We start from the raw sequence: 57,671 nt of genomic DNA on the forward strand, positions 1-57,671 counted from the left end.
ACTCAGGGCAGGCAGGTGGGCCAATGCATCTGCAACTGGCATCCTGCATTGAGCTGAGCCTGGATTTCCGCCTCGCCGCCATGGCGGCGGCAGATATCGCGCACCAGCGCCAGGCCGATGCCGAGGCCCTCGAACTCGGCCTCGCGATGCATGCGCTGAAAGACGCCAAACAGCTTGCCTGACCGCGCCTGCTCGAAGCCGGCGCCGTTGTCGGCCACGGTGATGAAGCAGCCCCCCTGCCCGTCACGCTGCACATCGACCTGGATGCGCGCCAGCGGCACGGCCCGCGTGAACTTGACGGCATTGGCGAGAGCTGCATCCAAAGCCTGCTCCAGCAGATGCGGATCCGCCTGCAGCATGGGGGCAGCGGCAGGCAGACACCACTCTATGCGTCGGCCTTGCGCGCCTGCCTGCAGACGCTGGCTCAGACTTCCCAGCAAGGCCAGCAAGTCCACGGGCTGCGGCTTCAGCACATGGCTCTGGGCCCGATTCAGCTTCAGCAAGCCGTCGAACATGGCCGCCATGCGCTGGGCGGACTGCTCCATGGTCTGGAGGAAGCTTCGCGCTTCCTCCAGGTCTTCGGCACCGGGACTGGCGGACTGCAGCAGCTCGGCAACCAGCGGATTGAAAGCCAGCAGATGGCGCAGCGGCGCCCGCAAATCATGCGAGACGGCATGCATCCATTCCTGCTGGGCCGTGCGCAAGGCGGACAGTTCGGCCTCGCGCCTGGCCAGCAGCGCCAGCGCTTCGCCCAGGGACTGAGGCGCCATGCTCTCCAAAGCTTGCTGCGCTTGTTCCATCAGGCTTTTGGCAGCTTTTCAGGGCGCTTCCAGTTGCTGATGCTGACCTGCCTGCCACGTCCTACCGTCAAGGCACCAGCCTCCGTATTCTTGGTCACGGTGGAGCCACCGCCCACGGTGCCGCCGGCGGCAATCGTCACCGGAGCCACCAGCACGCAGTTGCTGCCGATATGCACATCGGCCTCGATCACGGTACGGTGCTTGTTCACGCCGTCATAGTTGGCGGTGATGCTGCCTGCACCATAGTTCACGCGCTCGCCCACCGTGGCGTCGCCCAGATAGGCCAGGTGATTGGCCTTGGCACCGTCGGCCAGGACGGAGTTCTTCACTTCCACGAAGTTGCCGATATGCACTTCGCGGCCCAGCTTGGCGCCGGGGCGCAGGCGGGCAAACGGGCCGACCAGCGCGCCCTGGCCCACTTCCACGCCAGCCTTCTCGCCATCGATGTGCGTGAAGGGGTGGATCACGGCATCTTCGGCAATGCTCACATTGCTGAGGTGGCAGTTGGCGCCGATCCTCGCGCCGGCGCCAATCGTCACCTTGCCGGCAAAGATGCAGTTCACGTCGATTTCCACATCCTGGCCGCAGCTCAGGCTGGCCTTGGTGCCGCGCGCATCGTCACGCAGGTCGAAGCGCGCAGGATCGGCCATGCGCACGCCCTGCTCCATCAGCTCGCGCGCCTGGCGCAACTGGTGAGCGCGCTCCAGCTCTGCCAGTTGCAGCGGGCTGTTGACGCCCGCCACCTGCAGGACATCGGCAATGCGGTGGCCCACCACGGGCACGCCGTCGGCCACGGCCATGGCGACGATATCGGTCAGGTAGTACTCGCCCTGGGCATTGTTGTTGTCGAGCTTGGCAAGCCAGGCCGTCAGATGCCTGGCGGGCACGGCCATGATACCGCTGTAGATCTCGGTGATGGCGCGCTCGGCCTCGCTGGCATCTTTCTGCTCGACGATGCGCTGCACCGTGCCTGCATCGTTTCGCACGATGCGGCCATAGCCCGTGGGATCGGGCATGGTCACGGTGAGCAGCGCCATCTTGTCGCTGCCTGCGGCATCGAGCAGACCTTGCAGCGTGTCGGCCCGGGTCAGCGGCACATCACCCGACAGCACCACGACCAAGCCATCTTCCTTGAGCGCAGGCACGGCCTGCTGCACGGCATGGCCGGTTCCCAGCTGGGGCTCCTGGCGCACAAACTTCAGGTCCATTGCACCATGGGCGCCATCCGCGCCATCTGCGCCATTGGCAGCGGCGATGGCCGCTTCCACTTCCGCTGCGCCATGACCCGTCACCACCACGGCCGAGCGCGCCTTGAGTTGCGCAGCGGTATCCAGCACATGCTGCAACAGGGCACGACCGGCCAGCTTTTGCAGCACCTTGGGATGGCGGCTTTTCATGCGGGTGCCTTTGCCGGCAGCCATGACGACGATGTCCAGAGGTGCAGTCATATTGATTTATAGGATGAAAACCGCCTGATTATCGACCCATAGCCGCGGTCGGCAACTGCAAGCGCAGGCAACAGTCGCCGCAAACACCTTATGCTTGCCCTGCCATGCCTCATGCCACCACCAGCCCCACTCCGCTGCTTCGCACCCGCGCCATCGGTGCCGGCCATCTGCGCGCCTTTCTGGCCGTGGCCCGGCACCTGAACTTTCGAGCCGCGGCGGACGAGCTGGCACTGACCCAGTCTGCCGTCAGCCGCCAGATCCAGTCGCTGGAAGACGAGGTGGGCATCCCGCTGTTTCTGCGCCATTCGCGCGCCGTGGAATTGACGGGTGCCGGCGCCCAGCTGCTGCATGCCGTGCAGCCTGCATTGGAGTCGATCGACGCCACCGTGCGCCAGATCCGCCAGACCGTGGGCCGCAAGAGCGTGGCCATCACCACCTGGGCCAGCTTTGCCGCCATGTGGCTGATTCCGCGCCTGGAGGCGTTCCAGCGCGCCTATCCCGATATCGACATTCGCATAGACACGGGCGACGCCGTGGTGGATCTGGAGACCACCGATGTGGACCTGGCCATACGCTACAGCGCCGGCGTCTCCGATGCCTCGGCAAAGGCCCTGTTTGGCGAAGAACTGGTGCTGGTCGCAAGCCCAGCCCTGCTCAGGAGCGGCCCCGCCGTGCACAGCCCCGCCGATGCGGCCCGCTACACCTTGATTGAAACCGGCGACGTGCACCGCATGCCCCAGCTGGAGTGGCTGAGCTGGCAGCGCTGGTTTGCCGCCAACGGCTGCGACCAGCTGCAGCCGCCGCGCTGGCTGTACTTCAACTACGCCCACCAGATCGTGCAGGCCGCACTGGCGGGCCAGGGTCTGGCCATCGCGCGCCTGCCGCTGGTGGCCGATGCGCTGGCGGCCGGCACCCTGATCGAGGTATTGCCCGAGCGTCGCCTGGCCTCGCCTCTGTCGTACTGGCTGCTGCAAGGCCCACGCAGCAGCGAGCGGCCCGAAGTCCAGGCCTTCTGTCAGTGGCTGATGGAACAAGCCCGCCAGACGCGCGACGCCATGCAAGGCGCGAGCGAGCCCACTCAATAAAAAAGAGAGCTACTTGCGCATGACCTGTAACGGTTTCAAATACAAATTGATTTGAAACGTATATGTATCAAGCGTAAACAGCTCTCATTTTTACTGTCACCTCTACTGTCGCCTCTTTAGGCCGCGCCACAGCGGCAAAGTCCTTGCCCTGTGGCACTCAACGCAAAAGAGGCGAACGAGGCGAGGCGCCCCAAGGCGCTCAGCTCAGCGTGACGCGCGCAAACTTGCGCTTGCCCACCTGCAGCACAAAGGTGCCGGCGTCCAGCTTCAGTGCACGGTCGCTAATGACGTTGCCGTCGACGCGCACGCCGCCGCCATCGATCAGGCGGTTGGCTTCGCCGGTCGATGCAGCCAGATTGGCCTGCTTGACCAGCGCACCAATGCCCAGCGGAGCGCCGGACAGGCTGATTTCAGGGATGTCATCGGGAATGCCGCCCTTGGAGCGGTTGATGAAATCCTGCTCGGCCGCATCGGCGGCTTCGGCGCTGTGGAAGCGCGCGGTGATTTCCTTGGCCAGAGCCACCTTGGCATGCTTGGGGTTGCCTCCGGCCTCGATCTCGGCCTTGAGCGCTGCAATCTCGGCCAGGCTCTTGAAGGACAGCAGGGTGTACCAGTCCCACATCAGCTCGTCCGAGATCGACAGCACCTTGGCGAACATGGTGTTGGCGTCCTCGGTGATACCGATGTAGTTGTTCTTGGACTTGGACATCTTGTGCACGCCGTCCAGGCCCACCAGCAGCGGCATTGTGAGCACACACTGCTGATCCTGACCATACTCGGCCTGCAGATGCCTACCCATCATCAGATTGAACTTCTGATCGGTGCCGCCCAGCTCCAGATCGGACTTGAGCGCCACCGAGTCATAGCCCTGCAGCAGCGGGTAGAGAAACTCGTGCAGGCTGATGGAGCTGCCGTCGGTGAAACGCGTATGGAAGTCGTTGCGCTCCATCATGCGCGCCACCGTGTACTTGGCCGACAGCTGGATCATGCCGCGCGCGCCCAGCTGGTCGCACCACTCGCTGTTGTAGCGCACCTCGGTCCTGGCCGGGTCCAGCACCTTGGCGGCCTGGGTGTAATAGGTCTCTGCATTGACCTTGATCTGCTCGGCCGTCAGCGGCGGGCGCGTAGAGTTGCGGCCCGAAGGGTCGCCGATCAGCGTCGTGAAGTCACCAATCAGGAAGATCACCTGATGGCCCAGATCCTGCAGCTGGCGCATCTTGTTGAGCACCACGGTATGGCCCAGGTGAATGTCGGGGGCTGTCGGGTCCAGACCCAGCTTGATGCGCAGGGGCACGCCGGTGGCTTCGGACCTGGCCAGCTTCTGGACCCACTCGTCCTTGGGCAGCAGCTCATCGACTCCACGCAGAGTGACTTCCAGCGCCTGGTTCACTCTGTCGGTCACGGGAAAACTTGTAACAGCAGATTGATTCATAAGGGTTTTTCGGCAGGCGAAGTAGGACGCGGCCGATATACTTGGAGGTTTGGTGTTACGGTCAATTCTAGACTGCTCCCTCATAAAGACCTCTTTGGATGGACTTATGGCACGGTAGAGCTACTGGAGACGTGTCAGTCGTAACAAATACCAACTCCACCGACACGCTTTCCCAAGGATTTGATGTTTTGATGACTGGCTTGAAAAATGCCGGCGGTGCTCTGCTTGCGCGGCTGACATCGGCTCTGCAAAAACACCCCAAGCGCGCCACGGCGGCGCTGGCGACTGTTTTGCTGACCGGTGGCAGCGGCGCCTTCGCAGTGGCCAGCCTGGGCCCCGACCCCGCCGACCTCCCCGTACGTACACTGACCGAACCCGTCACCTCCCTGGCCGCCGGCCAGGATCTGGCCGATCTGACGGATCTGCAGTCCTTCTCCCTCTATCGCTCCGAATACACCCGCAGCAACGACACCACCGAGTCGCTGCTGCAGCGCCTTGGCATTGCCGACCCGCAGGCCGCAGCCTTCATGCGCAGCAACGAAGCCGTGCGCCAGAACGTGCTGGGCCGCGCCGGCCGCCTGGTGTCAGCAGAGACCACGCCCGACCAGCAACTGAGCCAGCTGACCGTGCGCTGGGCTCCCAGCGAAGACGGCAGCTTTCAGCGCCTGACTGTGGAGCGCGTGGATGGCAAGCTGCAATCCAAGATCGAGACCGGCAAACTCACGGCCAGCCCGCGTCTGGCCGGCGGCGTGATTCGCTCCTCCTTCTTTGCCGCCACGGATGCCTCCGACATTCCCGACAGCATCTCCATGCAGATGGCCGACATCTTCCAGGGCGAGCTGGACTTCCGCCGCGGCCTGCGCAAGGGCGACCGCTTTGCCGTGGTCTATGAATCGCTGGAAGCCGATGGCGAGCCACTGCGCGCCGGCCGCGTGCTGAGCACCGAGTTCTACAACAATGGCAAGTCGCACCAGGCCATGTGGTTCCAGGAAGCAGGCAAGAAGGGCGCCTACTACACGCTGGACGGCAAGAGCCTGCGCCAGGCCTATCTGAACTACCCCGTGGAGTTCTCGCGCATCAGCAGCGGTTTTTCCATGCGCGTCCACCCCATTCATAAAACCTGGCGCGCTCACCTGGGCACCGACTTCGCGGCCCCCACGGGCACCAAGGTGCGTACCGTGGGCGACGGCGTCGTGTCCTTTGCCGGCGTGCAAAACGGTTACGGCAATGTGATCTTCGTCGATCACGCCAACCAGCACACCACCGTCTACGCCCACCTGAGCCGCATCGACGTCAAGCACGGTCAGCGCGTGGACCAGGGCGACATCATCGGCGCCGTGGGCTCCACGGGCTGGGCCACCGGCCCTCATCTGCACTTCGAATTCCGCGAGAAGGGCGAGCAGCGCGACCCGCTGACTATTGCCCAGATCACCGATGCCGCCCAGCCCATCTCCAAGGCCGCACGCCCGGCCTTTGAGCAGCAGGCAGCGCAGATGCGCATCGAACTCAACGCCGGCACGCAGTCGTTCGCCTTGGCCAGTACGCGCTGATCCATCGCTGCGACACAACCTGAGGGCTGCAAATTGCAGCCCTTTTTCATTTCCGCATCAGGATCGTTTGCAGCGACCGCCAGGAAAGCCGCAAACGCTACAGCTAAGATAGTGAACCGCACGCCAACCCTCTGATCTGCCATGCCCAATGCCATTGAACAAGCCGCTCAAAGCAACCTCTATATCGGCCTGATGTCCGGTACATCGCTGGACGGCGTCGACGGGGTTCTCGTGGACTTCAGCCAGGGCATGCGAGTGCTGCAACATGCCAGCTGCGGCTTCGATGCGGCATTGCGCGCCGAGCTGCTGGCCCTCAACACCACTGGCGGTCAGGACGAGCTGCATCGCGCCGCCCTGGCCGCCAATGCACTGGTGCGCCACTATGCACAGGTGGTGCAGCAACTACTGACTGCAGCCGGTGTCCGGGCCGGGCAGATCGCGGCCATAGGCGCCCATGGCCAGACCGTGCGCCACCGTCCGCAGATGTTCGATGGCACGGGCTATACGCTGCAGCTCAACAGCCCCGCCCTGCTGGCCGAGCTGACCGGCATCACCGTAGTCGCCGACCTGCGCAGCCGTGATGTGGCGGCAGGCGGCCAGGGGGCACCGCTGGTGCCGGCCTTTCACCAAAGCGTGTTCGGCAGGCCCGCTGAAACCGCGCTGGTACTCAATATCGGCGGCATTGCCAATCTCAGCGTGCTGGGTGCCGACGGCTCGGTGCTCGGCTTCGATACCGGCACCGGCAATGCGCTCATGGACGGCTGGTGCCTGCGCCATACCGGCAGGAGCTATGACGAGAGCGGCCGGTGGGCCGCCAGCGGCAAGGTCCTGCCCGAGCTGCTGGCCGCCATGCTGGGCGATCCCTATCTGGCCCAGCAGCCGCCCAAGAGCACGGGGCGCGATCTGTTTCACGCCGAGTGGCTGGAGCGGCATCTGCAGCAGCATGCGGCCCAGGCCGCCGCGGCCGATGTACAGGCGACCCTGACCGAATTCACGGCCGCCAGCTGCGCCCATGCTGTCCAGCGTTTCGGCAGGGGCGGCACCGAACTGCTTGTCTGCGGCGGCGGCGCACTGAACACCTATCTGATGCAGCGTCTTGCCGCCCTGCTGCCGGGCGTGAAGGTGGCCTCCACGGCAGAGCGCGGCCTGCCCCCGCTCGAAGTGGAAGCAGCCGCCTTTGCCTGGCTGGCACGTCAATGCCTGCTGGGCCTTCCCGGCAATCTGGCCAGCGTGACAGGCGCCAGCGGCCCACGCATTCTGGGCGCCATCCACCCCGCTTGAAAGCGCGGCCGCCGGCCCGCTGCAGGCTCAGGCCGCTACTGCGGCATCCGCCTGCGCCTTGTGCTGCACCACAGGCAGATCAGGCAAGCCGAAATGGCCGCGCAGCGTGCTGCTCTGGTAGTCGCTGCGAAACAGCCCGCGCTTGCGCAAGATGGGCACGACCTCGCTGGCAAACAGCTCCAGCTGCTGGGTGATGACCGGTGGCATCACATTGAAGCCATCGGCGGCACCCGTGCGGAACCAGTCTTCAATCGTGTCCGCCACCTGCTCGGGCGTGCCGGCAATTGCCAGATGCCCGCGCGCGCCAGCCAGCCGCTTGAGCAGCTGACGCAGCGTGAGTCCATCGCGCAGCGTGGTCTCCACATAGCCTATGGCGCGGCTCCTGGAAGCCTCCACCAGCGCGGGATCGGGAAAATCATCGCGCGTGAGCCGACGGTCCAGCGGCAGACTGCTGAAGTCATGGCCGCCAAAACGGGCCGACAGGCGCCCCAACCCCACGTCGATGCTGGTCAGGCTGTCGAGCTCCTCCCACACCTGGCGGGCTTCGTACTCCGTGGATCCAATCGCGGCGCTGATACCCGGCAGAATCACAATGCCCTCGGCCCTGCGCCCCAGAGCCTTCGCCTGTCCCTTGATATCGGCATAAAAGCCTTGTGCCGACTCCTTGCTGCCATGCGCCGTGAAAATGGCCTCGGCCCATTGCGCGGCAAAGGCCCGGCCCGTTTCGGACTGCCCGGCCTGCACCAGCACCGGACGGCCCTGGGGGCTGCCCGGCACATTCAGCGGTCCGCGCGTACGGATATGTGTTCCCGCATAGTTGACGGGGCGCACCTGGCCTATGTCCAGGAACTGGCCCGATTCGGCATCGTCCACCACTGCCCCGCCCGGAAAGCTGCGCCATAGCGCATCCACTGCGGCCACGAACTCGTCGGCGATGCGGTAGCGCTCGGCATGCTCCACGTTCTCTTGCAACCCGTAGTTTTCTCCGGCCCGGGGCAGCCAGGAGGTCACGATATTCCAGCCTGCCCGCCCCTTGGAGAGATGGTCCAGCGTTGCGAACTGCCGCGCCAGCGTATAGGGCAGGCTGTAGGTGGTGGAAGCCGTGCCGATCAGCCCGATACGCTCGGTATGCTGCGCCAGTGCAGCCAGCAGCAGCAGCGGCTCGAGCTGGCCTGAAGAAGCCATCTGCCCGTTGTCGGGCCCGACCAGCCCGTCGGCCAGAAACACGGCATCGAACTTCGCGGCCTCGGCGATGCGGGCCGCATCCACATAGAGCTCCAGATCGGTCAGCGCCTTGCGATTGGCTCCGGGGTGACGCCAGGCACCTTCGTGGTGGCCTCGTGTCATCAGAAACAGGTTCAGGTGTAGTTGTCGTGTCATGGCAAGGCTTCTTTCAGACAAGTTCGGCTTCCACACCCAGACTGCGCAGCAAGGTCGCGCGCAGCTGCATGAAAGCGAGGTGATCGGGTCGCCGCGGATGGGCCAGATCCAGCGCATGGTCTTCGGCGATCTTTCCGTCCCTGAGCACCAGAATCCGGTCTGCCAGCAGCAGGGATTCGTCCACATCGTGGGTCACCAGAATCACCGTCGGGCGTATGCGCTCCACCATGCGCCGCAAAAGGCCCTGCATGCGCATGCGGGTCAGCGCATCCAGGGCACCAAAAGGCTCGTCGGCCAGCAGCACATGCGGCTCGCGCAGCAAGGAGCGAGCCAGTGCCGCTCTTTGCTTTTGCCCACCGGACAGGGTGGCGGGCCAGACCGCGGCCTTGTCTTCCAGGCCCACCTCGCGCAGTAATTGCACTGCGGCGGGCCGGGCCACCTGCGCATCCAGCCCCAGCGTCAGGTTGTCCAGCACCGTCAGCCAGGGCAGCAGGCGCGAGTCCTGGAACAGCACTGAGACATTGCCATGGGCCAGCGCCGCCCCCGAACTCCGGGCCTCGGCATCGAGGCCGGCCAGGGCCCGCAACAGCGTGGTCTTGCCCGAGCCCGACTCCCCCAGCAATGCCACGAACTGCCCGGGGGTGATATCGAGATGGAGGTCGTCGAGCACCTGCTTGCCATGGAAGCTGCGACTGAAGCAGCGCAGTTGCACGGCACCGGTCAATGATGGATTGCTCATGATCCCAGCGACCTCCGATAGGACAGCACACGTGCCTCCAGGCGCCGCACTGCGGCGTCGGACAGCAGACCCAGCAGCGCGTAGATCAGGATTCCCACCACGATCACATCGGTCTGCCCCCAGTCGCGCGCACGGTTCATCAGATAGCCGATACCGGTCTGCGTGTTGATCAGCTCCAGCACCACCAGCGCCGTCCAGCACAGCGAGACCGCCATGCGCAGGCCGACAAAAAAGCCCGGCAAGGCACCCGGCAGCGCCACCTTGCGAATGAATTCGGCACGCGACAGTCCCAGCGTCTGAGCCAGCTCCACATGACCGATGTCGATGCTGCGCAGCGCTGCATGGGTGTTGATGTAGATGGGAATCAGCACTGCGGTAAAGATGAGAAAGACCTTCATCGCCTCGCCTATGCCCAGCCAGATGATGGCCAGCGGGATCAGCGCCAGCGTGGGAACGGCCCGCTTGATTTGCACCAGGCCATCGATGAGGGCCTCGCCGCTGCGGCTCAGTCCGGCGGCCAGCGCCAGCAACACTCCCACCACAATGCCCAGAAACAGTCCCGTGTAGGCGCGCCCGGCCGAAGCCAGCAGATGCGGCAGCAGGCTGCCATCGAGCACCATTTCGTAGCCGGTACGCAGAGCCTGCGACGGTGCGGTCAGCGTCTCCGGAGAGAGATAACCCAGGCGCGATGCAGCCTCCCACAACAGCAGCAGCAGGACGGGCCCGGCCAGCAGCATGCCCGGCGACAGGCGGGCCGGCACCAGCGCCGGGGCTTTGCGGTCTGGCGCGGCGAGCGGCGATCCAGTCTGAGACTGCCAGCCGGCCAAGCGCGCTTCCAGAGGAGTCGGTGTCATCACGGCCACTCCTCAGCGATTGGCGACGATCACGCCGTCATAGCTCGCCACAAAGGAATCCCTGGCATCCAGACGCTGGGGCAGACTGCCTGCGCTGTGCAGGATGTCGATGAGTTTCTGATGATGGGGCTGGGCCTGTGCCGCCGTCTGGAACTCCAGCGGAGCCTGCGCCGCCTGGATGGCCGCCGCGCTCTCGGCATCAAGGCGCTGGAAGTTGCGCAGGTAATGCTGCCCCCATTCCTTGCGATGGGTATTGCTCCAGCGCCCCGCACGCACGAAGGAGGCCAGGAATTCGCGGATGGCTTCTGCCTTCTGCGGATCGGCCAGCACATCCGGGCGGGCATAGATATAGGAGGTGGACGGCAGCAGTTGCCGCTCCAGTGGATCGGGCACCACGCGCGCTCCAACCTGCCTGGACAGTCGCGTGACATGCGGCTCGGAAATGGTGGCGACATCGACGGCACGGGCGCGCAAGGCATCGTTGAGCTCGGCCACGCGCAGATGCACCAGCGTGACATCCTTGAGCGTCAGGCCCGCCCGGTTCAGCGCCTCGATGAGGAACACCTGGCGCCCCGAGCCTTCCACATAGCTCACGCGCTTGCCGCGCAGATCGCTCAGGCGCTCCACCCCGGCTCCGGCATGCTGGAGCAAACGATATTCCGCCCTGGCTCGGGTGAAGGTCGCGATGATGGGCAGGTTCACGCCTGCGGCCCGCGCCTGTATGGGAGGCGTATCTCCCACATAAGCCATGTCCAGTGCCCCGGCGCGGATGGCCTCGAAAATGGCCGGACCGCCGGCAAAATTGGGCAGCTCCAGCTGAAAGCCGGTCTTCTTGCGCTCACCGCTGGCATCCAGCAGATGACGAATCAGCTCGCTCTGATCAGCGACAACCAGCCTGGTCCTGGCATCTGCCGCAGCACGTGCAACACCGGCGGTGCCCATGGCAGTCACTGCCAGCAATGAAGGCCCTGCCAGCAGGAATCGACGCTTGTCCACTTCCATCTCCCATGTATGCAATGAGACGGATGCTAGGGAGCAGTCGATCGATTCAAAAATATTGATTTCAAATTTGGAAACAACCAACTCATCCGAGCGCCGGAGTCAGCTCACCGGCCTCGCATGAATTTCACTGTGCTGCCAAGCACTTAAGACGGCACGAGTTGAATTCCGCCACCCGCAAAGCGCGCAACAAGCTTTGATTCAGCAATATGCTCATGAAATCAATGTTGTTGAAGCTTGGGGAAATGGCCGGCCACCTGGGGCCTGGGTGTCTAGCTGACAACACATGCTCTGACGACATGCTTGCAAATGTCTTGCCACTCACAATGCAAAACAGCCCGACCCCACCAGAAGCCGGACTGCTTGTTGCATCTGTGATTTCATGCCTGGCGGGCTCCAGCGAGCCATGTCAGCCGGCCTCTCCTCCGACTGCCACGGCCCGGCCCGGCACAGATTACTGCCAGGCTTGATCGGTGTATAGGCGCTCAGTGACCGCCGACGTAGATGAACTTGAACAGGAACAGGGCCGCAATCACCCACATGATCCAGTGCACCTCCTTGACCTTGCCCGTGCACAGCTTGAGTACGGCATAGGTGATGAAGCCGAAGGCCAGACCGTTGGCGATGGAGTAGGTGAAAGGCATCATCAGCGCGGTGACGACTGCCGGTATGGCTTCGGTGGTTTCATCCCACTGCACTTCCGTCAGGTCACGCAGCATCAGGCAGGCCACGAACAGCAGCGCAGGCGCAGTGGCATAGCCGGGCACCACACCGGCCAGCGGCGCGATGAACAAGCAAGCCAGGAACAGCATGGCAACCGTGAGAGCCGTCAGACCGGTACGGCCGCCGGCCTGCACACCGGCAGCGCTCTCCACATAGGCGGTGGTGCTGGAGGTACCCAGGATGGAGCCCACAAAGATCGCGCCCGAATCGGCCAGCAGCGAGCGGTTGAAACGCCCCATGCGCTCAGGCACCAGCAGGCCGGCGCGACGCGCCACGCCCATCAGCGTGCCGGTGGCATCAAACAGTTCCACCAGGAAGAACACCAGCACCACGTTGAGGAAGCCCGTGGTCAGCGCCGTCTTGATGTCGAGCTTCATGAAGGTGGGCTCGATGGAGGGAGGTGCCGAGAAGATGCCGTGGAAGGTATTGCCGCCGAAGAAGAACGAGGCCACCGTCACGGCCAGGATGCCGATCAGCAAGGCGCCCGGCACCTTGAGACGGTCCAGCACCACGATCAGCAAAAAGCCCAGCAGCGCCATGATGACCTCGGGCTTGTGCAGATCGCCCAGCGTCACATAGGTGTTCTGGTCGGCAGCGACCACACCGGCGGTCTTGAGCGCGATCAGCGCCAGGAATAGACCCAGACCCACGGTGATGGAAACGCGTATGGACTGCGGTATGCCCTTGATGATGAGCTCACGCAGGCCCAGCATGGTGCAGATCAGGAACAGACATCCCGAGACGAACACCGCCCCCAGGGCAGCCTCCCACGTATAGCCCATCTTGAGCACCACCACGTAGGCAAAATAGGCGTTCAGCCCCATGCCCGGCGCCAGCGCAATCGGGTAGTTGGCATACAGCGCCATGATGGTCGAGCCCAGCGCTGCGATCAGGCAGGTGGCGACAAAGACCGAGCCCTTGGGCATGCCCGCATCCCCCAGAATGGAGGGGTTGACGAACATGATGTAGGCCATTGAAAGAAAGGTCGTCAGCCCTGCGACCAGTTCCGTGCGCACATTGGTGTTGTGCTCCCTGAGTTTGAATATCCGCTCTGTCCAGTTCATTGCATAGTCTCCGTGTTGTTTTGCATGCGAGGCGCAACGCGAGGAACGCGCCCGGTCCTGCGCCGCCAAATGAGCGGCGCAGCACATGGCCTTGCCCCGCGGCAAACAGCCATGACTCAGAATGGCTGCCGCCCCGCAAGGCGACAACACCTGTGAGGAAAAACTAGCCAGTGTGCCCTTGAACGGCTTCCACTGCGCGCAGGATGGCTTCTGACGTGGCAGGCGCCTGCAGTGGAGGGTTCATGCGGTGCTCGCCGGCGGCCGACACCGCATCGCGAATCGCGAAGAACACCGAGAACGGCAGCAGCAGCGGGGGCTCCCCCACGGCCTTGCTGCGGTGGATGGAGTCTTCATAGTTATCGCCCTCGAACAGGCGCACATTGAAGACCGGCGGGCAGTCATTGGCCGTAGGAATCTTGTAGGTGCTGGGCGCATGGGTCGTGAGCTTTCCGGTTTGCGGATGCCACACCAGCTCCTCGGTGGTCAGCCAGCCCATGCCCTGGATGAAGGCGCCCTCCACCTGGCCCACATCGACGGCCGGGTTCAGCGAGCGGCCCACGTCATGCAGCACATCGGCGCGCAGCAGCTTCCATTCGCCCGTCAGCGTGTCGATGACCACTTCGCTGACGGCCGCGCCATAGGCAAAGTAGAAGAAGGGGTGACCCTTCATGCGCTTGCCGTCCCAGTGCAGGCCGGGCGTGGCATAGAAGCCATCCGACCACAGCTGCACACGCTGCAGATAGGCTGCGCGCACCAGCTCGGCAAACGGCACATTCTGGCCGTTGACCTGCACCGCATTGTTGGCAAAGCGCACGTCATGGGCATCGCCGCCATGCAGGCGTGCGGCGCATTCGGCCAGACGCTCGCGCAGCTGGCGTGCGGCATCCTGTGCGGCCTTACCGTTGAGGTCGGCTCCCGTCGAAGCCGCCGTGGCCGAGGTGTTGGCCACCTTGCTGGTATCGGTGGCCGTCACGCGCACATTCTCGAATGCCACGCCCAGCTCATGCGCCACCACCTGCGCCACCTTGGTGTTCAGGCCCTGGCCCATTTCGGTGCCGCCATGGTTCACGAGAATCGAGCCATCGGTATAGATATGGACCAGTGCGCCGGCCTGGTTGAAGTGGGCCACATTGAAGGAGATGCCGAACTTCAGCGGTGTCAGCGCCAGGCCGCGCTTGAGCACGGCACTGCCGGCGTTGAAGGCATTCACGGCCGCACGGCGCGCACGGTAGTCGCTGGACTCCTCCAGCTCGGCCACCAGCTCGTGAATCACGTTATCGGTCACGACCTGTTCATAGGGCGTGATGTTTCGCTCGCCCTTGCCGTAGAAGTTGACGCGCCGCACATCGAGCGGATCGCGCCCCAGGCTGCGCGCCACCGTATCCAGAATGTTCTCGATGGCAATCGCGCCCTGAGGTCCGCCAAAGCCACGGAAAGCCGTATTGCTCTGGGTATTGGTCTTGCCCATATAGCCATGCATGAGCACATCGGGCAGCCAGTAGGTATTGTCGAAATGGCACAGCGCACGCGTCATCACGGGCGCCGACAGATCGGCAGAGTGACCGGCGCGCGAGACCATGGAGATCTCGGCTCCCAGCACGCGGCCTTCATCGTCATAGCCCACTTCGTACTCATACCAGAAGCAGTGACGGCGACCGGTAATCATGAAGTCGTCGTCGCGGTCCAGACGCAGCTTGACCGGTTTCTGCAGCCTGGTTGCCGCCACGGCCGCCACGCAGGCGAACAGCGCCGACTGCGATTCCTTGCCGCCGAAGCCGCCACCCATGCGTCGGCATTCCACATGCACGCTGTGCGAAGCCACGCCCAGAGCATGTGCCACCAGATGCTGCATCTCGCTGGGATGCTGAGTGGAGCAATGAATATGCACGGCCCCGTCTTCCTTGGGCGTGGCATAGCTGATCTGCCCTTCCAGATAGAACTGCTCCTGCCCGCCCACATCGAAGGAACCCTTGAGGCGGTGCGGCGCGGCATCCATGGCGGCGCGCGCGCCGCCTTCCCGTGTACTGCGCTCCAGGTGCATGGGCGGCATCACATACTGCCCCAGCTCATGGGCCTTGCGCGGTGTCAGCACGGGCGGCAGCTCGCTGATGGTGGCCGCTGCCTTGGCCAGGGCGGCTGCACGTCTTGCCGCATCGCGCGAGCGGGCAATCACGGCGAACAGGGGCTGGCCTACGTAGCGGATTTCGCCGTCGCACAGAATCGGGTCGTCATGAATGATGGAGCCGCAGTCGTTGACACCGGGGATGTCGGCTGCCGTGATCACGTCCACCACTTCGGGCATGGCCCGCACGGCCTCCAGCGCCAGCGCCGTCAAACGGCCGTGGGCCACGGGAGAGAGGCCCAGCGCACAATGCAGCGTGCCTTCCAGCTCGGGCAGGTCGTCGATATAGGCGGCCTCGCCGGCCACATGCAGGTGTGCGGACTCGTGCTTGCGGCTGACGCCCACGCGTGCGCCCTGATCATGGGCCTTGGCCTCGGTCACTTCGTCAATGCGATAAGCCTGATTCTTGCGGTAATCGGCAAAGGCTTCCGCCACCAGTTCATTCGTCAATTCAAGGGGGTTGTTCATTTCAGACTCCTTGCTCCACGGCGGCGGGAACGACGTGGGGCATCACGCTCCAGACACTGGTCGCATCAGTGCCCTGCGGCTGATCGGCGCGCGTTTCCAGCCACAGACGCTGGATCAGGTTCTGCGCCACCTTGAGGCGGTAATCGGCGCTGGCGCGCATATCGCTCATGGGCTTGAAATCCTGGGCCAGCGCGGCCTGCGCGGCCTTCACGTTTTCAAGGCTCCAGGGCTTGCCCAGCAGGGCCGCTTCGGCTGCCGCCGCTCTTTTGACCGTGGCGGCCATGCCGCCGAATGCCAGCCTGATGGATTGCACGATCTCGCCATCGAGCTCAATGGCAAAGCCGGCGCACAGGGCAGAGATATCGCAGTCGAAGCGCTTGCTGATCTTGTAGCCGCGCACCTGGCGCTGCATGGCCGCCAGCGGCACAGCCAGGGCCTGCACGAACTCGCCTGGCTCCAGCTGGTTCTTCATATAGTCCAGATAGAACTCCGTCAGCGGCATGCGGCGCACACGCTCGCCCTTGCGCAGCTCGATCTGGGCATCCAGCGCCATCAGCACCGGTGGCGAATCGCCGATAGGCGAACCATTGGCCACATTGCCGCCCATGGTTCCCGCGTGGCGGATGGGCGTGGAAGCAAAGCGCAGCCAGACATCGGTCAGACTGGGCCAGCGCTTCACCAGCGCGCTCCAGGCCGATTCCAGCGAAGCCCCGGCGCCGATGTACAGCTCGCCGCCCTCGGCGTCGGGCCGCACTTCAATGCGCTTCATCTCGGCCACATCGCCGACGTAAATCATGTCGCCCAAATCGCGGAACTGCTTGTTGACCCAGAGTCCCACATCGGTGGAGCCTGCCACGATGCGCGCCTTGGGCTTGGCCTCGCACAGGCTAGCCAGATCCGCCAGCGTGCGCGGAGCATGGAAGAAGTCGGTGCGCAGGCCCTGGGGCGCCGCATAGTTCAGCCCTGCATTGCCAGCCTGCAGGCCTTGCAGTGCAGCCACCACGGGCGCCGTATCCAGACGCACGGCAGGCAGATCGAACATGCGCTGACCGGCATCGAGAATCGGGCGGTAGCCCGTGCAGCGGCACAGATTGCCCGAGAGTTCGTCGGCCAGTTGCTGACGCGTGGGCTCGCTGCCCTGCTGCTGGTGATGCTCATAGGCCGACCACAGCGTCATCACGATGCCGGGCGTGCAGAAGCCGCATTGCGAACCATGGCACTCCACCATGGCCTGCTGTACCGGATGCAGGCTTTGCGGGCCTGCGGGCTTGCCGGCGCAGGCAGACTTGCCCGCGCACTGGCTCTTGAGGTCTTCCACCGTGAACAAGGCCTTGCCATGCAGGCTGGGCAGAAACTGAATGCAGGCATTGACGGTCTGCAGGCGCAGGCCGTTGACGGCCTCGGTATCGCCGGCTTCGGCCAGCTCGCCGATGACTACCGTGCAGGCACCGCAGTCGCCTTCGTTGCAGCCTTCCTTGGTGCCGGTGCAATGGGCATCCTCGCGCAGCCATTGGAGCACGGAGCGTGTGGGGTGCGGGCCTTGCACTTCCACCACCTCGCCGCGGTGGAAGAAGCGTATCGGTTGAGAGTTCTGACTGGTGCTCATGATCGTGGGACAGGGTGAGATTGAATGCCTGCATGCAAGATGCATTCCAAACGCAGCATTCGTCAAGATCGAAGGCTACGCCTGCATGGGCAGCTTCTCATACAGACGCGCTCATAGGGGCTATGTAGCGCGTCATATATCCGTGACCAAAATCAAGGGTGAACCCGTACAAAACCCGGTTCCCTACGGGTAAGTCCCAGGAGGTGGGGGCCAAGTCGCGCTCCCCTATCAATAGCTAATAGCGCCTTTTAATCAATGACTTCAAATTGAAAACAATCTGAAATCTTTTATTGACAAGCGCTACAAGCTATCAAATTTTCAAGCGTCGCCACCATCCGGAGCCGGGCGCACAGGCTCGTCGGCATCGAGCTGGCTGAACACCAGCGTCGCCGCCAGCGTCATCAATGCCACCGTCACAAAGGTGGCGCGAATGGCCTGCATGCGCTCGTCGCTGTGCGCCGGCCACATATCGCTGAAGCCCGTCAGCAAGGCTCCGGCCAGTGCCACGCCCATGCTCATGGCCAGCATCTGCACCATGGACAGCAGGCTGTTGCCGCTGCTCGCAGACTCGCCCTCCATGTCCTTGAGCGTGACCGAATTCATGGCCGAGAACTGCATGGAGTTGAAGCCGCCGAAGATGAACAGCTGCACCAGCAGCAGCCAGACCGGCGTTCCAGGCACCACCAGCCCGAAGGAGGCCAGCATCACTGCCAGCATCACCGAATTGACCTGCAGCACGCGCTTGTAGCCAAAGCGCTGCACCGTGCGCACGGCAATGCGCTTGACCAGCATGCTGCCGGTGACGGTGGCCAGCATCATCAGGCCCGCGTTCATGGGCGACATCTTGAGGCCGACCTGCAGCATCAGCGGGATCAGGAACGGCGCGGCACCGCTGCCGAAACGCGTGAACAGATTGCCCAGCAGGCCAACGCGCAGCGAGCGCACCTTGAACAGGCCCGGCGCAAACAACGGCTCGTCCACGCGCAGCGCATGCATCCAGTAGCTGGCCAGACTGGCCAGGCCGAACACCATGAGCACCACCACCAGCGCCATGCCCAGCCCCATGCCGGACAAGCCGTCCAGCGCAATGGAAATCGCCACCATGCCGAAGGCCAGCATGGCATAGCCCTTGCCGTCAAAGCGGTGCACGGCCACGGGCGCGCTGCGCGGAAACCAGCGCCAGGTGGCCCACAGCCCTATCAGTCCCACGGGCACATTGATCCAGAAGATCCAGTGCCAGCTGGCGTACTCCACCATCCAGCCGCCCAGGGTAGGCCCCAGCAGCGGGCCGACCTGGCCCGGTATGGCGATGAAGCTCATGGCACGAATGAACTCGCCACGCGGATAGGTACGCAGCACGGCCAGCCGCCCCACGGGCAGCATCATGGCGCCGCCCACGCCCTGCACCACGCGTGCCGCGATCAGAAACGGCAGACTGGGCGAGAGTGCGCACAACACCGAGCCCAGCACAAACAGGCCTATCGCCCAGCCGTAAACGCGCCGCGTGCCAAAGCGGTCGGCCACCCAGCCCGTGGCCGGGATCAGCATGGCCGTGGTCAGCGCATAGGCCACGATGACGGACTGCATCTTCATCGGGCTCTCGCCCAGCTCGGTCGCCATGGCCGGCAACGCCGTGTTGAGAATGGTCGCGTCCAGCGACTGCATGAAAAAGCCTATGGCCACCAGCCACAGCAGTCTTTCTTTATGGGGGGCACTATGGTGCGCGGTGGGCATCTCACCCATGGGCAGCTCCGGAACGAGTCGGCAAGGCAACAAAAAAGCCGCTGACAAGCAGCGGCTTAAGCAATATGCGAGCGCCAGACCAAAGCGGCCGGCGCGCGGACAATCATTTCACTCAGACCGAGAAGCTGGAGCCGCAGCCGCAGGTGGTCGAGGCATTGGGGTTCTTGATCACGAACTGAGCGCCTTGCAGGTCTTCCTTGTAGTCGATCTCGGCGCCCACCAGATACTGATAGCTCATGGAGTCGATCAGCAGCGAGACACCGTTCTTGGTCATGGTGGTGTCGTCGTCGTTGGTGATCTCGTCGAAGGTGAAACCGTACTGGAAACCGGAGCAGCCACCACCTTGCACAAAAACGCGCAGCTTCAGATCGGGATTGCCTTCTTCGGCAATCAGGTCGGCCACCTTGGCAGCAGCGCTGTCGGTGAAGACGATGGGGGAAGGCATTTCGGTGGTCGTGGTTTCAGCAACGGCGCTCATGGCATTACTCCGTAGTTTCTTGATTGCCTGAAATGGTACAGCAAGGGGCTCGGGAATACCGGCCGTATCTCTTTGTCGCCAGTGCAAGTGGGGGCTTTGCGCAAGCGCTGGACAAGGCTGCGACCGCCCATGAAAAAACCGCCAGGAACTTGCATTCGAGGCGGTTTTTTCGTGAAAGGACTCCGAAGAGCCCTTTCTGCAGGGGAAACGGATTAACGCTTCGAGAACTGCTTGGCGCGGCGTGCGGAGTGCAGACCGACCTTCTTACGTTCGACTTCACGAGCGTCGCGAGTCACGAAGCCGGCTTGGCTCAGTGCAGGCTTCAGAGCTGCGTCATAGTCGATCAGGGCACGGGTGATGCCGTGACGGGTTGCACCGGCTTGACCGGATTCGCCGCCGCCATGGACGTTCACTTGAATGTCGAAAGTCTCCAGGTTCTCAGTCAGAACCAGGGGTTGCTTTGCGATCATGATGGAGGTTTCGCGACCAAAGTACTGCTGAATGTCCTTGCCATTCACAGTAATCTTGCCGGAGCCCTTCTTCAGAAACACGCGAGCGACGCTGGACTTGCGACGGCCTGTGCCATTGTTCCAATCACCAATCATCTAGGTCTCCTTAGATTTCCAGAGCCTTAGGCTGCTGTGCGGTATGGGGGTGCTCAGCACCGCCGTAAACCTTCAGCTTCTTGATCATGGCGTAGCCCAGAGGACCCTTGGGCAGCATGCCCTTGACGGCCTTCTCGAGAGCACGGCCAGGGAACTTGGCTTGCAGGTCGCGGAAGTTGGTGGCAGTGATGCCGCCGGGGAAACCGGAGTGACGGTAGTACACCTTGTCCAGGTTCTTGGTACCAGTGACCTTGAGCTTGGAGGCGTTGATGATGACGATGTAGTCACCGGTGTCAACGTGAGGTGTGTAAATGGCCTTGTGCTTGCCGCGCAGACGGAGTGCCACTTCGCTGGCGACACGTCCGAGCACCTTATCGGTGGCGTCAATCACAAACCACTCGTGTTGCACCTCAGCGGGCTTTGCGCTGAATGTAGACATGAGTTTTCTCTTTCAAGAAGGTTTGGCGGTCCCTTTTCCGCGGTCGGTGCTTCTTCTTGAAAAAGACAGGTCTTTTAAAGGAAGCCTCTTAGGCGGGGTTACTCGGACCAATTTAAACTTGACCCAAGCCTTCGCCGCGGGAACCATAAAATCGCTGCGAAGCCCGCCATTATACAAAAACGCCAGAATCTGCGTGTTTTCGTGCAGCAGCCTGTTGTGAAACAGCCCCTAGTGCCTGTTTCTCCCTCTGCATCCAGGCGCCGACAGCCTTTAAAGACCACAGGGTAAAAAGTGCTGTTCCCCTCTTGCCCTGCTGGTTACCATCCATTTCTATGTTCAGTTACCGCCACGCCTTCCATGCAGGCAATCACGCCGATGTGCTCAAGCACACCGTTCTGATTGCCACCGTGCAATACCTCACGCAAAAAGAGGCTGCGCTGACGGTGCTCGACACCCACGGCGGCGCCGGCCTGTACCGCCTGGACGGCGACTACGCCAGCAAGAGCGGCGAGGCCGAGGAAGGCGTGCTGCGCCTGGCTGCCGTCAAGGAGGCCGAGCTGGCCCCTGTGCTGCAGGACTATCTTCAGATGGTGCGTCGCTTCAACCAGGGCAATGCCATCCGCAACTATCCCGGCTCGCCCTTCATCACCCAGGCGCTGCTGCGCGGCCATGACCGTCTCAAGGCCTTTGAGCTGCACCCCACGGACATGCGCTCTCTGACCGGCAACATGGCCCAGCTGGAAGTCAGGCGCCAGGTCGCCATCCTGCATGAGGATGGTTTCGAAGGCGTGAAGAAATTCCTGCCTCCGCCATCGCGCCGCGCCTTGCTGCTCTGCGATCCGAGCTACGAATTGAAGACCGACTACGGCCGCGTGCTGGACATGGCGGCGGACGGTCTCAAGCGCTTTCCCACAGGCACTTACGCCGTCTGGTACCCCATCATCCCGCGCCCCGAGGCCCACGATCTGCCCAAGCGGCTCAAGACCATGGCAACCAAGGCCGGCAAGAGCTGGCTGCATGCAACGCTCACGGTCAAGAGCAACAAGACCTCAGAACGCGGCGGCCTGCCCGCCAGCGGCATGTTTCTGATCAACCCGCCGTTCAATCTCAAGGATCAGCTCAAGCCCGCCATGCCGCAGCTGGTCAAGCTGCTGGGTCAGGACAGCAATGCAGGCTTTACGCTGGAGTCTGGCGGCTAACTGCGCGGCTGTAGGCCGGCCCTTGCCGGCCCTCTGCAGTCCGGGCGCGCCAGCTTCACCGGCTGCCCCCCTTCAACAGCAACAATGGTTCAGCGCTTGCGCTTGGCGGTCTGGGAGACCTTGCGCGCGGGCTGATTCGCGGATGCTGCGCGCGTCTTGGAGGCGGAAGCGCCCTGCACCACACTGGGATGGCGCTTCTTGCCCGAAGCATTGAGCGTGGCCGGGCACTCGTCCTCATCGGCGTCCAGCTGCCACAGCTCCACGGGCTTGATGCCCAGGCCCAGCATGCCCAGCTCCTGGGCTGCGGCCTTGCTCAGGTCGATGATGCGACCTGGCGCGAAGGGGCCGCGGTCATTGATACGCACCACCACGCTCTTGCCGGTCACGGAGCTGCGCACGCAAACGCGCGTTCCGAAAGGCAGGGTCTTGTGCGCTGCCGTCATATCCATGCTGTCAAAGCGCTCGCCGCTGGCCGTCTTGCGGCCGTGGAACTGCCCGCCATACCAGGAGGCCAGGCCCTCCTGGTCGCTTTCTCGCGGAGGGCTCAGCTCGTACTTGCTGCTGTCTTCGGGCAGGTCTGCCTTGTCGGCATCCGCAGGCTTGTTGGCCTTGACGCCCAGGCCTTTGTCGCGATAGTTGCTGCGCGCATAGGCGTCGGGCAGCAGGGGGCCGGAGACCGTGGGCTGCGCGCCCTTTTTTCGGGGCTGGCTCTGAACGACGGGGGGCTGTTCCTCGGACTTTTCCTGCAGCGGAGCACAGCCGGCCATGGTCGCGGTGACGACGGCAAGACCTATCCACTGACAACAACGCAAGCGCCAAAATTTCGGTTGCACGGGCGCAATCTCCTTGAAAGCTCAAGTGAGAGCCGCCCAAGACCGGCCGCCTCGCGGCCGGCAAGCTTTTGGCTTACAGGCCCAGACGGTCGCAGATCTCCAGAGTGGCGACGCTCTGGTTCATCGTATAGAAGTGCAGCCCGGGAGCACCCTGGCTGCGCAACTGCTCGCATAGATGAGTCACGACATCCAGACCGAACGCACGAATGGAAGCGGTGTCATCTCCGAACGCCTGCAGACGCAGACGAATCCAGCGCGGAATCTCGGCACCACATGCATCCGAGAAGCGCATCAGCTGCGTAGAGCTGGTAATCGGCATGATTCCTGGCACGACCGGCACGTCGAGTCCCAGGGCCCTCACCTCATCGACAAAGCGCATGTATGCGTCGGCATTGTAGAAGTATTGCGTGATGGCGGAATCTGCACCAGCGCGCACTTTAGCAACAAATGCGTCCAGATCGCTGCGAGGGGACTTTGCTTGGGGGTGAGTTTCGGGATAGGCAGCGACTTCGATGTGAAACCAGTCGCCGAACTCCTGGCGCACGAAAGCCACCAGATCGCTGGCGTACTGGAACTCGCCGCCCAGGCCGTAGCCGCTGGGCAGGTCGCCGCGCAAGGCGACGATGCGCTTGACGCCCATGGCCTTGAGTTCGTTCAGCTCGGCGCGCACTTTTTCATGCGTGGCGCCGATGCAGGAGAAGTGCGAGGCCGCGCCCACACCCTCGTTCTGAATGTCGCGCACCATGGTGAAGGTGCCGGCCTGGGTGGAGCCGCCCGCGCCATAGGTCACGGAGCAGAACTCGGGCTTGCGCGCATACAGGGCCTGGCGCACGCCCACATGCTTGGCAGCGCCCTCGGGCGTCTTGGTGGGGAAAAACTCGAAGCTGACGGGAAAGCTCATGGCGGTCTATGTCTCTGAATCCTGGATCATGTGCGGGCGTCGAAGGCTCGGCACCCGCCACGCTTTTTACTCAACGCTCAACGTTCGTTGCGCTTTTTCTGCTTGCTGCGGGCCGGGCCGGGCTGGCCGAAGCTGGCCACCTCGGGGTCTTCATACAGCTCCTGCTTGGCGCGCTGGGCCTTGATGTCGGCACGCGAAGGGCGCTTGGCGGCCGCCTTGACGGCCGGCCTGGCCGCAGCGGCCTCGTCGGCAGCAGCGGGGGCCGGAGCCTTGACTTCGGCGCCCTGCTGGGCCCAGACGAAGAATTCGTGATTGCCGTCGCCGCCCTCTATGGGCGAGTCCAACCACTGCTTGACGCTCAGCCCCAGATCTCCGAGGCAGTCGCGAATGCGCTTTTCGACCTCGGCGTACAAGGCCGTGTCGCGCACGATGCCGCCCTTGCCGATCTGGCCGGGCTGCAGCTCGAACTGGGGCTTGACCAGCATCAGCAGCTGGCCATGGGGCTTGAGCAGCTGCACCACGGCAGGCAGCACCAGAGTCAGCGAGATAAAGGACAGATCGCCAGTCACGAAATCAAAGGCCGGGCTGATGTCGATATTTTCGGTGCCGGGCTTGCGACGCAACTCCACCGGAGCCAGACCTTCGGCCCGGGCCTTGGCCTTGGCGGCGCGCTCGGCCTTGAAGCTCTCGACATCCTGTTCCTTGGCATCGTCGCTGTCGTCATAGTCTTCATCGACCTGACCGCCGTTGCGCATCCAGGCATAGGGAGCGACGGGCTGGGTGTCGTTGTCCTCTTCTTCCTCGATGACTTCGCACAGCGCCTCGTCGCAGGCCTTCTCCAGCAGCTCGGGCGTCAGCGCGCGGGCGTTGAAGCCCTCGACGCAGACCACGCGTTCGTCATTTTTCAGGCGCTCGTGCAGCTGGCCGTGGCCCACGTCGAGGCCGATGACCTGGGTCGCACCGGCCTGCAGCAGGCAATCGGTGAAGCCGCCCGTGCTCTGGCCCACATCCAGGCAGCGCAAGCCCTTGACGCTGAGGCCGGTCGCGGCCAGCGCGCCCTCGAGCTTGAGCCCGCCGCGCGAGATGTATTTGGCCTCGGCGGCGTCCAGCAGCTGCAGCTCGGCACCGGCAGGAATGTCATCGCCGTTCTTGGCCACTTTCTTCCAGGGCGCCAGCGGCGTCAGCCGCCACTCCACACCCGAGGCGATCAGGCGCTGGGCCTGGGAACGGGTGGCAGCATGACCTGCTTCAACCAAAAAAACATCTGCGCGCATAGCGTCGCTTCCTTTGAAATCAACCGCAGCCATACGCTGCAGGCAAGAAAATCTGTTTTTTAATAGCTGCCTGCGCTTACCCTGTCTTAATTTCAGACAGAAATTCATCTGAAATTAAGATACGACAAGCGCAAGAAGCTATCAAATAAATCAACACAGCCCCAATACTGGCGCACACCAAACAAGGGACAGCGAGCAAGAGCCTAGGCGGCCCCGCCGCCCCGCAGCGAGGCTGTCGTCCCCCTCCGGCGAAGCCAGAGAGGGGGAAGGCGCAAAGCGCCTAAGGGGGAGTTAATAGCGATACGTTTCAGGCTTGTAAGGGCCTTGCTTGCTCACGCCGATATAAGCGGCCTGCTCGTCGCTCAGTTCGGTCAGCATGGCGCCGACCTTCTTCAGGTGCAGGCGGGCGACCTTTTCGTCCAGGATCTTGGGCAGCACATAAACCTTGCCCACTTCGTAGGCGTCGGGGCGGGTGAACAGCTCGATCTGCGCCAGGGTCTGGTTGGCGAAGGAGTTGGACATCACAAAGCTGGGGTGGCCGGTGGCGCAGCCCAGGTTCACCAGACGGCCCTTGGCCAGCAGAATGATCTTCTTGCCATCGGGGAAGGTGATGTGGTCAACCTGGGGCTTGATCTCTTCCCACTCGTACTTCTCGATCGATGCGACATCGATTTCGTTGTCGAAGTGACCGATGTTGCAGACGATGGCCTGATCCTTCATCGCGACCATGTGCTCGTGGCGGATGATGTCCTTGTTGCCGGTGGTGGTCACGAAGATGTCGCACTTGTCGGCGGCATATTCCATGGTCACGACCTTGTAGCCTTCCATCGCGGCCTGCAGGGCGTTGATGGGGTCGATCTCGGTCACCCACACCTGGGCCGACAGTGCGCGCAGCGCCTGGGCCGAGCCCTTGCCCACGTCGCCATAGCCGGCCACGCAAGCCACCTTGCCGGCGATCATCACGTCGGTGGCGCGCTTGATGCCGTCCACCAGCGATTCGCGGCAGCCGTACAGGTTGTCGAACTTGGACTTGGTCACCGAGTCGTTGACGTTGATGGCGCGGAACAGCAGCGTGCCCTTGGCCGACATTTCGTTGAGACGGTGCACGCCGGTGGTGGTCTCTTCGGTCACGCCCATGATCTGGGCCGACTTGCGGCTATACCAGGTGGGGTCCACGGCCAGCTTGGCCTTGATGGCGGCGAAGACGATGCGTTCTTCTTCCGAACCGGGGTTGGCCAGCACGGACAGGTCCTTCTCGGCACGCTTGCCCAGGTGCATGAGCATGGTGGCGTCGCCGCCGTCGTCCAGGATCATGTTGGGGCCTTCGCCTTCGGTGCCGGCGGCGCCGAATTCAAAGATGGAGTGGGTGTAGTTCCAGTAGTCTTCCAGCGACTCACCCTTGATGGCGTAGACAGGCACGCCGGTTTCGGCGATGGCGGCAGCAGCGTGGTCCTGGGTCGAGAAGATGTTGCACGAGGCCCAGCGCACTTGTGCGCCCAGTGCCGTCAGCGTCTCGATCAGCACGGCGGTCTGGATGGTCATGTGCAGCGAGCCCGTGATGCGCGCGCCCTTCAGGGGCTGGGCAGCGGCGAACTCTTCACGCACAGCCATCAGACCGGGCATTTCGGTTTCGGCGATCCTGATTTCCTTGCGGCCCCAGGCAGCCAGGGAAATATCGGTAATGGCCGAATCAGCGGGGTTGAAGCGCACGGCAGCGTTCATGGTTTTCTCCAAATCTTGAATGAAAAACCACGTTCTGCAGCAGAGGGGGGAATAAACCGGCTCACCGCACAGAAAGCGTGGGCGAGCGTCGTTGCGGGATGAAATCCGAGCCTCACGCCCCGCGCAGACCAGCTCATGGCTGGCCGGGGGAACGCTGCAACGCTCCTCGGATGGACGGCGATTATAAAGGAATCAGCCTTCCAGGCCCACCAAGCGATAACCGACTTGCAACTCGGTTACCAAATGCCGGGGCTGGGCCGGATCGAGCTCTATCTTCTGGCGCAGATTGGCCATGTGCACGCGCAGATAGTGGGGACGGTCCAGATATTCAGCGCCCCAGACCTGCAGCAACAGTTGGCGATGCGTCAGCACCTTGCCATGGCCGGCAATCAGCGCCGCCAGCAGGCGGAACTCTATGGGCGTCAGGTGCACGGCCACTCCGTCGCGCCTGACATCGTGCGCCGCCAGATCCACCACCACCGCTCCGAAACGCGCACAGCTGCCGGGCTTGTCTGACGCCGACGCCTGCTGGCGGCGGCGCAGCATCACGCGCAGCCTGGCCAGCAGCTCGGGCACGCCGAAGGGCTTGGTCAGGTAGTCATCGGCCCCGGCGTCCAGCGCCGCCACCTTGTCCTCTTCCCGCTCGCGCGCGGACAGAATCAAAATCGGTAACTGGCTCCAGGCGCGCAGCTCGGCAATCACGGTCTTGCCATCGGCATCGGGCAGCCCCAGGTCCAGCACCACGGCGTCGGGCTGGCGGCTGGCGGCCTCGATCAGGCCGCGCCTGGCGGTTTCTGACTCGAACACCTGCCAGCCTTCGTCCTCCAATGCCAGGCGCACAAAGCGGCGGATGCTGGCGTCGTCTTCAATCAGCAAAATGCGGGGTGCGGCGCTTGTCATGTTCGGATTTGCATGTGATGCACGAGATTGTCGGCTCATTCGTCCATGGCCGGCTGCTCGGGCACGGGCAGGTGTACGCTGAAGACGGTGCCCGGACCGGGCTCTGCCTGTGCAACCCGCAATCTGCCGCCATGGGCTTGCACAATCCGCTGAGCCAGAGCCAGGCCGAGCCCCATGCCGAACACGGCACTCTCCGCCTGCCCACGCGTGAAGGGCTCGAACAGTTGCTCAGCCGACAGATGCACGGGCAGGCCCGGCCCTGCGTCCTGCACGCTCAGCACGCAGTCGCCATCGGCCACGCTGGCTGCCACGGTAATCGTCGTGCCTTCGGGCGTGTACTTGATGGCGTTGTCCAGCAGATTGACCAGCACACGCTCCATCAGCACGGCATCGAGCTGCAGCAAGGGCAGATCGGCCGGCAGCGAGGTCTGCAGCGCATGAGCGGCCAGTCGCTCGCGCATCTGCGCCAGCGCGCTGCCCACCAGCTCGTCCACCGGCAGCCATTCGCGCTTGAGCTGTACGCCGCCTTGCTGCAGGCGCGCCATGGCCAGCAGGTTGTCCACCAGTTGCTGCAGCGCCTGTGCCTGATTGCGAATCTGCACCAGCATGTGATGCGCCGGCCCCTGCGGCGCATGTGGCAAGGCCGCCTGGGCCGCGCCCAGGATGCCCGTCAGCGGCGTGCGCAGATCATGCGAGACGGCCGAGAGTAAGGTGTTGCGCATGCGCTCGCCCTCCATGGCGATCTGGGTCTGCTGCGCAACCTCCACAAAATGCACACGCTCCAATGCCAGGGCAATCTGACTGGCACAGGCTTCAAGCAGACGGCGCTCCTCGGGCACCCGCAACTTCTGCGGCGCACGCAACTGCAGTACCAGCACGCCGCGCGAGCGCACGGGCGCCATCAGTGGCACATAAAGTGCCGGCGCAGCTGCCAGGGTATCGGTTCCATGGCCGGCCATCTGGCCATGCTCCATGCTCCAGCGACCCACGCTGGTGTCGATCTGAGCTTCGCTGCCAGGCGCCAGCTGCAGGCGCTCATCGGCATCGGGCACCAGCAGCCCGGTCTGGGCATCGAAAACGCCTGAAATCGTGGTCAGCGCGATCTGCGTGACCTGCTCCTGCGTCAGCGCACCCGACAGGTCACGCGCCAGCCTGGCCAGCGCGCCGGCCCGCCTTTCGCGCTCTGCTGCCACGCGCGCCTCGTGGCGCAGCCGCGCCGTCAGCTGGCCGCAGACCAGGGCCACACCCAGCATCAGGCTGAAGGTGAACAGGTATTGCGTATCGTTGACGCTGAAGGAGTTGCGCGGCGGCACAAAGTAGAAATCGAACAGCAGCACCGACAGCAGGGCCGCCCATGCTCCGGGGCCGCGTCCCCAGCGTACGGCGGACAGCACCACCACCAGCAGGAAAAGCATGACGACATTGGCAGGATCGAACACTCGCAGCAGCAGCTCCGCCACCGCTGTAGCGGCCAGGCAAGCCAGGGTCACGCCCGCATAGCCCTTCCACGGAATGTTCTTTTCACGCGCCGCCGGCAATCGCAAGGTGCTCTCGTTCTTGCTTTGCTTGACGGACAGCAGCAGCACGTCCAGGCCGGGATCCAGCGCAGCGATCTGTTCGGACAGGCTGGGGGCACGCCAGCGCAGCCAGCGGCTCAAAGGTTCATGCACACGCGCCAGCACCAGATGACTGGCATTGCGCTCACGCGCAAAGTCCACCAGAGCCTGGGCCACATGGGCGCCGGGGATGGTGGCCGTTTCCGCGCCCAGACGCGCCGCCAGCGCCAGGGTCTTGAGCACGGCCTCCTGCGCTGCCCGAGGCCGATGCTGGCGCTCCGGCGCATCCACATAGACCACCACCCAGTCAGCCTCCAGCCTTCTCGCCAGGCGTGCCACCTGGCGCACCAGGGCATCGTCACCGGCGCGGCCGCCCACGCCCACCAGCAGGCGCTCGCGCGTGGGCCAGACATCGCCGATGGAGCGCTCGCGGCGGTAGTCACGCATGTCCTCATCGACACGATCGGCCGTGCGGCGCAAGGCCAGCTCGCGCAGCGCCAGCAAATTGCCCTGGCGAAAGAAATTTCGCGAGGCCCGCTCGGCCTGCTCCAGCGGATAGACCTTGCCCGACTTGAGGCGCTTGAGCAGTTCCTCTGGCGGGATGTCGACCACGATGACCTCGTCGGCATCGTCAAAGATATGGTCGGGCACGGTCTCATGGACCTGTATGCCCACAATGCCGCCCACCACATCGTTCAGGCTTTCCAGATGCTGAACATTGAGCGTGGTCCACACCTCGATACCCGCCTCCAGCAGCTCCTGCACATCCTGCCAGCGCTTGGGATGGCGTGAGCCGCTCACATTGCTGTGCGCCAGCTCGTCGAGCAGCAGCACCTCCGGGCGGCGTGCCAGAGCTGCATCCAGATCGAACTCGTCCAGCTGCCTGCCCTGGTAGGCCAGCGTGCGCCGCGGTAGCAGCTCCAGGTCGTGCAACTGCTGCTCGGTCTCGGCACGGCCATGCGTCTCCACCAGCCCCACCAGAACCTTGCGCCCGGCCTGCCGCTCGCGCTGCGCGGCCGCCAGCATGGAATAGGTCTTGCCCACTCCGGCATTGGAGCCAAAGTAGATGCGCAGCTTGCCGAGATGGGCGCGCTGCCGATCTGCCTGCAGTTGAGCGACCAGCGCGTCGGGGTCGGGGCGCTGCGCTGCGGATGATGGTGTGGATGAAGGCATCAGGCGATCAGCGTATCACTCAAGTCCGGTCAGAACCCGGCACTCAGGCCCAGCAGCCAGCCGCTGCGTGCCAGATCACGCCATTGGCCACGACTGTTGACGGCGCTGTAGTACCTGGCATCGGCCGAGGTACCCGCGTACGCAAGCGATGCAGTCCATGGGCCCCAGGCCCTGGATAGCGAGATGCGCCAGTCGGCATAGGAAACATCGCTGTAATTGCGCACCCAGGTATAGCCGCCATGCAGGCCCAAGGTGGCGAGATCGCCCAGCGGATGCTGATAGTTCAGATCCAGATACTGGCTGCCGCGGCTGCTGCCTGCCGGCTGCAGCGCAGTGGCGAACGCCGAGTCGGCGGTACTCTCGCCCAGGCCGAAATAAGGCGTCAGTGCCACGGACCATTTGATGCTCAGACCACCATGAGTCGCTCCCAGATAGAGCTCGGTGGTGTCAAAGCGTTTGCTGCTGCCATCGCTTGCGCCCAGGCGTGCGCCGGGATAGCGGTACTGCAAAAGCCCGGCATCCAGCAGCCAGTCAGGCACGAGCTCGCCGCGCCAGCCACCATAGATATCGTGCTCCAGCCCCTGGCCCCGGCCGTAGCTGTTGGTTGAGACATTGGACAGCGACGTGCCCAGATAGAAGCCCTTGGGCAAGGCCAGCTCCACTGCGCCCTGCACGGCCGCACCCTGCCAGGTCTGCGAGATGCCGCGAAAGCGGTAGTCACTGATCAGGCTCAGCGAGCCGGTCAGGGAAGACCTGCTGTCGGCCTGCGCAGGAGCTGAGCTTTCAGAAACAGATTGCGCTTTTGTTTCCTCGGCAGCAGAGGGCTTCGCACAGCTCAAGGCAATCATCAGCAACGCAGAGCCGATGACCCAGGAGCGCGAGGCGTGAAATGGTTTTTGGGGATGTGAGAGACGCATGATGGTGAAGCAAACAGATCAGACTTGCCGCGTCCGCAGGGAACGCGGACAAGCCCGAGAAACGAGAAAGCAAGGCCTGGATATGACTTAGACGAGGCCCAGAACGGCCAGCAGCATGTCGATGAGCTTGATGCCAACAAACGGCACGATCAGCCCGCCCAGGCCATAGATCAGCAGGTTTCGGCGCAGCAGCAGGGCCGCACCCACGGCGCGATACTGCACACCACGCAAGGCCAGCGGCACCAGGGCGATGATGATCAGTGCATTGAAGATCACGGCGCTCAGGATGGCGGAATCGGCGCTGTGCAGCTGCATCACGTTGAGCGAGGCCAGTTGCGGATAAGTGCCCACAAAGGCGGCAGGAATGATGGCGAAATACTTGGCCACATCATTGGCAATGCTGAAGGTGGTCAACGCACCGCGCGTCATCAGCATCTGCTTGCCGGTTTCCACCACCTCGATCAGCTTGGTGGGGTTGGAGTCCAGGTCCACCATATTGCCGGCCTCTTTGGCAGCCTGGGTGCCGCTGTTCATGGCCACGGCCACATCGGCCTGGGCCAGGGCAGGAGCATCGTTGGTGCCGTCCCCCGTCATGGCCACCAGGCGGCCCGCCGCCTGGTGCGAGCGGATCAGCTGCAGCTTGTCTTCGGGTCTGGCTTCGGCCAGGTAATCATCCACCCCGGCTTCGGCTGCAATGGCGGCAGCCGTCAGCGGGTTGTCGCCCGTCACCATCACCGTCTTTATGCCCATGCGGCGCAGCTCGGCAAAGCGCTCGCGCATGCCGGGCTTGACGATGTCCTTGAGTTCGATCACACCCAGAACCTTGGCGCCATCGGCCACCACCAAAGGCGTGCTGCCCTTGCGCGAGACGTTGTCCACGGACAGTTGTACCTGAGCCGGGAAGCTGCCTCCCAGCGCCTCGACATGCCGGCGCACGGCATCGGCGGCGCCCTTGCGCAAGCTGCGCAAGCCTTGCGGGCTCTGCAGATCCACCCCGCTCATACGCGTCTGAGCGGTAAAGGGTACGAACTCGCCCGGAAAATCCGCACTGCTGCGATCAGGCAAGCCATGGCGCTCCCTGGCCAGAGCCACCACGCTGCGGCCTTCAGGTGTCTCATCTGCCAGAGACGAGAGCTGTGCGGCTTCGGCCAGCTGCGCGGCGCTCGTTCCGGGGGCCGGCAGAAACTCGCAGGCCTGGCGGTTGCCCAGGGTGATGGTGCCGGTCTTGTCCAGCAGAAGCACGTCCACATCGCCGGCAGCCTCAACGGCCCGGCCCGAAGTCGCAATGACATTGGCCTGCATCATGCGGCTCATGCCGGCCACACCGATGGCCGACAGCAGGCCGCCAATCGTGGTCGGAATCAGGCAGACCAGCAGCGCAATCAGCACGGCAATGCCGACCACCGAGCCCGTTCCGGCCTGTGACACCGCAAAGGCCGAGAAGGGCCACAGCGTGACGATGACCAGCAAAAAGACCAGCGTCAGCCCCACGAGCAAGATCGTCAAAGCCATCTCGTTGGGAGTCTTCTGGCGCTTGGCCGACTCGACCATGGAGATCATGCGATCCAGAAACGACTCGCCGGGGTTGACCGTGACTTCCACCACCAGCCAGTCCGACAGCACGCGCGTGCCGCCGGTCACCGACGAGAAGTCGCCTCCGGCCTCGCGGATCACGGGTGCTGATTCGCCGGTGATCGCGCTTTCGTCCACCGAAGCAACGCCTTCTATCACCGTGCCGTCAAGCGCAATCGTGTCGCCGGCTTCCACGAAGATGACCACGCCCTTGCGCAGTTCGCTGGCGCGCATGGGAATCCATGAGCTGCCGAAATGCGGTTGCTGCAGCAGCTTGGCCACCGTATCACGCTTCATGCCGCGCAGGCTGGCGGCCTGGGCGCGGCTGCGACCCTCGGCCAATGCTTCGGCAAAGTTGGCAAACAGCACGGTGAACCACAGCCACAGCGCAATCGCCAGGACAAAGCCGCTGTTCTCGCTGCCCGGCTCCATCAGGCTCTGCCACCACAACAGAGTGCTCAGGATCGCACCCAGATACACCACAAACATCACTGGGTTGGCCCACTGCGTACGCGGCGAGAGTTTGCGCACCGCATCCCACAGAGCCGATTTCGCCAGCTTGGCATCAAGCAGGCTGCGACCTGCCGTCATTTTCTTGGTGCTCATGGTTTACTCCTTCACTGCGCTGGTGGCGGGCTGCAAGGCGTCCAGCGCCAGATTGAGCTGCAGCACATTCACGCGCGGCTCGCCCAGCAAGCCCAGCGTGCGCTGCTCTGTTTTCTGCGCCAGCAATGGCTGCACCTGGTCTGGCGAGAGCCCTCGCGCCCTCGCCACACGCGGCAGTTGCAGCAGTGCATTGGCCATAGAGATATGCGGGTCCAGGCCCGATGCCGACGCAGTGACCGCATCCACCGGCACCGCCAGGTCTGCGGCCAGACCGTTATCGGCGCGGTACTGTGCGACACGCTGCGCCACGGCTTCGGACAAGTCCTTGTGCGTGGCCCCCTGGTTGCTGGCACCGGACAGGCCGGCGTTGTAGGGAGCCGCAATATTTGCCCCCTCCTGACTCGGATCGGGAGCGACTGTGGCGCTGGGACGGCCATGGAAGTACTGCGGCCCGGTGAATTGCTGACCGATCAGGGCCGAGCCCACGATCCGGCCCTGGCGTTCGATCAGGCTGCCATTGGCTGCATGCGGGAACAGTGCCTGCGCCACACCCGTGGTCAGCAAGGGATAGGCAATGCCGGAGACCGCCATCACCAGCAGGGCGGCGCGCACGCTGGAGCCCAGCAGATGTGGCCAGGAGGCGGATTGCGCCTCGGGCTGCGCTTGTGCATGGCTTGGTAGCACTGAAGCGCAAAGAGTTTGAGTCGATGTTTTCATGATTTGCTCCCTGGTCTGCAGCCGTGCATGGACTGCAGACCATTGGCATCAATTGGAAGAAGGCGTCAGGCGTACAGCTGAGCCACAAGCATTTGCAGGTGCTCGATCACGGGCCCCAGAGCCAGCGCCGGCAAAAAGGTCAACCCACCCACCACCAGCACCACAAACACCAGCAGGCCCATGAACAACGGCGTGGCCGTGGGGAAAGTGCCCGGACCCGGAGGCACGGTGGCCTTGGCGGCCAGGCTGCCAGCCACGGCCAGCATGGGCACAAGCGTCAGAAAGCGCCCCGCCAGCATGGCCAGGCCCGTGGTGGTGTTGAAGAAGGGCGTGTTGGCATTCAGCCCTGCAAAAGCCGAGCCGTTGTTGGCCGTCGCCGAGGCATAGGCGTAGAGAATCTCCGAGAAGCCATGCGGGCCGCGGTTGTTGAGACTGGCTGCGGCATCCGGCCAGAGCGCGGCCAGCGCCGTGAAGCCCAGAATGCAGGCCGGCGGCACCAGCACCGCCAGCATGACCAGCTTGATCTCGCGCACCTCGATTTTCTTGCCCAGGAATTCTGGGGTACGACCAATCATCATGCCGGCCAGAAACACCGTGAGGATGGCGTACTGAATCAGGTTGATCAGTCCCACGCCGTCGCCGCCGAAGACGCAGTTGAGCATCATCTGCGCCAGCGGCGTGATGCCGCCCAGCGGCGTCAGCGAATCATGCATGGCGTTGACCGAGCCCGTGGTGGCCGCGGTGGTGGTAGCCACGAACAAGGCCGTATCGGCAATGCCGAAGCGCAGCTCCTTGCCCTCCATATTGCCGCCGCTCTGGCTCAGGCTGTATTGCTGATCGGCTCCGGCGCGCGCCAGCAACTGGCTGCCGTTTTGCTCGGCCACAAACACCAGGCTCAGAAAGCCGACGAACATCACCATGCAGGCAGCAAACAGCACCCAGCCCTGCTTGCGCCGCAGCAGCATGGAGCCGAAGGCGTAGGTCATGCCGGCCGGGATCAGCAGCATCGAGAGGATGTGCAGCAGGTTGGTCAGCGGCGTCGGGTTCTCAAAGGGGTGGGCTGCATTCATGCCGAAGAAGCCGCCGCCATTCGTGCCCAGATGCTTGATGCTCTCCAGGCTGGCCACCGGCCCCATCAGCAGCTGCTGACGGCCACCTTCGAGCGTCGTCGCCACCGCGTCGGTGTGCAGAGTCTGCGGAATGCCCTGCCAGACATAGACCAGGGCCATGATGAAGGACAGCGGCAGCAGCACGCGCCAGAACACGCGCACGAAGTCGACCCAGAAGTTGCCGACATCCCTGCTACTGGATCGCGCCAGGCCGCGCACAAAGCCGGCACCGGCCGCGACCCCCGTGGTGGCACCGGCAAACATCAGGAAGGTGATGACCACCATCTGCGTCGCATTGCTCAGACTGTTCTCACCCGCGTAGGCCTGCCAGTTGGTATTGGTGATGAAGGAGGCAGCGGTGTTGAAGGCCAGGTCGGGCGCCTGCGCCGCGATCTCCAGCGGGTTCAGCGGCAGTGCGCCCTGCAGACGCAGCAGCAGATAACCCAGCAGCATCATCAGCGCATTGCTCAGCACCATAGCGGCGCCATAGCGCTGCCAGCCCATGCGCTCCTGCGGGTTCACGCCCATGACCCGGTAGCTCAGGCGCTCCAGCCAGCCATGACGCTCGCTGGTAAAGCAGCGTGCCAGCCATTGGCCCATGGGAATCGTCAGCAAGGTTGCCGCAATCAGCACGGCGGCAAATTCCATCCAGGGTAACCACATGATCCACCCCTTTCAGAGACGCGCCAGGGCGCGCACAAAGCCCAGCAGTCCGACAAAGCAGACCACAGTCAGGCTCACAAAAATCAGGTCTTGCAGCACTTGCATGGCGGCCCCTTCAGAATTTCTCGGGGCGCAGCAGCGCATAGCCCAAATAGGCAAACAGCCCCAGCGCCGTCAGGGCGGCCAGGGCTTCAATCCAGGTGATGGTCATTTCATTCCTCCCGCAAGCCGTTCACGCGGCTTGATTGCGATGGAGGAACTGTAGGAATTCGCCCGTCAAGAACGGGTAGAGATTGGCCTTGCCGATATCAAGACGGCATCAAGAAGCGGCTCGATTCGCGGCCGCAACCCCGGCCAGCCACTGAACGCGCAAGGCCAGCACGATGACCAGCGCCAGCACAGCCAAGGCCACGGAGCCGACGCCCGTCCAGCCCCAGCGCGACCAGAACCAGCCCGCCCCGGCCCCCAGCACGCTGGAGCCCATGTAATAGCCCCAGAGGTATAGCGACGATGCGTGCCCCTTGGACTGCGTGGCCAGCCGCCCCACCCAGCCGCTGGCCACCGAATGCGCGATGAAGAACCCTGCCGTCAGCAGGACGATGCCGGCCACGATGACGGCCAGCGGCTGCAACAGGGTCAGCACCACGCCTGCGGCCATCAGCAAAGTGCCAGCGACCAGCACCGGGCCGCGGCCCAGCCTGTCGGCCAGCCCCCCGGCAATCGGCGACGCCGCCGTGCCCAGCAGATAGGCGTAGAAGATATGGCTGATCTGCAACTGGCTCAGACCATAGGGCGATGCGCTGAGCAGAAAGCCGGCATAGTTGTAGATGCTGACAAACACGCCCATCAGGCCGAAGGCGATCAAAAACAGCAGCGGCAGGCCCGGGTGGCGCAGATGCCGGCCCCAGGCCTGCAGGTGATACCGGGCACCCAGCCCGGTCTTCTTGATGAAGTTGCGCGAGTTGGGTAGCAGCCAGACAAAGCCAAGGGCGGCCAGCAGGTCAAGCACCGACAGTGCAGCCATGGCGTGGCGCCAGCCCCAGAACTCGGTCATCGCACTCATGCCGACCCGGCCCAGCATGCCGCCCAGCGCCGTGCCGCCCACGTACAGGCCCATGGCAAAGCCCAGGCCGGGCGGGTCGATCTCCTCGGACAGATAGGCCATGGCCACGGCAGGCACGCCGCCCAGCAGCAAGCCTTCCAGCGCGCGTGCGGCCAGCAGCGCATGCCACTGCGGCATGAACGAAGCCAGCAGATTGCACAGCGCCGCCAGGGCCATGGAGATGAACATCAGCTTGCGCCGCCCCAGCCCCTCGGACAAGGCCCCCGCCAGCACGATGGAGCCGGCCAGGCAGGCCGTGGATACCGACAGCGCCAGCGCGCTCTGGGCCGGACTGACGGCAAAGCTGTGGGCCAGCTCGGGCAGCAGCGGCTGCACGCAGTACAGCAAGGAGAAGGTGGCAAACCCCGCCAGGAACAGCGCCACGCTGACCCGCCGGTACTCGGGCGTGCCGCGCTTGATCCATACCGGGGCGGCAGAGGCTGGAGGCTGGATGGGCAAGGAGGTGTTCACATCCTGCGGGGCGCTGTTCATGAGGGGCAAATAAGGACCGGAGACTAGGCTGCTATTGTGCTCCGCATCTGCCAGTTGCCGGAGCCAGCGGCCTTGGGCAATGGCGTCGCCCGCCCCGCATTTGCCGGAGCATCTCCATGAATTGGCCCTGCCGTTAAAATAAGCGCCCTCAAGACTTATTCACAGGTCTGCCCTGCATGGGTGCGGGCCTGGTGCGGCAAACGGACCGCCGCACCTTTTGTTGTCACAGCCGGCGTTCTCCGGCTGTATTTACAGCTCTCAATACTGTGTCATACGCCCCAGAAACCCGGCGCCGTCGTACGTTCGCCATCATCTCCCACCCGGACGCGGGTAAGACCACGCTGACCGAAAAGCTGCTGCTGTTCTCGGGCGCGATCCAGATTGCCGGCGCCGTCAAGGGCCGCAAGGCTTCGCGCCACGCCACCTCCGACTGGATGGAAATCGAAAAGCAGCGCGGCATCTCGGTGGCCTCGTCGGTGATGCAGATGAGCTACCGCGACCATGTGATCAACCTGCTCGACACTCCCGGCCACAAGGACTTCTCGGAAGATACCTACCGCGTGCTGACGGCCGTGGACTCGGCGCTGATGGTGATCGACGCGGCCAACGGCGTGGAATCGCAGACCCGCCGCCTGATCGAGGTCTGCCGCCAGCGCAACACCCCCATCATCTCCTTCGTCAACAAGTTCGACCGTGAAGTGCGCGACCCGCTGGACATCATGGACGAAGTCGAGCGCGAGCTGGGCATGCCCTGCTGCCCCATCACCTGGCCCGTGGGCCAGGGCAAGAGCTTCGGCGGCATCATCAATCTGCAGACACAGAGCATGACGGTGTTTGCCGCCGGCAGCGAGAAGCGCCCCGAAGACTTCGAAGTCATCCCGCTGACGGAAGTCGACAGGCTGCGTGCCCGCTTCGGCCAGGCCTACGACGATGCCATCGAGAGCATGGAACTGGCCCAGGGCGCATCGGCCGAATGGGATCACCAGGCGTTTCTGGAAGGCAAGCTGACCCCCGTGTTCTTCGGCTCCGGCGTGAACAACTTCGGTGTGATGGAAGTGCTGAACGCCGTGGTCGACATGTCGCCCCCGCCCGGCCCGCGCGTCGCCTTCACCGAAGTGAACCGCCAGCGCGAAGAAGTCACCATTAACCCCGAAGACAAGACCTTCGCGGGCGTGGTGTTCAAGGTACAGGCGAACATGGATGCCAACCACCGCGACCGCATCGCCTTCGTGCGCGTGGCCAGCGGCAAGTACACGCCCGGCATGAAGATGAAGGTGCAGCGCACCGGCAAGGAGCTGCGCCCCACGTCCGTGGTGACCTTCATGAGCCAGCGCCGCGAGGCCGTTGACGAGGCCTATGCGGGCGACATCATCGGCTTCACGATTCACGGCGGCGTGCAGCTGGGCGACTCCATCACCGACGGCCCCAGCCTGCAGTTCACCGGCCTGCCCTTCTTCGCACCCGAAATGTTCATGACCGTGGTGCTCAAGAACCCGCTGCGCACCAAGCAGCTGCAGCAAGGCCTGATGCAACTGGGCGAGGAAGGCGCGATCCAGGTCTTCAAGCCCGATGTCGGCGGCAATATGCTGCTGGGCGCCGTGGGTCAGCTGCAGTTCGAAGTGGTGCAGCACCGCCTCAAGACCGAGTACGACTGCGACGTGCGCCTGGAAGGCTGCCAGTACACCGGGGCGCGCTGGATCACGGCCGACTCGCCCGCCGAGCTGCGCGAGTTCGAGAACGCCTACCCCATGCGTCTGGCGCATGATGCGGCCGACACCCTGGCCTATCTGTGCACCAGCCCCTATGACGTGCGCCTGGCGCAGGAGCGCTTCCCCAAGATCCACTTCCACCCGCTGCGCGAGCATGCGGGCCTGGCACTGGGCTCGGCGAATTGAGCGCGTGATCACCCCCTGAGCGGCTTTGCCGCTTCCCCCTCTCTGGCGCTACGCGCCGGAGGGGGACGACGCCCTCGCTGCGGGGCGGCCCTTGCTCGGCGTCACGCCGATGGGCCGCGCCAGGTTCAAGCGTCCTTTGCAATGCATTGAGAGTTTTCTGTGAGCCAAGAATTTCTGCGCCCTTTGTCTGAACTGCGGACACCTGCCAAGCTGCTGGGCGTGCTGACCGATATCGACGACACGCTGACCACCGACGGCGTGGTGCCCGAGCATGTGGTGGCCGCCATTGCGCGCCTCAAGGATGCGGGCCTGAAGATCGTGCCCATCACCGGCCGCCCCGTGGGCTGGAGCGTGCCCTTTGCATCGGCCTGGCCCGTGGACGCCATCGTGGCCGAGAACGGAGCCGTGGCCCTGCGCCGCAATGCCCAGGGCGGCCTGGACAAGCTCTACCAGCAATCTGCCGACGAGCGCGCCCGCAACTTTGCCCGCATGCAGCAGGTGCTCGAGCAGATCGAGGCCACCGTGCCCGGCGCCAGACGCGCCACGGACTCGGCCGGCCGCGAATGCGATATCGCCGTGGACCACAGCGAATTCACGAACATGCCCCAGGCACAGATCGATGAATGCGTGGCCATCATGAAGGCGGCCGGCATGAATGCCACCGTCAGTTCCATCCACATCAACGGCTGGTTCGGCGAGCACAACAAGCTCGAAGGCGCGCGCTGGATCACACGCGAGCTGTTCGACATCGATCTGGACGCCACGCTGGCGCGCTGGGTGTATATCGGCGACTCGACCAACGACCAGCAGATGTTCGAGCACATGCCCCATAGCGTGGGCGTGGCCAATATCGCGCGCTTCGTGCCCCAGCTCAGGCATCTGCCGCGCCATGTGACCACGGCCGAGCGCGGCGACGGCTTTGTTCAGCTCGCAGAGCTGCTGCTGACTCAGCAAAAATAGTAGCTGCAACCGCTCTTTGCTTAATGATTTCAGCATCAAAACAATCTGAAATCTTTTGAAAACAAGCGCAAGCAGCTCTCATTTTCAAAGGCCTCCGTGCTTGCTGGCACAGAGGCCTTTTTTGACGCCCATCCATCGCCAAACACGATGCACCCACCCGTACAAGACGACCCCCGGATGCGTAAAAACCCACGGTTGGCACTCACTACAATTTTTGATTCATTTCAAAACATTTCTGAGAGACCAACACCATGCGCATGATTCGCCGCACCTTCGTCGCCACGGCCGTGGCAGCAACAGCCGCCCTGAGCGCAGGCACTGCATTTGCCCAGGGCAAGGAAGTCAAGATCGGCTATGCGCTGGCCGTCAACTCCCACTACGGCGCTGCCGCCAACGCCTGGGCCGAGGGCGTGGAAAAAGGCACCAACGGTGCCTACAAGTTCAAGCAGTTCCCTGCCTCCGCGCTGGGCGGCGAGCGCGAGCTGATCGAAGGCCTGCAGCTGGGCACCGTGGAAGCCGCCATCGTCTCCACGGGAGCGCTGAGCAACTTCGTGCCCGATGTGGGCGTGGTGGACATCCCCTTCCTGTTCCGCGACACCCAGCACGCACGTGCCGTGATGGACGGTGCCTTCGGTCAGGAGCTGCTCGCCAAGTTCCAGAAGCGCGGTCTGATCGCGCTGGCCTGGGGCGAGCAGGGCTTTCGCCATCTGAGCAACAACAAGCATGCCGTCAATGGCGTGCCCGACCTCAAGGGCCTGAAGATCCGCGTGACCGAGAACCCCGTGCACATCACGGCCTTCCGTACCCTGGGTGCCTCGCCCACTCCCATGTCCTGGCCCGAAGTCATCGGTGCACTGCAGCAGGGCACGATCGACGGCCAGGAGAACCCCATCTCCGTGCTGGTGTCCGCCAAGCTGTGGCAGGTGCAAAAGCACCTGACCCTGACCTCCCACGTCTACGCCCCCATGGCCCTGATCGTGTCGCCCTCGTTCTGGGGATCGCTGAACGCCGCCCAGAAGACCGCCTTCACCGAAGCTGCCAAGAAGGGTGCTCTGGCCTCTCGCGCCTTCGTGGACAACGTGGAGAAGAAGGGCGTGGAAGAAGCCAAGGCCAACGGCATGAAGGTCGTGGAGAAGGTCGATCAGACCGCCTTCCGCACCGCGCTGGAGCCCGCGTACAAGGAATACGCCAAGAAGTTCGGCCAGAAGACGCTGGACTCCATCACCGCCGTCAAGTAAGCACTGCCAACATGGGCCTGCCTCCGCTGAGGCCGGCCCATGCATTTTTCTCCCTCCTGGGCAAGGCAGGTCCTTGCCCGGCTGCGGTCAGCACGAATGGACTTGCGCCAATTCCTGCCGATGATGAAGCAGCTCTCAACTTTGTGATGCAGCCAGCTCCTGCGGCGTTCCATGCCGCTGCGCCTGCTCACCCCCACTCCTATGCTTGATCGTATCGAACGCATTCTCGTGGCCGGCAATCGCTGGCTGCTGATCTTGCTGCTGCTGGCCATGGCCTGCATCGTTTTTGCCAACGTGGTGCTGCGCTACACCACGGGCGACTCCATCGTCTGGGCCGAAGAAGTGGCCCGCCACATGATGATCTGGGTCACTTTCCTGGGCGCAGGCCTGGTGCTGCGCTTTGGCGGCCATGTGGCCATCGACAATCTGCACCGCAGCGTGAGCGCCCGCAAGGCACAGGCCATGCGCGGCTTTGTCGTGCTCATTCTGGCGATCTTCTTTGCCGTGATGACCGTTACCTCCTCGCAGTATGTGTACGCCACGCGCTTTCAGACCACGGCGGCCACGGACATCCCGATCTCCTATATCTATGCGGCTATGCCCGTGGGCTTTGTGCTGATGCTGATCCATCTGCTGTTCATCGCACGCGGCTACATCACCGCTGGCAGCTTCGCCGAGTCCGATGAAATGGATGCGGATGCTGCAGCGTCTATATGAACCCCCTGAGTCGCTGCGCGCCTTCCCCCTGGAAGGGGGACGACAGCCTCGCTGTGGGGCGGCGCGGCCGGCACAGGCCCTTGCTCGCTGTCCCTGGCTTGGGTCAGGCCAGTTTTATGCGTTGCGCCACGAATCACTGATCGATTGAAACATCATGGGTATCACTTTATTTGTTGCCATCATCGTCCTGCTCACGCTGGGCTTTCCGGTGGCGTTTGCGCTGGCCATCTCGGCCGCCCTGGCAGTCTTTGTCGGCGGACGTTACCCGCAGCTGATCGTCTTCAAGGAAATGTTCACAGGCATCGACAGCTTTCCGCTGATGGCCGTGCCCTTCTTCATCCTGGCCGCAGAGCTGATGTCGGGCGGTGCGCTCACGGCCGTGCTGCTGCGCTTTGCCGCCCAGTTCGTCGGCCATCTGCGCGGCGGCCTGGGCTATGCCAATGTGCTTTCGCTGACCATGTTCTCGGGCATCTCGGGCTCGGCCCTTGCCGATGCGGCCGGACCCGGCTCCATGATGGTCAAGATGATGGACAAGGCCGGCTACAGCCGTCCCTATGCGGCCGCGCTGACGGCCAGCACCGCCATCGTCGGCCCCATCATTCCGCCATCGGTCAGCATGATCATCTATGCGCTGCAGGATGAGAACGTGTCCGTGGGCGGCCTGTTCATGGCCGGCTTCATTCCCGGCATTCTGATCGCGCTGGCCATGGCGGCCGTCAACTGGTGGGTCTGCAAGAAGCGCGACTACCGCAGCACCGAACCACGCCCCTCGGCGCGCGAGATGTGGAGCACCAGCTTCAAGGCCATCCCCGCGCTGATGCTCATCGTGCTCATCGTGGTCGGTATCCGCTTCGGCATCTTCACGCCCACGGAAGCCTCCGTCGTGGCCGTGTTCTATGCCCTGGTCTGCGGCAAATGGGTTTACCGCACGCTCAGGTGGTCGGCCCTGCCCGGCATTCTGGCGCGCTCGGCCATGCTCACGGCCTCGGTGCTGCTGGTGATGGCGACCTCGGCAGCATTTGCCTGGGTGCTCACGGTGGAAGGCATTCCGCAGTACCTGTCCGAGCTGATCGTGAGCTGGGAACTCTCGCCCGTCATGTTCCTGATTGCCGTGAACATTCTGCTGCTGGTCTTCGGCATCTTCATGGAGCCACTGCCCGGCGTGATGATTCTGGTGCCCATTCTCGCGCCCATCGCCTTCAGCCTGGGCATCGATCCCACGCACTTCGCCATGGTGGTGATCGTCAACCTCACGCTGGGCATGATCACGCCGCCGGTCGGCGGCCTGCTGTTCGTGACCGCCGTGTCCACGCGCGTGTCCATCACCGATCTGACGCGCGAGATGCCGCTGTTCCTGCTAGCCCACTTCGTCGTGCTGTGCCTGCTGACCTTTATCCCGGCTCTGTCCACCTGGCTGCCGCACACGCTGGGCTTCCAGTAAAGCGGACTGTGCTGGACCACAAGGCCTGCGTGCATCACGCGGGCCTTTTTTTCGATCAAAAATCGGTGCCGCTGCCCATGAACACCATAAGCCTGCCTTGGCAGAAATGGCGCGGGTGAGGTGTGTTTGGAAGGACGCGCTGCATGCGCCATATCGGCCGCCCTTGCGTGCGCGCTACAAGCGACGTTCGCTCACTTCCACGCGCGCCCCCAGCCCCCCGAAATGCTGCACCAGGCGGTCCTTTTGCAAGGCGCTGACGCTATCGTCGAGCAGCGTCAGCGGCAGCCGGGTCTTGAGTTTCAGCAGCTCCTGCGCAGACAGCGTCGTGAAGATTTTCCTGAGCGCCAGCATGACCCTGGCCGGATCGGGCCCCAGCTCCAGCAGGCGCACGGTGTAGAAGATGGTGGAAGAGCGCGTTTCACGCGGCACAAGTGGCGCTTTGGCTGCCTTGGCCTGCACATGCGCCATCAACTCCTCGAGCGAGGCGAACAATGGCCTGGCCGCGCGGTGCGGCTCGTCATGCCACTTCCACAGCACAGGCACTTCGGGCCGGCTCATGTCACCGATCAGCGGGTCGCCATCCAGGCCATGGGTCAGCACCAGCCAGTGCGGGCTCCAGCCATCCGCCACCGCACCATCGATCCAGCGCAGATCACCGGGCGTGCTGGCCTTGAGGTCCAGACCGAAGCGGTACTCACCAGTCTGAGACCACAGCCCTGCCGTATCGGTGGCGCGCTGCATCGCGAGCCAGTTGCCCGCACCTTCACGCCATGCAGGAAGCTGCAACCACGGCAGCTCATCTCTCCAACCAAGCGCCCAGGTCATCCAGATCTGCACCGCAGGCGGCAGCGGTGGGCGCGCGATCTGCGCCATCCACGCGATACGCGAGGCCGCCAGCTCCGCCGGTGCAGGAAAGTTGCTGCGCGAGAAGGACATGGTGCGCGCCGCCTCTTACCGCGCCAGCACCGGCGCCAGTGCCTTGCCGGTGTGGGTGCCGATCTTCACCAGCTCCTCGGGGGTTCCCGTGGCCACGATGCGTCCGCCCTCTTTGCCGCCTTCGGGGCCCAGATCGATGATCCAGTCCGCCTCGGCAATCACGTCAAGGTCATGCTCGATGACCACCACGCTGTGGCCGCCATCGACAAGGCGGTGCAGCACATGGATGAGCTTGTCCACATCGGCCATGTGCAGGCCCACGGTGGGCTCGTCCAGCACATACAGCGTGTGCGGAGCCTTCTGTCCGCGCCGGCCGATATCGTCGCGCACCTTGGTCAGCTCGGTCACCAGCTTGATGCGCTGGGCCTCGCCACCCGACAGCGTGGGCGATGGCTGGCCCAGGGTCAGATAGCCCAGGCCCACGTCTTTCAGCAGCTGCAGCGGATGGGCAATCGAGGGCATGGAGGCGAAGAACTCCACGGCCTCGTCGACCTCCATCTTCAGCACATCGCCAATGCTCTTGCCGCGCCAGCTCACGGCCAGCGTCTCGGGGTTGAAGCGTGCACCGTGGCAGACTTCGCAAGGCACTTTCACATCGGGCAGAAAGCTCATCTCGATGGTGCGCACGCCCTGGCCTTCGCAGGCCGGGCAACGGCCTTCGCCGGTGTTGAACGAGAAGCGGCCAGCCGCATAGCCGCGGGCCTTGGCCTCCAGTGTCTCGGCAAACAGCTTGCGAATCGTGTCCCAGAAGCCGATATAGGTCGCCGGGCAGGAGCGCGGCGTCTTGCCGATCGGGGTCTGATCGACTTCGAGCACGCGATCGATGGTCTCGAAACCCTTGAGTCCCTTGCAGCCCACGAGCGCTGGCGACTTGCCTGCATCCATGGCATCGCGGCCGGCCTTGGTCGAGCGCTGCTGCACCCAGGCCGCCACATTGCTCAGCAGCACATCGCGCGCCAGCGTGGACTTGCCCGAGCCGGACACTCCGGTCACGGCCACCAGGCGCTTGAGCGGAACGCGGGCGTCCACGCTCTGCAGATTGTGCAGATTCGCGCCCAGCACCGTGAGCCAGTGCAAGGCGTCGCTGTCTTGCTGCACCACATTTTCAGTAGCAGCTACCGCTTTCTTTTTCTTGGTCTTGGATGGTTTCTTATCTAGAGCCGCCATATCACCAGCGTCAGCAGCTTCTGCATTGATAGCAGCCGGCTGCTCCGGAGGCTCGCCCTCCCCCACCCATAGACGAGGCTTGAAGGGATGGCGCATGGCGTGCAGCAGATAGCGCCCGGTGACCGAGTCCTTGGCCGCCATGATGTCATCCACCGTACCCTCAGCCACCAGACGGCCGCCACGAATGCCGGCGCTGGGGCCGATGTCGATCACATGGTCGGCGCGGCGAATCGTGTCTTCGTCGTGCTCCACCACCACCAGTGTGTTGCCCTTGTCGCCTAGCTTGTGCAAGGCATTGAGCAGAATCTGGTTGTCGCGCGCATGCAGGCCAATAGTGGGTTCGTCCAGCACATAGCAGACGCCTTGCAGATTGCTGCCCAGCTGTGCGGCCAGTCGGATGCGCTGGGCCTCACCCCCGCTCAGCGTGGGCGCGCCACGGTCCAGCGTCAGATAGTTGAGACCGACTTCTTCCAGGAATTCGAGACGGCTTTGAATCTCGGGGATCAGATCGCGCGCAATATCGGCTTCGCGGCCCGTGAGCTCCAGGCTCTGTATCCAGTGGCGCACATCGCTGACCGACAGCTGGGCGATATCGGTAATCGCCTCGTCGTGAAACTTCACGGCTCGCGCCACAGGGTTCAGACGTGTGCCATGGCATTTGGGACAAACGACTTCAGCCAGGTCTTCCACTTCCTGGCCCTCGAACTTCACCTCACGGCCCCGGTTGTCGTCGGCCAGCAAGGTGTCGTCATAGACCTTGCGCTGGTCCTTGGTCAGCTTCACGCCCGTGCCCACGCAATCGGGACACCAGCCATGCTTGCTGTTGTAGGAGAACAGACGCGGGTCCAGCTCGGCATAGCTGGTGGCGCAGACCGGGCAGGCGCGCTGGGTGGAGAACACCTGCAGCGCACCGATGCCGGCCGTGCTCCGGCCGCCCTGCATGGCGTCGGCCAGATTCTCGATGCCCGAGAGCACATGCAGCACGCCCTTGCCGATCTCCAGCGCCTGGCGCAAATGGCCGCGCAGCTCCTTCTCGTTGGCCGCGGTCACCGTCACGCTGGCCACGGGCAGCTCGATGGTGTGCTCCTTGAAACGGTCAATGCGCGGAAAGCCCGTGGTCGGCAGAAACTCGCCGTCCACGCGCAGATGCGTGTAGCCCTTGGGTCTGGCCCAGTCGGCCAGCTCGGTATAGACGCCCTTGCGGTTGACGACCAGCGGACTCAAGAGACCGATGGTCTGACCGCGGAAGTTCGTCATCAGCTGCGCGGCAATGCTTTCCTCGGTCTGCGGCTGGACGATGGCATCGTCGTGTATGCAGTGCTGCACGCCCAGCTTCACATAGAGCAGACGCAGAAAGTGCCAGACCTCGGTGGTCGTGCCCACCGTGGACTTGCGACCGCCGCGCGACAGGCGCTGCTCGATGGCCACCGTAGGCGGTATGCCATAGACCGCATCGACCTCGGGACGGCCAGCAGGCTGCACGATGGAGCGCGCATAGGCATTGAGCGATTCGAGATAGCGGCGCTGGCCTTCGTTGAACAGAATGTCGAAAGCCAGCGTGGATTTTCCGGAACCCGACACCCCGGTCACCACATTGAACTTGCCGCGCGGCACATCGACCGTCAGCGACTTAAGGTTGTGCTCCTTGGCGTTGACGATTTCAATCGCATTCTTGGCCTGCAGTGCTTGTGCAGCCTTGGCTTTGCGCTCTGGTTTATAGAGCATGGGGGCTACTTCACGCACCGCCTCGCCGCCCACGCCCATGGCCAGGTCGTATTCGCGCAAGGCCTGGGCCGTGTGCGACTCTTGCACATGGCGCACATCTTCAGGCGTGCCCTGGGCCACGATCAGACCGCCGCCATCACCACCTTCGGGGCCCAGGTCGATGAGCCAGTCGCTGGCGCGAATCACGTCCAGATTGTGCTCGATGACGATCAGCGAGTGGCCGGCTTCGAGCAGCTTGCGCAGCGCGCGCATGAGCTTGGCGATGTCCTCGAAATGCAGGCCGGTCGTGGGCTCGTCGAACAGGAACAGCGTGCCTTTCTTGGCCAGCGACTGCTTGGACTTGCTTTGCGCGCGAGCCGCTTCCGCGAGGAAGCCTGCCAGTTTCAAGCGCTGGGCCTCGCCGCCCGACAGCGTGGGCACGGGCTGACCCAGCTTCACATATTCCAGACCCACATCGACGATGGGCTGCAGAGCGCGGATCACATCGCGGTCCTGCGCAAACAGCAGCGCAGCTTCGGCCACCGTGAGCTCCAGCACATCGGCCACATTCAGCGGCTGGCCGTTGCGCTCGATTTTCACTTCGAGGATCTCGGGGCGATAACGCGTGCCGTTGCAATCGGGACAACGCAGATAGACATCCGAGAGGAACTGCATCTCCACATGCTCAAAGCCCGAGCCGCCGCAGGTCGGGCAGCGGCCGTCGCCGCTGTTGAAGCTGAACTTGGCAGCCGTGTAGCCGCGCTGGCGCGACAGCGGCGCCACGGCGAACAGCTCGCGGATCGCATCCCAGGCGCCCACATAGCTGACCGGGTTGGAGCGCGCCGTCTTGCCGATGGGCGACTGGTCCACGAACATCACATCGGCCAGATGGTCCGCGCCCAGCAGGCGCTCGAACGCGCCCGCCGCATCGGTGGGCTTGCCGAAATGGCGCATCAGCGCAGGCACCAGCACATCCTGGATCAGCGTGGATTTGCCCGAGCCCGACACGCCGGTGATGGTGACCAGGCGCTGCAGCGGAAAGTCCACGCTGATATCGCGCAGGTTGTGCTCGCGCGCGCCTTCGAGAATCAGGCGCGGCGTGCTCTCGGTCACCATGCGCTTGAGACCGAAGCCCACCTGCTTGCGCCCACCCAGATAGGCGCCAGTGAGGGTATCGGCCTTGCGCAGATCCTCGGGTGTGCCGTCGAACACGATCTGGCCGCCGCGTGCGCCAGGGCCCGGCCCCATGTCTATCATGCGGTCGGCGGCAAACATCACGGCCGGGTCATGCTCCACCACAACCAGCGTATTGCCCGCATCGCGCAGGCGCTGCATGGCCTCGGTGATGCGTTCCATATCGCGCGGGTGCAGTCCTATCGATGGCTCGTCGAGCACGAACAAGGTATTGACCAGCGAAGTGCCCAAAGCGGTGGTCAGATTGATGCGCTGCACCTCGCCACCGCTCAACGTGCGGCTCTGGCGGTCCAGCGTGAGGTAGCCTATGCCCACATCGCACAGGTACTGCAGCCGCGTCATGACTTCTGCATGCAGCATCTTCAATGCCTGGGCTTCACCATCATTTTTAACGGCGTTGCTGTCTGGCGCCAGCTGCGCAAAGAAGTCACGCAGGCGCGTGATCGGCAAGCGCATCAGATCGTGCAGACACAGGCCAGGCAGGCTGTCGAGCTGCTCTCGGCTCCAGCCCACTGCCTGAGGCATGAAGCGCTGGTATCTGCCGCTCTCATCGCCGGGCGGCAGCACGGCATCCGCAGCCTGCTTGCCTCCTATGCGCCAGAGCAGGCTTTCGGTCTTGAGACGCGCACCTCCGCATGTCGGGCATTCGGTATAGCTGCGGTACTTGGACAGCAGCACCCGGATATGCATCTTGTAGGCCTTGCTTTCGAGATACTCGAAGAAGCGGCGAATGCCATACCAGGTCTGGCTCCACTTGCCGTTCCAGTTGGGCGAGCCCTCGATCACCCAGTCCTTCTGCTCCCGGGTCAGCTTGGACCAGGCCGTATCGCGTGGAATGCCCTCGGCCTCGGAATGGCGCATCAGGTCGTCCTGAATCTCCTTCCAGGCCGGCGTCTGGATCGGCTTGATGACACCGGTGCGCAAGGTGAGCTTTTCATTGGGAATCACCAGTCCCCAGTCGACCCCGATGACGCGACCGAAACCACGGCAGGCATCGCAGGCGCCCACCGCGGAGTTGAACGAGAACAGCGAGGGAATCGGCTCCTGGTAAGTCAGATTGCTCTCGGGGCAATGCAGACCCAGCGAGAACTTCCACAGCTCGGGCTCGGTCGCCTCAACACCGCTCTCGGGCAACACATAGACCGTGAGCCTGCCGCTGCCGCGCTTGAGGCCCACCTCGATCGCCTCCATGGCGCGGGACCGCTCGGCCTTGCCGAGGCGAAAGCGGTCAGCAATCACATCCAGCACCTTGATCTTCTCGGGGGCTGGCTTGGCCTTTTTCTTGCCCTTGGCGACCTCATCAGCTGCTGGGTGAGCGCGCTCCACTTCGCGCTCGGCCTGCACCTTGGTGAAACCGCTGGCAGACAGCCATTGCTCCACCTCTTCGGCCGAGGTATTGGCCGGCAGCTCCACCGGGAAGGTAATGGCAATGCGCGGATCGCCCGCGGCCTCGCAGCGCTGGGCCAATTCGGCATAAATGCTGTCCGCCGTATCGTGGCGCACCGGCAGGGCCGTCCTGCTGTCGAACAACTGGGCCGCGCGCGCAAACAGCAGCTTGAGGTGATCGTTGATCTCCGTCATCGTGCCCACGGTGGAACGCGAGTTGCGCACCGGATTGGTCTGGTCGATGGCAATCGCTGGCGGCACACCCTCGACCTTGTCCACGGCCGGCTTGTCCATGCGATCGAGGAACTGGCGCGCATAGGCGGAGAAGGTCTCGACATAGCGGCGCTGACCTTCGGCGTACAGCGTGTCGAACACCAGACTGGACTTGCCCGAGCCGCTGGGGCCTGTGACAACGGTCAGCTCACCGGTACGGATATCGATGTCCAGATTGCGAAGATTGTGCTGGCGAGCACCACGGATACGGATCAGGCCCTGCGTCATGTTCTGCGGTCTTTTCTATGGAGGCCAAACATTCTAGGCAGTCCTGGCATGAGCCTTGGGTGCGCATGTGCATTACCGTTTCAGCGTGCAGCCAGGACCGCCGCAAAAAAGCCCCGGCTGGCGGGGCTTTGATCGATTGCTGCTGCCTTCATTTGGACTCTGCCGGCGCATGAATCGCATCCGCACCATGCTTTTCTCCACTCATATCCACCTTGTCGCCCGCCTTCATGATGACAAACAGCGCCACGGCAGCAAACACCACAAAACCAATCGCCAGCTTCCACATATCAGTCTCCAGAGTGTTATGAATAAGCAGCTGGTGCAGCCGCTCGTGCCACGCCAGTCAGCACGACCATTGAGCCTGAGCGAGTTTGCGCGTGGCTTACTGCCAGACAGGCTGCACATAAGAAAAAACCCCATGCCTTGCGACATGGGGTATGAACTTGGAGTAATGGTCTGCATTATCAGCTGCAGCTGCTGGAGACACCGCTTGCGCGGTGCACAAATTAGAAGTTGTGGCGGATACCCACGGCGATGGAGCTGAAGTCCTTGCCAGCTGGTGCGTTATATGCAGCACCGCTGTCGTTGTTCACACGGGTGTAGTAACCGTAAACCTTGGAGCGCTTGCTCAGGTTGTAGTTGTAGCCCAGAGTCCACTGGGTAGCTGCGGAGTCGGCAACCTTGCTCCACTTGTTGGCGTGACCAACGTTCACGTGGAACTCTGAAGCGCCCATGGTGTACATACCGGACAGGCGGAAGTTGTTGCGTGTGCCGATCAGGTCTTGGTCATTGCGCTGGTAGTAGGCGCCAACCGTGAACTGACCAAATGTGTACAGACCGCGCAGTGCGGCTTGCCAGTTATCGCCCACCTTGCTGAAACCGGCACCCAGGTGCAGAGGACCGGTGGCGTAGTTGGCAGCCAGATCGTAGCCGTTCTTGCGAGGACCGACCGTGGGATCCTTCTCGTGCATAGACACGGAGGCATCCACCGTCAGGCCGCCCATGTTGGGGGTGCGATAGCCGATCTTGTTCTTGGTGCTCAGACCGCCGAACCAGACGGGATCGTAGTACAGCGCATCGGAAGAAGAACCGGTGTCGTGGTTGTGCATGCTGATGTAGTCAGCAGTTGCGTAGTAGGACTCGGGAACGAAGTTGCCCAGACGGATCATGCCGAAGCCGCCGGACAGGTTCACTTCGCTCTGACGCGCAAAGGACATGCCGGTGGTGGGGTGGGTCCAGGCGGAACCGGTACCGGTGTCGGAGTTGAAGCCGGACTCCAGGGTGAAGCCAGCCTTCAGGCCGCCACCCAGATCTTCGGTACCGCGAATGCCCCAGCGGGAAGCATTGTTGTACAGGCCGGACACCGACTCATCGCCCACCTTCTGGCGTTCGACTGTGGTGTTGATACGGCCGTACAGCGTCACGCTGCTCTGTGCCATTGCGGTGGTTGCGCCCATCACAGCCAGTGCGGCCAGTGCGATGCGAGTCATCTTGGTCATTCAGTGCTCCTATGTCCTGGGATAGTGTTTTTTGCACCGCATTGGCTTGTAGGTTGTTGGCCCTCTCGCGGCTAGGTGTGATTCTAGGTTGGCCCCTCTCAAAAGCATGATTTCCATCGCAAAAAAGTAACGCAATGATGCTTTGTTGCCACACTGCTGTAACCCACTAGTGCTGAAGCAAACAAAAAAGACCTGCAAAGCACAAGCCTTGCAGATCTTTGATGCGATGCTGCATAAATTGCAGCATCAGCGCCTGGCATCAGTCTTCGGCGTAGATGTCGCGATCCTTGGTTTCGGGCACGAACAGCGTGCCGATCACGGCCGTCACACCAGCGATGATGATGGGGTACCAGAGACCGTTGTACATATTGCCGGTCTGCGCCACGATGGCGAAGGACATGGTGGGCAGCAGACCGCCAAACCAGCCGTTGCCGATGTGATAGGGCAAGCTCATCGAGGTGTAGCGGATGCGTGTCGGGAACAGCTCCACCAGCATGGCCGCGATGGGGCCGTAGACCATGGTCACCAGCAGCACCAGATAGGTCAGGATCACGACCATCATGACCTTGTTCATCTTGGCGGGGTCAGCCTTGGTGGGATAGCCATCCTTGGCCAGTTCTGCCGCCACAGTCTTCTTGAACGCACCGTCCTTGGCCTTGGCGTCTTCAGGGCTCAGGCCCTTGAGCGAGAACGAAGGAATCTCGGTCGCGCCGATACGGATCACGGCCTGCGTGCCTGCTGGCGCATCTTCGTTTTCATAGCTCACGGAACCCGCGGCCAGCACCTGCTTGGCCACGTCGCAGGAGCTGGTGAACTTGCTCGTACCTGTGGGGTTGAACTGGAAGGAGCACTCCGCAGGATCGGCCACGATGACCACCTTGTTCTTGGCTTGAGCCGCAGCCAGATCGGGGTTGGCAGCTTCGGTCAGCGCCTTGAAGACGGGGAAATAGGTCAACACGGCCAGAATGCAGCCCAGCATGATGATGGGCTTGCGGCCGATCTTGTCGGACAGCGTGCCGAAGATCACAAAGAAAGGCGTGCCGATCAGCAGTGCGGCGGCAATCATCAGATTGGCCGTCACGGCATCGACCTTGAGCTGCTGCGTCAAAAAGAACAGCGCATAGAACTGGCCGGTATACCAGACCACCGCTTGGCCGGCGGTCAGGCCGACCAGCGCCAGAATCACGATCTTGAGGTTCTTCCACTGACCGAACGACTCAGTCAGAGGCGCCTTGGACACCTTGCCCTCGGCCTTCATCTTCTGAAAGGCTGGAGACTCGGACAGCGTCATGCGAATCCAGACCGAGATGGCCAGCAGCAAAATGGAAACCAGGAAGGGAATGCGCCAGCCCCAGTCGGCAAACTTCTCTTCGCCCATCGAGGTACGCACACCCAGAATCACCAGCAGCGACAGGAACAGGCCCAGCGTTGCCGTGGTCTGGATCCACGAGGTGTAAGCACCGCGCTTGCCATGCGGCGCATGCTCTGCCACATAGGTGGCAGCGCCGCCGTACTCACCGCCCAGGGCCAGACCTTGCAGCATGCGCAGCGCGATCAGGATGACGGGGGCGGCCACGCCAATGCTGGCGTAGTTGGGCAAGATGCCGACGATGAAGGTGGACAGGCCCATGATCAGGATCGTCACCAGGAAGGTGTACTTGCGCCCGATCATGTCGCCCAGACGACCGAACACCAGCGCGCCGAAGGGGCGCACGATGAAGCCTGCCGCAAAGGCCAGCAACGCGAAGATGAAGGCCGATCCCGCATCCAGACCGCTGAAGAACTGCTTGGCGATGATGGCTGCCAGAGATCCGTACAGATAGAAGTCGTACCACTCGAAAACGGTTCCGAGGGAAGACGCAAAGATGACTTTGCGCTCTTCCGGGCTCATCGGCCTTGGGGCCGATTTACCTCCCATATGTGCTGTCGCATTGATGGCCATGTTTGTCTCCTAGGTTTTGGAATTTCAGGCGCTGCCAACTCACCTGTTTGCCCAATATCAAAGCGACAACTGACCGCTAACTTACAAAAAAATGCTTCTCAAAAATTCAAGACTGGGCATTACCCGACCCTCTCCGCACTTACCCGGATTGGTTTTTTTTTGATGTGAAAAACCAGGGGCAAACACCGATATCGTAAGTAAGGAGACGGTCAGACGGGCTTCTCAGAATGCATCGCAAGCAAGCCACCGAGCACCTGATGGCAGGCTGGAAAACTTCAAAGGAGACAACGCTGTGCGAGACCCGGTGATAGAGACAATCCAAAGCAACCCCGCCTACCAGCAGCTGCGCCGCAAGCGCAATCGCCTCGGCCTGGCGCTGACCGTCCTGATGCTGATCGTGTACTACGGCTATGTCGCGCTGATCGCATTCGACAAGGAATTCCTGGCCCGGCCCATAGGCGCTGGAGTGACCACGCTGGGCATTCCCATCGGCATGGGCGTCATCATTTTTTCCGTGATCATTACCGGCCTCTATGTGCGCCGCGCCAACAACGAGTTTGATCAGCTCACCCGCGACATTCTCAAAGGCATCAAGCAATGAAGCAGCGCATCTCTTCCCAATGGCTGGCGGGCGCTGCGGCGCTGGTCGCGACAGCTCCCGTGCTGGCCGCCGGCGGCGACGTCGGCAACGCCGCCAAGCAGGCCACCAACTGGACGGCCATCATCATGTTCACCGCCTTTGTGGTGGCAACCCTGTGGATCACCAAATGGGCGGCGGGCCGCACCAAGTCGGCTTCCGATTTCTATACCGCAGGTGGCGGCATCACCGGCTTTCAGAACGGTCTGGCGATTGCGGGCGACTATATGTCCGCCGCCTCCTTTCTCGGCATCTCGGCCTCCGTCATGGCCAGCGGCTATGACGGCCTGATCTACTCCATCGGCTTTCTGGTCGGCTGGCCTCTGCTCACCTTCCTGCTGGCCGAGCGCCTGCGCAATCTGGGCCGCTTCACCTTTGCCGATGTGGCCGGCTACCGCTTTGCGCAGACGCCGTTCCGCATTTTTGCCTCCTGCGGCACGCTGGTCGTGGTGGCCTTCTATCTGATTGCCCAGATGGTCGGCGCCGGTCAGCTCATCAAGCTGCTGTTCGGTCTGGACTACTGGATCGCGGTGGTACTGGTGGGCGCGCTGATGATGATCTATGTGCTGTTCGGCGGCATGACGGCCACCACCTGGGTGCAGATCATCAAGGCCTGTCTGCTGCTGGCCGGCGTGACCTTCATGGGCTTCATGGTGCTGGCCAAGTACGGCTTCAGCCCCGAGGCACTGTTTGCCGAAGGTGTGAAGGTGCGCACCCAGATCGCCGCCAATGGCGGCGCAGAGCCATCCGTGGCGGAAAAGCTCGGCCTGGCCATCATGGGACCGGGCGGCTTCATCAAGGACCCGATCTCCGCCATCAGCTTCGGCATGGCGCTGATGTTCGGCACCCTGGGCCTGCCCCACATCCTGATGCGCTTCTTCACCGTGCCTGACGCCAAGGAAGCACGCAAGAGCGTGTTCTGGGCCACGACCTGGATCGGCTACTTCTATGTGCTGATCTTCATCATCGGCTTCGGCGCCATCACCCTGGTGCTCACCAACCCCGAAATGGCGGACACGGCCAAGGGCGTGATCCACGGCGGCGCAGGCACGGCCAATATGGCGGCCGTGCTGGTGGCCAAGACCGTGGGCGGCGATGTGTTCTACGGCTTCATCTCGGCCGTGGCCTTTGCCACGATTCTCGCCGTGGTCGCAGGTCTGACCCTGTCCGGCGCCTCGGCCGTCTCGCACGACCTCTACGCCACCGTCATCAAGAAGGGCAAGGCCGACAGCGCCTCCGAACTCAAGGTCTCGCGCATCACCACGCTGTGCCTGGGCTTTGTGGCCGTGCTGCTGGGCATTGTGTTCGAGAAGCAGAACATCGCCTTCATGGTCTCGCTGGCCTTTGCCGTGGCTGCTTCCGCCAACTTCCCGCCGCTGCTGCTGTCGGTGCTGTGGAAGAACTGCACCACCAAGGGCGCCGTCATCGGCGGCTTCATGGGCCTGGTCTCCTCCGTGGGTCTGACCATCGTCTCGCCATCGGTGTGGGAAGCGACTCTGGGCCATCCCGCCGGCTCGGCCTGGTTCCCCTACGCCTCGCCCGCACTGTTCTCCATGGCAATCGGCTTCTTCGGCGTGTGGCTGTTCTCCGTGCTCGACAAGAGCGCTCAGGCGGCCAAGGAGCGCGCCGTGTTCCCTGCGCAGCAAGTGCGCTCGGAAACCGGTCTGGGTGCCGCAGGCGCATCGGGCCACTGATGATGTGAATGGCTTGGCACCATGCCAGGCCCCGGCAGGAATCTGCCCTCACCTCGGCCCGCAGAGACCGCCACGGTTTCTGCGGGCCGCGCTCATTCCACGTCCAGCCCGCCGGACTGCGCCAGCTCGAACAGCAGCTCCCGTGCCCATTGGTGCCCCGCAGAGCGATGGGTGCGCGCATGCCAGGCGGCCGTCTTGGTAAAGCCCGGAATTTCCAGCGGCGGCTCCAGCACCACCAGCCCCGAGTCGGGCTTGACCAGCCGCCTGGGCACGACGGCAATCAGATCGCAGCTGCGCAGGATTTCGGGCAGCACCAGAAAGCTGGTCACGGACAGCGCCACACGCCGCTTGCGGCCCAGACGCTCCAGCGCCTCGTCCGTCACACCATGAAAACTGCCTCCGTCATAGGACACCAGCGCATGATCCAGAGCGCAGAAGCGCTCCAGTGACAGGCCACGCCGGCGCGCATCGGGATGGCCCTGGCGCATCACGCAGACATAGCGTTCGTCGAACAGCCGGCGCGCATGCAGATCGGGGGCCGTGCGCTCCGGCGTGATCAGCGCCAGGTCGATATCGCCGCGCTCCAGCCGCTCGTGCAGCGGCAGATGCTGGGCCGGCACCACGGCCACGCACAGACCGGGCGCGCGCTGGCGCAACACGGCCAGAAACGGCAGCACCACCGCCTGCAGCGCGTAATCCGTGGCGGCAATGCGCAGCGTCATATGCGCCGTGGCCGGATCAAAGGCCTGGGGGCGCAACAGCGCTTCGGCATTGCACAGCAACTCCTTGAGCGGCCCTGCCAGTGCCAGCGCGCGCAGCGTGGGGGCGATGCCGCGCTGCGTGCGCACGAACAAGGGATCGTCGAAGCTCTCGCGCAGCCGCGTCAGCATGCCGCTGACCGCCGGCTGGGTCAGCGCCAGACGCTCGGCAGCGCGCGTCACGCTGCGCTCGTCCAGCAGCGCATCCAGGGCCTTGAGCAGATTCAGGTCCAGACTCTTGATATCAGTCGGCATGATTTCATAAATCAGAAATATCGATTGGATTTATTTCACCACAACCCCCATCATTTCCCCATTCCCTTCGACAGAAGCCCTGCATGCACCGCATTCACTGGCCCGCCGACTACATGCCGGGCACCACCAAAAACTTCGTCTCCAGCGAGCTCATTGCCCGGGGCCTGTATCCGCCGCTTTCCGTGCCCTGATGCC

The 57,671-nt window shown here is 63.4% G+C and carries 43 protein-coding genes and 1 riboswitch; of the genes, 11 read left to right on the forward strand and 32 right to left on the reverse strand.

Going from position 1 to position 57,671, the window contains the following annotated elements; translation table 11 throughout:
* Positions 1–2 precede the first annotated feature (2 nt).
* Positions 3–800, reverse strand: coding sequence for a sensor histidine kinase (locus tag Cth01_RS03310; protein ID WP_034390853.1), 798 nt, complete (start codon positions 798–800; stop codon positions 3–5).
* The gene (gene glmU, locus Cth01_RS03315) at positions 800–2,248 is read right to left on the reverse strand and encodes a bifunctional UDP-N-acetylglucosamine diphosphorylase/glucosamine-1-phosphate N-acetyltransferase GlmU (RefSeq protein WP_045838513.1); all 1,449 of its coding nucleotides are present in this window, start codon (positions 2,246–2,248) and stop codon (positions 800–802) included. The genes Cth01_RS03310 and glmU overlap by 1 nt, the downstream gene beginning before the upstream one ends.
* Before the next feature lie 104 nt (positions 2,249–2,352).
* Between glmU and Cth01_RS03320 the strand changes: the two genes are divergently transcribed.
* The gene (locus Cth01_RS03320; protein WP_034405962.1) at positions 2,353–3,333 is read left to right on the forward strand and encodes a LysR substrate-binding domain-containing protein; all 981 of its coding nucleotides are present in this window, start codon (positions 2,353–2,355) and stop codon (positions 3,331–3,333) included.
* Between the two features lie 199 nt (positions 3,334–3,532).
* Here the strand turns inward: Cth01_RS03320 and tyrS are convergent, their stop codons facing one another.
* Complete coding sequence (gene tyrS / locus Cth01_RS03325; protein WP_012836937.1) at positions 3,533–4,765, reverse strand: tyrosine--tRNA ligase; 1,233 nt, start codon at positions 4,763–4,765, stop codon at positions 3,533–3,535.
* Between the two features lie 191 nt (positions 4,766–4,956).
* Between tyrS and Cth01_RS03330 the strand changes: the two genes are divergently transcribed.
* Together Cth01_RS03330 and Cth01_RS03335 are read left to right on the forward strand one after the other, a co-directional pair.
* On the forward strand, positions 4,957–6,315 hold the full coding sequence (locus Cth01_RS03330; RefSeq protein ID WP_034357214.1) for a M23 family metallopeptidase: 1,359 nt from the start codon (positions 4,957–4,959) through the stop codon (positions 6,313–6,315).
* Between the two features lie 141 nt (positions 6,316–6,456).
* The gene (locus Cth01_RS03335; protein ID WP_045838514.1) at positions 6,457–7,596 is read left to right on the forward strand and encodes an anhydro-N-acetylmuramic acid kinase; all 1,140 of its coding nucleotides are present in this window, start codon (positions 6,457–6,459) and stop codon (positions 7,594–7,596) included.
* A 27-nt stretch (positions 7,597–7,623) separates the two neighbouring features.
* Here the strand turns inward: Cth01_RS03335 and Cth01_RS03340 are convergent, their stop codons facing one another.
* From Cth01_RS03340 to rplM, 11 genes are all read right to left on the reverse strand, one after another.
* The gene (locus Cth01_RS03340) at positions 7,624–8,976 is read right to left on the reverse strand and encodes an LLM class flavin-dependent oxidoreductase (RefSeq protein ID WP_045838515.1); all 1,353 of its coding nucleotides are present in this window, start codon (positions 8,974–8,976) and stop codon (positions 7,624–7,626) included.
* A 13-nt stretch (positions 8,977–8,989) separates the two neighbouring features.
* Complete coding sequence (locus Cth01_RS03345; protein WP_045838516.1) at positions 8,990–9,715, reverse strand: ABC transporter ATP-binding protein; 726 nt, start codon at positions 9,713–9,715, stop codon at positions 8,990–8,992.
* The gene (locus Cth01_RS03350) at positions 9,712–10,569 is read right to left on the reverse strand and encodes an ABC transporter permease (RefSeq protein WP_034405953.1); all 858 of its coding nucleotides are present in this window, start codon (positions 10,567–10,569) and stop codon (positions 9,712–9,714) included. The genes Cth01_RS03345 and Cth01_RS03350 overlap by 4 nt, the downstream gene beginning before the upstream one ends.
* A gap of 12 nt (positions 10,570–10,581) precedes the next feature.
* A complete protein-coding gene (locus Cth01_RS03355; RefSeq protein ID WP_034390842.1) occupies positions 10,582–11,571 on the reverse strand; it encodes an ABC transporter substrate-binding protein in 990 nt (329 codons plus the stop codon).
* A gap of 482 nt (positions 11,572–12,053) precedes the next feature.
* Positions 12,054–13,355 (reverse strand): NCS2 family permease, encoded by a 1,302-nt coding sequence (locus tag Cth01_RS03360; protein ID WP_003061737.1) that lies wholly within the window; start codon positions 13,353–13,355, stop codon positions 12,054–12,056.
* Between the two features lie 163 nt (positions 13,356–13,518).
* Positions 13,519–15,945, reverse strand: a complete 2,427-nt coding sequence (gene xdhB / locus Cth01_RS03365) for a xanthine dehydrogenase molybdopterin binding subunit (RefSeq protein WP_034357203.1) — start codon at positions 15,943–15,945, stop codon at positions 13,519–13,521.
* Between the two features lies 1 nt (position 15,946).
* The gene (xdhA, locus tag Cth01_RS03370; protein WP_045838517.1) at positions 15,947–17,551 is read right to left on the reverse strand and encodes a xanthine dehydrogenase small subunit; all 1,605 of its coding nucleotides are present in this window, start codon (positions 17,549–17,551) and stop codon (positions 15,947–15,949) included.
* 318 nt (positions 17,552–17,869) lie between these two features.
* On the reverse strand, positions 17,870–19,342 hold the full coding sequence (gene mdtD, locus Cth01_RS03375) for a multidrug transporter subunit MdtD (RefSeq protein WP_267884600.1): 1,473 nt from the start codon (positions 19,340–19,342) through the stop codon (positions 17,870–17,872).
* Between the two features lie 64 nt (positions 19,343–19,406).
* Entirely contained in the window at positions 19,407–19,772 is a 366-nt protein-coding gene (gene erpA, locus Cth01_RS03380) for an iron-sulfur cluster insertion protein ErpA (protein WP_003059000.1), read from the reverse strand.
* Between the two features lie 212 nt (positions 19,773–19,984).
* Entirely contained in the window at positions 19,985–20,377 is a 393-nt protein-coding gene (rpsI, locus tag Cth01_RS03385) for a 30S ribosomal protein S9 (protein ID WP_003059002.1), read from the reverse strand.
* 10 nt (positions 20,378–20,387) lie between these two features.
* The gene (gene rplM, locus Cth01_RS03390) at positions 20,388–20,816 is read right to left on the reverse strand and encodes a 50S ribosomal protein L13 (protein ID WP_003059004.1); all 429 of its coding nucleotides are present in this window, start codon (positions 20,814–20,816) and stop codon (positions 20,388–20,390) included.
* Between the two features lie 332 nt (positions 20,817–21,148).
* On the opposite strand from rplM, the gene Cth01_RS03395 reads away from it, so the two are divergent.
* Complete coding sequence (locus tag Cth01_RS03395; protein WP_045838519.1) at positions 21,149–22,015, forward strand: 23S rRNA (adenine(2030)-N(6))-methyltransferase RlmJ; 867 nt, start codon at positions 21,149–21,151, stop codon at positions 22,013–22,015.
* An 89-nt stretch (positions 22,016–22,104) separates the two neighbouring features.
* On the opposite strand, the gene Cth01_RS03400 is transcribed toward Cth01_RS03395, so the two are convergent.
* The 12 genes from Cth01_RS03400 to Cth01_RS03455 all read right to left on the reverse strand — a co-directional run bounded on the left by Cth01_RS03400 (position 22,105) and on the right by Cth01_RS03455 (position 37,552).
* Entirely contained in the window at positions 22,105–22,782 is a 678-nt protein-coding gene (locus Cth01_RS03400) for a septal ring lytic transglycosylase RlpA family protein (protein WP_045838520.1), read from the reverse strand.
* 139 nt (positions 22,783–22,921) lie between these two features.
* On the reverse strand, positions 22,922–23,749 hold the full coding sequence (gene metF, locus Cth01_RS03405; RefSeq protein WP_003061724.1) for a methylenetetrahydrofolate reductase [NAD(P)H]: 828 nt from the start codon (positions 23,747–23,749) through the stop codon (positions 22,922–22,924).
* A 77-nt stretch (positions 23,750–23,826) separates the two neighbouring features.
* Positions 23,827–25,023, reverse strand: coding sequence for a TlyA family RNA methyltransferase (locus Cth01_RS03410; RefSeq protein ID WP_034379250.1), 1,197 nt, complete (start codon positions 25,021–25,023; stop codon positions 23,827–23,829).
* 291 nt (positions 25,024–25,314) lie between these two features.
* Positions 25,315–26,745, reverse strand: coding sequence for an adenosylhomocysteinase (gene ahcY / locus Cth01_RS03415; RefSeq protein WP_045838521.1), 1,431 nt, complete (start codon positions 26,743–26,745; stop codon positions 25,315–25,317).
* 76 nt (positions 26,746–26,821) lie between these two features.
* Positions 26,822–26,919, reverse strand: a riboswitch (S-adenosyl-L-homocysteine riboswitch).
* An 18-nt stretch (positions 26,920–26,937) separates the two neighbouring features.
* Positions 26,938–27,645, reverse strand: a complete 708-nt coding sequence (locus Cth01_RS03420; protein ID WP_045838522.1) for a response regulator — start codon at positions 27,643–27,645, stop codon at positions 26,938–26,940.
* 35 nt (positions 27,646–27,680) lie between these two features.
* The gene (locus Cth01_RS03425; RefSeq protein WP_045838523.1) at positions 27,681–30,374 is read right to left on the reverse strand and encodes a DUF4118 domain-containing protein; all 2,694 of its coding nucleotides are present in this window, start codon (positions 30,372–30,374) and stop codon (positions 27,681–27,683) included.
* Positions 30,375–30,403: 29 nt separating this feature from the next.
* Positions 30,404–31,291, reverse strand: a complete 888-nt coding sequence (locus Cth01_RS03430) for a TorF family putative porin (protein ID WP_045838524.1) — start codon at positions 31,289–31,291, stop codon at positions 30,404–30,406.
* A gap of 87 nt (positions 31,292–31,378) precedes the next feature.
* Positions 31,379–33,469 carry a potassium-transporting ATPase subunit KdpB gene (gene kdpB, locus Cth01_RS03435; protein ID WP_045838525.1) on the reverse strand — a complete coding sequence of 697 codons (2,091 nt, stop codon included), beginning with the start codon at positions 33,467–33,469 and terminating at the stop codon, positions 31,379–31,381.
* Positions 33,470–33,472: 3 nt separating this feature from the next.
* On the reverse strand, positions 33,473–34,186 hold the full coding sequence (gene kdpC, locus Cth01_RS03440) for a K(+)-transporting ATPase subunit C (protein ID WP_034405932.1): 714 nt from the start codon (positions 34,184–34,186) through the stop codon (positions 33,473–33,475).
* Positions 34,187–34,251: 65 nt separating this feature from the next.
* A complete protein-coding gene (gene kdpA, locus Cth01_RS03445) occupies positions 34,252–35,958 on the reverse strand; it encodes a potassium-transporting ATPase subunit KdpA (RefSeq protein ID WP_045838526.1) in 1,707 nt (568 codons plus the stop codon).
* A gap of 115 nt (positions 35,959–36,073) precedes the next feature.
* Positions 36,074–36,169: a K(+)-transporting ATPase subunit F gene (gene kdpF / locus Cth01_RS03450; RefSeq protein WP_003061706.1), complete on the reverse strand. Its 96-nt coding sequence runs from the start codon at positions 36,167–36,169 to the stop codon at positions 36,074–36,076.
* A gap of 108 nt (positions 36,170–36,277) precedes the next feature.
* Positions 36,278–37,552 (reverse strand): MFS transporter, encoded by a 1,275-nt coding sequence (locus tag Cth01_RS03455; RefSeq protein WP_045838527.1) that lies wholly within the window; start codon positions 37,550–37,552, stop codon positions 36,278–36,280.
* A 266-nt stretch (positions 37,553–37,818) separates the two neighbouring features.
* Between Cth01_RS03455 and Cth01_RS03460 the strand changes: the two genes are divergently transcribed.
* The 5 genes from Cth01_RS03460 to Cth01_RS03480 all read left to right on the forward strand — a co-directional run bounded on the left by Cth01_RS03460 (position 37,819) and on the right by Cth01_RS03480 (position 43,803).
* Positions 37,819–39,447: a peptide chain release factor 3 gene (locus Cth01_RS03460; RefSeq protein WP_034357174.1), complete on the forward strand. Its 1,629-nt coding sequence runs from the start codon at positions 37,819–37,821 to the stop codon at positions 39,445–39,447.
* Between the two features lie 159 nt (positions 39,448–39,606).
* Positions 39,607–40,407 (forward strand): HAD-IIB family hydrolase, encoded by an 801-nt coding sequence (locus Cth01_RS03465; RefSeq protein WP_045838528.1) that lies wholly within the window; start codon positions 39,607–39,609, stop codon positions 40,405–40,407.
* Positions 40,408–40,658: 251 nt separating this feature from the next.
* Positions 40,659–41,645, forward strand: coding sequence for a TRAP transporter substrate-binding protein (locus Cth01_RS03470; protein WP_034357170.1), 987 nt, complete (start codon positions 40,659–40,661; stop codon positions 41,643–41,645).
* A 201-nt stretch (positions 41,646–41,846) separates the two neighbouring features.
* Entirely contained in the window at positions 41,847–42,362 is a 516-nt protein-coding gene (locus tag Cth01_RS03475) for a TRAP transporter small permease (RefSeq protein ID WP_034357664.1), read from the forward strand.
* Between the two features lie 154 nt (positions 42,363–42,516).
* Positions 42,517–43,803, forward strand: a complete 1,287-nt coding sequence (locus Cth01_RS03480) for a TRAP transporter large permease (RefSeq protein ID WP_045838529.1) — start codon at positions 42,517–42,519, stop codon at positions 43,801–43,803.
* A gap of 174 nt (positions 43,804–43,977) precedes the next feature.
* Here Cth01_RS03480 and Cth01_RS03485 read toward each other — a convergent pair whose 3' ends face one another.
* The 5 genes from Cth01_RS03485 to Cth01_RS03500 form a co-directional block, all read right to left on the reverse strand.
* Positions 43,978–44,739 (reverse strand): hypothetical protein, encoded by a 762-nt coding sequence (locus Cth01_RS03485; protein ID WP_034405918.1) that lies wholly within the window; start codon positions 44,737–44,739, stop codon positions 43,978–43,980.
* Positions 44,740–44,754: 15 nt separating this feature from the next.
* Entirely contained in the window at positions 44,755–50,691 is a 5,937-nt protein-coding gene (uvrA, locus tag Cth01_RS03490; RefSeq protein ID WP_045838530.1) for an excinuclease ABC subunit UvrA, read from the reverse strand.
* Between the two features lie 148 nt (positions 50,692–50,839).
* Positions 50,840–50,977: a hypothetical protein gene (locus tag Cth01_RS23925; protein ID WP_003059044.1), complete on the reverse strand. Its 138-nt coding sequence runs from the start codon at positions 50,975–50,977 to the stop codon at positions 50,840–50,842.
* A 220-nt stretch (positions 50,978–51,197) separates the two neighbouring features.
* Positions 51,198–52,190: a porin gene (locus tag Cth01_RS03495; RefSeq protein ID WP_034405911.1), complete on the reverse strand. Its 993-nt coding sequence runs from the start codon at positions 52,188–52,190 to the stop codon at positions 51,198–51,200.
* Positions 52,191–52,449: 259 nt separating this feature from the next.
* Positions 52,450–54,132, reverse strand: coding sequence for an MFS transporter (locus Cth01_RS03500; protein ID WP_045838531.1), 1,683 nt, complete (start codon positions 54,130–54,132; stop codon positions 52,450–52,452).
* Positions 54,133–54,424: 292 nt separating this feature from the next.
* Between Cth01_RS03500 and Cth01_RS03505 the strand changes: the two genes are divergently transcribed.
* Positions 54,425–54,733: a DUF485 domain-containing protein gene (locus Cth01_RS03505; RefSeq protein ID WP_003061686.1), complete on the forward strand. Its 309-nt coding sequence runs from the start codon at positions 54,425–54,427 to the stop codon at positions 54,731–54,733.
* Positions 54,730–56,463, forward strand: coding sequence for a cation acetate symporter (locus Cth01_RS03510; protein WP_034379215.1), 1,734 nt, complete (start codon positions 54,730–54,732; stop codon positions 56,461–56,463). The genes Cth01_RS03505 and Cth01_RS03510 overlap by 4 nt, the downstream gene beginning before the upstream one ends.
* A gap of 92 nt (positions 56,464–56,555) precedes the next feature.
* Here the strand turns inward: Cth01_RS03510 and Cth01_RS03515 are convergent, their stop codons facing one another.
* Entirely contained in the window at positions 56,556–57,476 is a 921-nt protein-coding gene (locus tag Cth01_RS03515; protein ID WP_034357155.1) for a LysR family transcriptional regulator, read from the reverse strand.
* Positions 57,477–57,671: the final 195 nt, after the last annotated feature.

This window comes from Comamonas thiooxydans, assembly GCF_000964545.1.
Classification (GTDB): Bacteria; Pseudomonadota; Gammaproteobacteria; order Burkholderiales; family Burkholderiaceae_C; genus Comamonas; species Comamonas thiooxydans.

Excerpts from the sequence above, each read along its gene's own strand:
- Cth01_RS03310 (WP_034390853.1), bottom strand. The coding sequence starts at position 800 with ATGGAACAAGCGCAGCAAGCTTTGGAGAGCATGGCGCCTCAGTCCCTG.
- glmU (WP_045838513.1), bottom strand. The coding sequence starts at position 2,248 with ATGACTGCACCTCTGGACATCGTCGTCATGGCTGCCGGCAAAGGCACC.
- Cth01_RS03320 (WP_034405962.1), top strand. The coding sequence starts at position 2,353 with ATGCCTCATGCCACCACCAGCCCCACTCCGCTGCTTCGCACCCGCGCC.
- tyrS (WP_012836937.1), bottom strand. The coding sequence starts at position 4,765 with ATGAATCAATCTGCTGTTACAAGTTTTCCCGTGACCGACAGAGTGAAC.
- Cth01_RS03330 (WP_034357214.1), top strand. The coding sequence starts at position 4,957 with ATGACTGGCTTGAAAAATGCCGGCGGTGCTCTGCTTGCGCGGCTGACA.
- Cth01_RS03335 (WP_045838514.1), top strand. The coding sequence starts at position 6,457 with ATGCCCAATGCCATTGAACAAGCCGCTCAAAGCAACCTCTATATCGGC.
- Cth01_RS03340 (WP_045838515.1), bottom strand. The coding sequence starts at position 8,976 with ATGACACGACAACTACACCTGAACCTGTTTCTGATGACACGAGGCCAC.
- Cth01_RS03345 (WP_045838516.1), bottom strand. The coding sequence starts at position 9,715 with ATGAGCAATCCATCATTGACCGGTGCCGTGCAACTGCGCTGCTTCAGT.
- Cth01_RS03350 (WP_034405953.1), bottom strand. The coding sequence starts at position 10,569 with ATGACACCGACTCCTCTGGAAGCGCGCTTGGCCGGCTGGCAGTCTCAG.
- Cth01_RS03355 (WP_034390842.1), bottom strand. The coding sequence starts at position 11,571 with ATGGAAGTGGACAAGCGTCGATTCCTGCTGGCAGGGCCTTCATTGCTG.
- Cth01_RS03360 (WP_003061737.1), bottom strand. The coding sequence starts at position 13,355 with ATGAACTGGACAGAGCGGATATTCAAACTCAGGGAGCACAACACCAAT.
- xdhB (WP_034357203.1), bottom strand. The coding sequence starts at position 15,945 with ATGAACAACCCCCTTGAATTGACGAATGAACTGGTGGCGGAAGCCTTT.
- xdhA (WP_045838517.1), bottom strand. The coding sequence starts at position 17,551 with ATGAGCACCAGTCAGAACTCTCAACCGATACGCTTCTTCCACCGCGGC.
- erpA (WP_003059000.1), bottom strand. The coding sequence starts at position 19,772 with ATGAGCGCCGTTGCTGAAACCACGACCACCGAAATGCCTTCCCCCATC.
- rpsI (WP_003059002.1), bottom strand. The coding sequence starts at position 20,377 with ATGATTGGTGATTGGAACAATGGCACAGGCCGTCGCAAGTCCAGCGTC.
- rplM (WP_003059004.1), bottom strand. The coding sequence starts at position 20,816 with ATGTCTACATTCAGCGCAAAGCCCGCTGAGGTGCAACACGAGTGGTTT.
- Cth01_RS03395 (WP_045838519.1), top strand. The coding sequence starts at position 21,149 with ATGTTCAGTTACCGCCACGCCTTCCATGCAGGCAATCACGCCGATGTG.
- Cth01_RS03400 (WP_045838520.1), bottom strand. The coding sequence starts at position 22,782 with ATGGCCGGCTGTGCTCCGCTGCAGGAAAAGTCCGAGGAACAGCCCCCC.
- metF (WP_003061724.1), bottom strand. The coding sequence starts at position 23,749 with ATGAGCTTTCCCGTCAGCTTCGAGTTTTTCCCCACCAAGACGCCCGAG.
- Cth01_RS03410 (WP_034379250.1), bottom strand. The coding sequence starts at position 25,023 with ATGCGCGCAGATGTTTTTTTGGTTGAAGCAGGTCATGCTGCCACCCGT.
- ahcY (WP_045838521.1), bottom strand. The coding sequence starts at position 26,745 with ATGAACGCTGCCGTGCGCTTCAACCCCGCTGATTCGGCCATTACCGAT.
- Cth01_RS03420 (WP_045838522.1), bottom strand. The coding sequence starts at position 27,645 with ATGACAAGCGCCGCACCCCGCATTTTGCTGATTGAAGACGACGCCAGC.
- Cth01_RS03425 (WP_045838523.1), bottom strand. The coding sequence starts at position 30,374 with ATGCCTTCATCCACACCATCATCCGCAGCGCAGCGCCCCGACCCCGAC.
- Cth01_RS03430 (WP_045838524.1), bottom strand. The coding sequence starts at position 31,291 with ATGCGTCTCTCACATCCCCAAAAACCATTTCACGCCTCGCGCTCCTGG.
- kdpB (WP_045838525.1), bottom strand. The coding sequence starts at position 33,469 with ATGAGCACCAAGAAAATGACGGCAGGTCGCAGCCTGCTTGATGCCAAG.
- kdpC (WP_034405932.1), bottom strand. The coding sequence starts at position 34,186 with ATGAAAACATCGACTCAAACTCTTTGCGCTTCAGTGCTACCAAGCCAT.
- kdpA (WP_045838526.1), bottom strand. The coding sequence starts at position 35,958 with ATGTGGTTACCCTGGATGGAATTTGCCGCCGTGCTGATTGCGGCAACC.
- kdpF (WP_003061706.1), bottom strand. The coding sequence starts at position 36,169 with ATGACCATCACCTGGATTGAAGCCCTGGCCGCCCTGACGGCGCTGGGG.
- Cth01_RS03455 (WP_045838527.1), bottom strand. The coding sequence starts at position 37,552 with ATGAACAGCGCCCCGCAGGATGTGAACACCTCCTTGCCCATCCAGCCT.
- Cth01_RS03470 (WP_034357170.1), top strand. The coding sequence starts at position 40,659 with ATGCGCATGATTCGCCGCACCTTCGTCGCCACGGCCGTGGCAGCAACA.
- Cth01_RS03475 (WP_034357664.1), top strand. The coding sequence starts at position 41,847 with ATGCTTGATCGTATCGAACGCATTCTCGTGGCCGGCAATCGCTGGCTG.
- Cth01_RS03480 (WP_045838529.1), top strand. The coding sequence starts at position 42,517 with ATGGGTATCACTTTATTTGTTGCCATCATCGTCCTGCTCACGCTGGGC.
- Cth01_RS03485 (WP_034405918.1), bottom strand. The coding sequence starts at position 44,739 with ATGTCCTTCTCGCGCAGCAACTTTCCTGCACCGGCGGAGCTGGCGGCC.
- uvrA (WP_045838530.1), bottom strand. The coding sequence starts at position 50,691 with ATGACGCAGGGCCTGATCCGTATCCGTGGTGCTCGCCAGCACAATCTT.
- Cth01_RS23925 (WP_003059044.1), bottom strand. The coding sequence starts at position 50,977 with ATGTGGAAGCTGGCGATTGGTTTTGTGGTGTTTGCTGCCGTGGCGCTG.
- Cth01_RS03495 (WP_034405911.1), bottom strand. The coding sequence starts at position 52,190 with ATGACCAAGATGACTCGCATCGCACTGGCCGCACTGGCTGTGATGGGC.
- Cth01_RS03500 (WP_045838531.1), bottom strand. The coding sequence starts at position 54,132 with ATGGCCATCAATGCGACAGCACATATGGGAGGTAAATCGGCCCCAAGG.
- Cth01_RS03510 (WP_034379215.1), top strand. The coding sequence starts at position 54,730 with ATGAAGCAGCGCATCTCTTCCCAATGGCTGGCGGGCGCTGCGGCGCTG.
- Cth01_RS03515 (WP_034357155.1), bottom strand. The coding sequence starts at position 57,476 with ATGCCGACTGATATCAAGAGTCTGGACCTGAATCTGCTCAAGGCCCTG.